The organism is Citrobacter sp. Cb004 (assembly GCF_030337065.1).
Classification (GTDB): domain Bacteria; phylum Pseudomonadota; class Gammaproteobacteria; order Enterobacterales; family Enterobacteriaceae; genus Citrobacter; species Citrobacter braakii.
This window is the reverse complement of the sequence record NZ_JAOWCH010000054.1, coordinates 1-57,671: the sequence shown is the minus strand read 5'-3', so window position 1 is coordinate 57,671 and position 57,671 is coordinate 1. Positions and strand designations below refer to the sequence as shown.

Below are 57,671 nucleotides of genomic sequence, written 5' to 3'. Positions count from 1 at the left end.
TACCCGTTACCGTGTCATACACGCCCCAGGACAGGTCCGGGTCATCTGACATAACTTCGCTGTAAGATAATGGGTTGATGACGGCAACGTAGTTTCCACGTTGCATATACGTCATTCTGTAGCCAGCGAAAAAGGGGGTATCGCGATAGTAATAGATGGAGATGTCCGGCGTACGTTTATAGTCGGCGGTCGGCATAATATAGGCGACTGGCGGCGCCATCGACGTAGAGCACAAAAAATGATCGCCCTGCGCATAAATTAGCTCGCTGATATATAAACGACCACGAATAATATCTAGCATATTTTTCTGATGTGCCGGGGTACACATCTTACCTTGATACAACAGGGCCATATCTCGCGCTAAATCGGCTTGTTGGATCACCAATTCAGTTTTATTTAACACCAGTTGCGCAAAAGAGCGAAGTTGATTACGGGTTTCGGACATTGCCCGGATTTGAGCAAACCATAACGCCAGCACCACGGGGAGCAATACCACCATGAATGTTCCGAGGAACTTCAGTATCTTGCGTCGCGCACTGTGATTCATGTCAGCCCTGTTTCCCTGTTTCGTATATGCCAGAACCCATTAAGGCAAGATGCTATAAACACCGACTGATTAAGTTGCATGAATCTATCAGTATTAGCAACAGACTTCTCTATGTAAAAGTCTGATAATAGTTGATGATGATATTATTTTTCCGTAAGGCAAACTTAAAGTTATGCTTATTTCATAACGTTATTATCCCCAAGGAGTAATTTTTTATAAGCACTATCCTGGCTTTATTTAAGAAATTCATTAGATTTTTTTAACGATTAATTTAGGATAAATAAAACAGGTAACGCAAATGCATCTTTAGAGTTGATTATTTAGTATCATTGCTTCCTTGAATATAACCACATATTTAACATGGTTATCATCCTGCAAAAAATACGCCCAACACTGGTGAACAAACGAGCATGTGTGATATAGTTCACAAAAATCATGTAACAGAAACGATGTTTCATTCATGTTATTGCCCGTCGATAGCCAGAGTACTACACCCTCGGTGAACACCCCCGCGCTGTCCTGGGCATCCAGACTTTCTGAGGACGTTTTTCATGGCAACGATAACAACTGGCGTGGTTCTTCTGCGGTGGCAATTACTCAGTGCAGTGCTGATGTTTTTAGCCAGTACGCTCAATATCCGTTTTCGTAAATCAGATTATATTGGCCTGGCCGTCATTAGCAGCGGTTTAGGGCTGGTTTTTGCCTGCTGGTTTGCGACCGGATTACTCGGCATAACCCTGGTGGATATGTCCGCAATCTGGAAGAACATTGAAACCGTAATGGTTGAAGTGATGAGCCATACACCGCCAGACTGGCCGATGGTGTTGAACTGATAACAGAATTGCATATGGCTACCCCAGTTCTGAGGTAGCCATAATTTTCAGCGAAAAGCAGAAGGATTAGAACGGAATATCGTCGTCGAAATCCATCGGCGGCTCATTAGACGGCGCTGCCGGAGCCGACTGCTGCTGCGGGCGAGACTGCGCGCCGCCGCTGAACTGATTGCCACCTTGCGGCTGCTGAGGCTGACCCCAACCACCCTGCTGCTGGCCGCCACCTGCCGGAGCACCACCACCCTGACGACCGCCCAGCATTTGCATGGTGCCGCCAACGTTAACCACAACTTCAGTGGTGTACTTTTCTACGCCGGATTGATCGGTCCATTTGCGGGTACGCAGCTGACCTTCGATATAGACCTGGGAACCTTTACGCAGATATTCGCTGGCAACTTCCGCCAGTTTGCCGAACAGCACCACACGGTGCCATTCAGTCTGCTCTTTCATTTCGCCGGTCGCTTTATCACGCCAGGATTCGGAAGTAGCCAGCGTAATGTTGGCAACTGCGCCACCATTCGGCATATAGCGTACTTCCGGGTCCTGGCCCAGATTACCGACGAGAATCACCTTGTTTACGCCTCTGCTGGCCATGATCGTGTCTCCTGAAAAACGTTACTGAATAAGTGTAAGCGCGGGATTGTAGCATTTCCAATAGCGCTTTTACTACGTTGCGAGATCGATTCCAGTAAACAACCCCAGACAGACATTGTTGCACAGGCATCTGCGTTTTGCATTCCAACACTGTATATCCATTCAGGTTAGGTTGTGTCATAATTAACCGTTTGTGATCGCCGGTAGCACCATGCAGCCAGGCAAAAAAGCGTTTAATCCGGGAAAGATGAATGGATAAGATCGAAGTTCGGGGCGCCCGCACCCATAATCTCAAAAACATCAACCTCGTCATCCCGCGCGACAAGCTGATTGTCGTCACCGGGCTTTCGGGCTCAGGCAAATCTTCGCTCGCTTTCGACACCTTGTATGCCGAAGGGCAGCGTCGTTACGTTGAATCCCTTTCCGCGTACGCGCGTCAGTTTCTGTCGCTGATGGAAAAGCCGGATGTCGACCACATTGAGGGGCTGTCTCCCGCCATCTCAATTGAACAAAAATCGACATCCCACAACCCGCGATCCACGGTAGGTACGATTACCGAAATTCACGACTATCTGCGCCTGTTGTTTGCCCGCGTTGGCGAACCGCGCTGCCCGGATCACGACGTTCCCCTGGCGGCCCAGACCGTTAGCCAGATGGTGGACAACGTTCTGTCGCAGCCGGAAGGCAAACGTCTGATGCTGCTGGCGCCGGTGATTAAAGAGCGTAAAGGCGAGCATACTAAAACGCTGGAAAACCTGGCAGGCCAGGGCTATATCCGCGCCCGTATCGACGGTGAAGTGTGCGACCTTTCCGATCCGCCCAAGCTTGAACTGCAAAAGAAACACACTATTGAAGTGGTGATTGACCGCTTTAAAGTACGCGACGATCTCACCCAGCGACTGGCTGAATCCTTTGAAACCGCGCTGGAACTGTCCGGTGGTACGGCGGTGGTCGCCGATATGGACGATCCGAAAGCGGAAGAGTTGCTGTTCTCCGCCAACTTCGCCTGCCCGATCTGCGGCTACAGCATGCGCGAGCTGGAACCACGTCTGTTCTCGTTCAATAACCCAGCGGGCGCATGCCCGACCTGTGACGGTCTCGGCGTGCAGCAGTATTTCGATCCTGACCGTGTGATCCAAAATCCGGAACTGTCGCTGGCCGGTGGTGCTATCCGCGGCTGGGATCGCCGTAACTTCTATTACTTCCAGATGCTTAAGTCACTGGCGGAACACTATAAATTCGACGTCGAAGCCCCATGGGCCAGCCTGAACCCTGCCGTGCATAAAGTGGTGCTGTACGGTTCCGGTAAAGAGAATATCGAATTTAAATACATGAACGATCGCGGCGATACGTCCGTACGCCGCCATCCGTTCGAAGGCGTATTGCACAATATGGAGCGCCGTTATAAAGAGACGGAATCCAGCGCGGTACGTGAAGAATTAGCCAAGTTCATTAGCAACCGACCGTGCGCCAGCTGTGAGGGGACGCGTTTACGCCGGGAAGCCCGCCACGTATTTGTCGAAAATACGCCGCTGCCCGCGATTTCCGACATGAGCATCGGCCACGCCATGGATTTCTTCAACAACCTGAAGCTTGCGGGTCAGCGAGCGAAGATTGCAGAGAAAATTCTCAAAGAGATTGGCGATCGTCTGAAGTTCCTGGTTAACGTCGGCCTCAACTATCTGACGCTGTCGCGTTCAGCAGAAACGCTCTCCGGCGGCGAAGCCCAGCGTATTCGTCTGGCAAGCCAGATCGGCGCAGGTCTGGTCGGCGTAATGTATGTGCTGGATGAACCGTCTATCGGTCTGCATCAGCGCGATAACGAGCGTCTGTTGGGTACGCTTATCCACCTGCGTAATCTGGGCAATACCGTCATTGTGGTTGAGCACGATGAAGACGCGATTCGCGCCGCTGACCACGTTATCGACATCGGCCCCGGCGCGGGCGTTCACGGCGGCCAGGTGGTTGCCGAAGGTACGCTAAAAGATATCATGGCCGTGCCTGAGTCGCTGACCGGCCAGTACATGAGCGGTAAGCGCAAGATTGAAGTGCCGAAACAGCGCGTGGCGGCAGACCCGGAAAAAGTGTTGAAGCTGACCGGCGCGCGCGGTAACAACCTGAAAGATGTCACCCTGACGCTGCCGGTTGGTTTATTTACCTGCATTACCGGTGTTTCCGGTTCGGGTAAATCGACGCTAATTAACGACACGCTGTTCCCGATTGCGCAGACGGCGCTGAACGGCGCCACACTGGCTGAACCCGCGCCATATCGTGATGTTCAGGGTCTGGAACATTTCGACAAAGTGATCGACATTGACCAAAGCCCGATTGGCCGTACGCCGCGCTCTAACCCGGCAACCTACACCGGCGTGTTTACGCCAGTGCGCGAATTGTTTGCCGGTGTGCCGGAGTCGCGTGCGCGCGGTTATACTCCGGGTCGTTTCAGCTTTAACGTCCGCGGCGGACGCTGTGAAGCTTGTCAGGGCGACGGCGTGATCAAAGTCGAAATGCACTTCTTACCGGATATCTACGTGCCGTGCGATCAGTGTAAAGGCAAGCGCTATAACCGCGAAACTCTGGAGATTAAGTACAAGGGCAAGACTATCCACGAAGTGCTGGATATGACGATTGAAGAAGCGCGTGAGTTCTTCGATGCCGTTCCGGCGCTGGCGCGTAAGCTGCAAACGCTGATGGACGTGGGTCTGACGTACATTCGACTGGGTCAGTCCGCCACCACGCTCTCGGGCGGTGAAGCGCAGCGCGTGAAGCTGGCGCGTGAACTGTCCAAACGCGGTACCGGTCAAACGCTGTATATTCTCGACGAACCGACCACCGGTCTGCATTTTGCGGATATTCAGCAACTGCTGGACGTGCTGCATCAACTCCGGGATCAGGGCAACACCATCGTAGTGATTGAGCACAATCTGGACGTGATAAAAACCGCTGACTGGATTGTCGATCTCGGTCCGGAAGGCGGCAGCGGCGGCGGGGAAATTCTGGTTTCAGGCACACCAGAAACAGTCGCTGAGTGTGAAGCCTCACACACGGCCCGTTTCCTCAAACCACTGTTGTAATCATGCCGATGGCGCTACGCTTATCAGGCCTACAAAATATGCATAATTGCTTGTAGGCCTGATAAGGCGCTGGCGCCTCATTGCGGAAAACAGATCAGGACTGCGCCAGTATCCGGCGTTTATCTTCCGGCAGCGTGTTTACGGCCTGCTGATAAGAGGCGTCTACCAGGTAGTAGATTTGCGAATCCGGCAGCGAGCCGTCCAGATACACCGTACTCCAGTGCGCCTTATTGAGATGCCGGCTTGGCCGTACATCGCTATGCTGCTGACGTAACAACTCTGCCAGTTCCGGGCTGGTTTTCAGTGACACCGCCGGGCGTTCTTCCACCTCTTTTACCATGGCAAAAAGCACATCTTCGACTTTGATTTGTGTGGCCTTCCAGTCACTGTGTACGCTCTGCTCGGCGCCCATTTTTGCCATGCAGTATTGCAGCAACTCCGAATTCGTCATCTTAATTCCCCTTACCAGCATATTGCCTAATGAGAACATCTTTTATTCAGTGTGCAGCAAGTCCGCAAAAGGTAAAAGCAGGTAACGCAAATTTGTTTAAAAAAACAACAACCGCAAGCAATGTCCTCAATATTCCGAGTTGACGATCACCTCTTCACCAAACGCGCCGGCCTGTGGCAACGGTTTATAAGTGGAGTTAGAAGCGCGTAAAATACGAATGCCACGAATACCCACGTCTCGGGCGGCGGTAATGTCATTATCAGAGTCGCCGTAGAACATACGGATATTTTTATCCTGCAGCCACTGCGTTTTCGTATTCTGGCCCGGCTTATCACCGGCAAAAATGACCGGGTTCATATTGCCGGCCGGGATGTGAAAGTTATCGGACAACGTTTTCGACACCGTTTCGGTCTTCGTCTGGCTACGCCCGGTTACGAAAAAGATGCTGTCGCCGCGACGCACGTGCATATCAATCAACTGACGCGCCACTTCTTTCGGAATGCTGAATTCGTCCCAGCCATTGTTCATTTTTTCCCAGAAGGCCGGATTTTTCAGGTAATCCTCACTGTCCGGAGAATACGTTTTTTTACCGCGCCAGAAGCCTGGGCTGGAAAAGAGGACGGTGTCATCGATATCAAACCCGACGGCCATCGGCGGGCGTCCGGTCAGGCTGTTTTCAATTTGTGCCACGGAGACCCAGTGAATGGGTGCCTGCTCAGCGAGTTTTGCAACGTTGGTGCCTGGATTAAGCTGAGAGGGAGAAGAAACTAACGCCTGGGCCGGCTGATTTAGCGTGAACAATAAACAAACGGCACTCAGTGCCAACGTAAACTTGCGCATATTTTTCCCTAAGTAGTCAGTTAGTTATCATTTTTTTATTAACAACTGGTCAAAAAACTATCTGACCTTACCCCTTAGGGGGAGGGAAAGGAAGGATTTTCTCTGGTTTTGTCCTGGAAAAAGAGCATGATCACATTGGAAAACAGACCAATAGCACGGTGAAAGAAAGTAGGCCGGATAAGGTGATTACACCGCTATCCGGCAATACAATGCCTGATGGCGCGACGCTTATCAGGCCTAAAAACCCGGTTACATGACAGCGGCAAATGCCTTCGCCACCCGCTGCACGTTACCGTGATTCAACCCGGCCACGCACATACGACCGCTGGCTATCAGGTACACACCGAACTCATCGCGCAGGCGATCGACCTGAGCAGCGCTGAGCCCGGTATAGCTGAACATCCCGCGCTGTTGCAGCAGGTAATCAAAGTTACGACCAGGGATCTCCGCATTCAATACGTTAACCAGCGCCTGGCGCATCGCCAGAATACGGGTACGCATCTCTTCGACTTCCGCCAGCCAGTTGGCTTTCAGCGCGTCATCACCCAACACCGCGGCCACGACCTGCGCACCAAAGTTTGGCGGGCTGGAATAGTTACGACGCACCGTCGCTTTTAGCTGCCCCAGAACGCGGCTGGCGGCATCAGCGTCTTCACAGACCACTGAAAGTCCGCCGACACGTTCGCCGTACAAAGAGAAAATCTTCGAGAATGAGTTGCTGACCAGTGCAGGCAATCCGGCGCTGGCAATGGCGCGGATCGCATAGGCATCGTCTTCCATTCCGCCGCCGAAACCCTGGTAAGCAATATCCAGGAACGGGATCAGATCGCGAGCTTTCAGGATCTCAATGACACCATCCCATTGCGCGGGGGTTAAATCCGCACCCGTCGGGTTATGGCAGCACGGATGCAGCAGTACGATGCTGCGCGCCGGTAAGGTGTTCAGCGTGGCCGACAGGTCGTTGAAACGCACGCCATTGGTGGTGTCGTCATACCAGGGGTAAGTACTTACTTCGAACCCAGCACCTTCAAAAATCGCGATGTGGTTTTCCCAGGTCGGATCGCTGACCCACACGCCAGAATCAGGGAAATAGCGTTTCAGGAAGTCTGCACCAACCTTTAGCGCACCGGAGCCGCCCAGCGTCTGAATCGTTGCGACGCGCTGCTGCTGGAGAACCGGATGATCTGCGCCAAACAACAGCGGCGCAATAGTATGGCGATAAGTGTTCAGGCCTTCCATCGGCAGATACAGCGAAGCGCCATGCGGTTTGGCATTCAGTCGGGCTTCCGCTTCTGCCACCGCTTTAAGCTGAGGAATAATGCCGTCTTCGTTGTAGTACAGACCGATGCTGAGGTTCACTTTGTCGCTACGTGCATCGTCTTTGAAACGCTCCATGAGCGATAAAATCGGGTCGCCGGCGTAGGCGTCAACTTTTTGAAACACGTGTGGTTCTCCAGGTTTACAGGCAGGGGTTAAGAACACAATAAACCGGAAGCGGGAGAAGATCGAGAGGATGTTGAGAGGAATATTGCCGGATGGCGGCGTAACCGCCTTATCCGGCACATCATGAACTTAATCGATATACTTCATTGCCACCCTTGAGGTCAGGCGCGTGATAAGTTCGTAAGCACTTACTTTCGTCATTTCAGCAATGCGTTCAACGGGCAGGCCCTCACCCCACAGGATAACCGAATCGCCGGCTTTGTCCTGCGCCTCGGGACCTAAATCGACGCAAATCATATCCATCGCGACGCGACCGACGATCGGCACTTCACGGCCATTGACCAGTACCGGTGTCCCAGACGGCGCTGCGCGCGGATAACCATCGCCATAGCCCATCGCCACCACGCCCAGACGCGTGTCGCGCTCGCTCAGCCAGGTTCCACCATAGCCAACCGGCTCGCCCGCTTTGTGTTCACGCACCGCAATCAGGCTGGAAGTGAGCGACATCACCGGCTGGCAGCCAAAATCGGCACCGATAGAGTGGTTTTCCAACGGCGATACGCCATACAGAATCAGCCCCGGACGCGCCCAGTCGAAGTGAGACTGCGGCCACAGCAGAATACCACCCGACGCGGCGATCGAACGCTGACCCGGTTTACCTGCGCAAAAGCTATTGAAGATATCGAGCTGCTTTTCGGTCGCACCGCACTCAGGCTCGTCCGCGCGCGCAAAGTGGCTGACGATATTGACCGGCTGGCGCACGTTTTCACATTGCGTCAAGCGCTGATAAAACGCCTGGGCCTGCTCAGGACGCACGCCCAGGCGGTGCATTCCCGTGTCGAGCTTCATCCAGACGGTGACCGGTTCAGCCAGTACTGCGGCTTCCAGAGCTTCAAGCTGCTCCTGGTTATGGACGGCAGTATGCAGACGCTGCGCGGAGATAGTCGGCAGATCGGAAGCATCAAAAAATCCTTCCAGCAGCAGGATGGGCTGCGTGATCCCTCCCGCTCGCAACCGCAGGGCTTCTTCAAGACGAGCGACACCAAAAGCGTCCGCATCGGGGAGCGTTCGCGCGGTCTCTAACAGACCATGGCCGTAAGCGTTCGCTTTCACGACCGCAACCAGTTTACTGGCTGGAGCCAGTTCACGCAGACGTTGCAGGTTGTGTCGCAGAGCGCGGCGGTTAATGACTACAGTTGCCGCTTGCATTTGTATTCCTTGATAAGTATTTGCTTGAGTAACCTGATTCAGTGTTGTTATTCGTCGTCGTACTGCGGGCCAGCATAGTTATCGAAGCGCGACCACTGACCGTTAAACGTCAGGCGCACCGTACCGATCGGGCCGTTACGCTGTTTACCGATAATGATCTCGGCGATGCCTTTCAAGTCGCTGTTTTCGTGATAAACCTCATCACGATAGATAAACATGATTAAGTCGGCATCCTGCTCGATGGAGCCGGACTCACGCAGATCCGAGTTGACCGGACGCTTATCGGCGCGTTGTTCCAGAGAGCGGTTAAGCTGCGACAGCGCCACCACCGGCACATGCAGTTCTTTCGCTAACGCTTTCAGCGAGCGGGAAATTTCAGCAATTTCCAGCGTACGGTTGTCGGAGAGCGACGGCACGCGCATCAGCTGCAGGTAGTCGATCATGATAAGTCCGATACCACCGTGTTCGCGGGCGATACGACGGGCACGTGAGCGCACTTCCGTTGGCGTCAGGCCGGAGGAGTCATCAATATAGATGTTTCGTTTCTCCAGCAAAATACCCATTGTTCCGGAAATTCGCGCCCAGTCTTCATCATCCAGTTGACCGGTACGGATTTTGGTTTGGTCTACACGTGAGAGTGAGGCCAGGGAACGCATCATGATCTGTTCTGAGGGCATTTCAAGACTAAAGATAAGAACCGGCTTATCTTGCAGCATCGCCGCATTTTCGACGAGGTTCATTGCAAATGTCGTTTTACCCATCGACGGACGCGCGGCGACGATAATTAAGTCTGACGGCTGCAAACCAGCAGTCTTTTTATTGAGGTCGTCATAACCGGTGTTGACCCCGGTGACACCATCGTGTGGCTGCTGGAACAGCTGTTCGATACGCGCGACGGTAGCGTCGAGCACATCGGTAATATTTTTCGGACCTTCGTCTTTATTGGCGCGACTTTCAGCAATTTTAAAGACGCGGGATTCCGCGAGATCCAGCAGATCTTCACTGGAACGGCCTTGCGGATCAAATCCGGCTTCCGCGATCTCGTTCGCCACCGAAATCATGTCACGAACAACGGCACGTTCGCGGACAATATCCGCATAGGCACTAATGTTCGCTGCACTTGGCGTATTTTTAGATAACTCAGCCAGGTAAGCAAAACCGCCGACGCTGTCCAGTTGCCCCTGAACTTCCAGCGATTCTGCAAGCGTGATCAGATCGATGGGTTTTCCCATCTCCTGCAGGCGATGCATTTCGGTGAAGATGTGCCGGTGCGGTCGGGTATAAAAATCTTCCGCCACCACACGCTCAGCCACATCGTCCCAGCGCTCGTTATCCAGCATTAAACCGCCCAACACCGACTGTTCCGCTTCAATCGAGTGCGGCGGTACTTTCAGCCCGGCGACCTGGGGATCGCGCTCACGAGCATCAGTCTGTTGTTTGTTGAAGGGTTTATTTCCTGCCATAGTGAATGGAGTTACCGAGATAATGATTGGGTCGAAAGATTACCACATTTCTTTTGGAGGAAGCATGGCAACACGTATTGAATTTCACAAGCATGGTGGCCCTGATGTACTCAAGGCTGTGGAGTTTACGCCTGTAGACCCGGCGGAAAATGAAATCCAGGTCGAGAACAAAGCGATTGGGATCAACTATATCGACACCTATATCCGCAGTGGTCTTTATCCACCGCCTTCTCTGCCCAGCGGTCTGGGTACCGAAGCCGCAGGCGTGGTCAGTAAAGTCGGTAGCAAAGTGACGCACATTAAAGCCGGCGATCGCGTGGTTTACGCTCAGTCTCCCCTGGGCGCCTACAGCTCAGTGCATAACGTCCCGGCTGATAAAACCGCTATTTTGCCCAACGCTATCTCGTTTGAACAAGCTGCAGCCTCATTTCTTAAAGGGCTCACCGTTTTTTATCTGTTGCGTAAGACCTATGAAATTCAGCCCGATGAACCATTTTTATTCCATGCGGCAGCAGGCGGCGTCGGTATGATTGCCTGCCAGTGGGCAAAAGCATTGGGTGCGAAGCTGATTGGCACTGTCGGTAATGCGCAAAAAGCGCAAATTGCGCTGCAGGCCGGCGCATGGCAGGTCATTAACTATCGTGAAGAGAGCATTGTAGAACGTGTAAAAGAGATCACTGGCGGTAAAAAAGTGCGGGTGGTGTATGACTCGGTGGGGAAAGATACCTGGGAAGCCTCACTGGATTGCCTGCAGCGCCGGGGGCTCATGGTCAGCTTTGGTAATGCTTCCGGACCGGTGACTGGCGTTAACTTAGGCATTCTGAATCAGAAAGGTTCGCTGTACGTGACTCGCCCTTCACTCCAGGGTTACATCACCAACCACCATGAATTAACCGAAGCCAGCAATGAGCTTTTCTCGCTGATTGCCAGCGGAGTGATCAAAGTGGATGTCGCACCGGGGCAGACGTTCGCACTGCACGACGCGCAGCGTGCTCATGAAGTGCTGGAAAGCCGGGCCACACAGGGGTCGAGTTTGCTGATCCCGTAACGCCCTCATTTCCGCTAAATAATTCAAGCCGCCAACAAACCTGCGGTTTGAATTATGAAGGGGGAAGAAAGAATTAGGGCTTCCCGTAGGAAGCCCTTTCTTTTTTTAGTTCGGCTGTATGTAGGGTACAGCTCGATGAATTCGTTAACCTGGCAATAGTGACAGATTTGATAATCAATTCCTATTTGCTTCTAAAGGCAATGTTGCAGGTTGTGACACACCGCTCAATACCTTAGTAAAATCGGCGGTTATTGCGCTGATACTGTGGGACTTTTGGCGCTTTTATCGCCTTGATAACCCACACCACGGCAACGGCCAATAACAGCCAGGGCAACAGTTTAATCATCAACGCAAATAGTCCGCCCAAAAACATCACCACAGTGGCTACCACCAATGCGGCCAGCACTCCCAGCAAAGATACGCCGGTGACCATCAGCATGATAAAAAATCCAATCACAAAAAGTAGTTCCAGCATGGCTCTCTCCCGAAATGAAATACTCTCCACAGCTTTACAAGAAACATGCCAAAATTAATATATTGATTTATAAAGCAAACGCCCCGCGACGAAGCGCAGGGCGTGGTGAAATTCACTAACTTTTGGCGAAAACTTAACGTTTGTCTGCCACCAGCTTCAGCGCATGTTCCAGAACCTCAATATCTGCCCCGGCTTTATGCGCATTTTCGCTCAGATAGCGACGCCACTGCCGTGCCCCTGGAATCCCCTGAAACAGTCCCAGCATATGGCGCGTGACATGCCCCAAATAGGTTCCTTTACTCAGTTCACGCTCAATATACGGATACATCGCACGCACTACGGCGACCGGATCGGCATCTTCGCTGGTGACAGCAAAAATCTCGCGGTCAACGGACGCCAGAATGCCTGGGTTTTGATAAGCTTCGCGCCCCACCATCACGCCATCCATATGTTGCAGATGGATTTTCGCTTCTTCCAGCGATTTTATGCCACCGTTGATCGACATCGTCAGATGCGGAAAATCGCGCTTTAGCTGATAAACACGGTCATAATCCAGCGGTGGGATTTCGCGGTTTTCTTTCGGGCTTAGCCCGGACAGCCAGGCCTTGCGGGCGTGGATGATAAACATCTCACATTCACCGTTACCGGAGACCGTGTTGATGAAATCGCACAGGAATTCGTAGCTGTCCTGGTCATCAATACCGATACGGGTTTTCACCGTTACCGGAATTGATACCACATCGCGCATCGCTTTGACGCAATCAGCGACCAGTTGCGCATTTCCCATCAGACAGGCACCAAACATTCCATTCTGTACACGATCGGAAGGGCAACCCACGTTGAGGTTAATTTCGTCATAGCCCCGTTGTTCAGCAAGCTTTGCGCACTGCGCCAGCGCAGCCGGATCGCTCCCGCCCAGTTGCAAAGCGACCGGATGTTCTTCTTCGCTATACGCCAGATAATCGCCTTTACCATGAATGATCGCGCCGGTGGTTACCATCTCCGTGTAGAGCAGCGTCTGGCTGGACAGTAAGCGCAAAAAGTAGCGGCAATGTCTGTCCGTCCAGTCGAGCATCGGCGCGATAGAAAAACGATGAGCGGGAAAAGCGGTAGACTGAGATTCAGGCAGCATGGCGAATATTCAAGCATCCGGTTAAAAAAGGGGCGCTACTATAGCATAGACCGTTACGATAGTGAGCCACATCCGCGAGGTTCCCCCTCCCTGCTCCCCGACAAGCGCTATTTACGCCCCGGTTTTCCGTCGTGAGATCCAAAAAACTGCGGCGGATGGTCGACCCAACGGTCCTCACGCGTGGCGGCATAAACCGGATTAAGCGGATAATAAATACGATTGTATTTTTTGTTCGCCTCACCCACGACCAGCAGACGTACCTCTTCACTGGTGTTATTGATAAAGGTGTGACACACGCCGGTGCCCGCCGGGAAACCGACGCTGTCGCCCGGCTCCAGCTTCCATAAATAACCGTTAATCCAGGCTTCAGGATATCCCTCCAGCACATAGATAAACTCTTCCTCATCACTTTCAGCGTGCGGATACGAGGTGCGTCGGCCCGGCGGCAGGCGCTCATGATGAATGCCGATTCGCCCTAACCCCAGCTTGCGGGCAAGCGGCGCACCTATGGAAAACAGCTCATCGCTGTCGGGATAGGTGGAGTCATCAGCCCCCTCAACTTCACGCCAGTGACGAATACAATCGGGTCTTTTCATGATTATTTTCCAGTATTGCGATGGGTCAGGTATAGCACACCGCGGTGGATCTCGGTGTTTTAAACAGAACATGTTAAAGTAAGGGATTAACCTTGCACGCAAATCGAGGCGCCAAATGGACAAAACCACCACGCAGGAGTTATTGGCTCAAGCTGAAAAACTCTGTGCGCAACGCAACGTACGGCTTACGCCACAACGCCTCGAAGTGCTGCGCCTGATGAGCCTGCAGGAAGGCGCAATCAGCGCTTACGACCTACTTGACCTGTTGCGGGAAACCGAGCCGCAGGCCAAGCCGCCGACCGTGTATCGTGCGCTCGATTTTCTGCTGGAACAAGGGTTTGTGCACAAGGTGGAATCCACCAACAGCTATGTGCTTTGCCATCTATTCGATCAGCCAACTCACAGTTCCGCAATGTTCATTTGCGACCGCTGTGGTGTGGTAAAAGAAGAGTGCGCAGAAGGCGTGGAAGACATCATGCATACGCTGGCAGCAAAAATGGGTTTTGCCCTGCGACATAACGTTATTGAAGCCCATGGACTGTGCCCGGCCTGTGTGGAGGTTGAGTCATGTCGTCACCCTGGCGAATGCCAGCATGACCATACGATTCAGGTGAAGAAGAAAGTTGGGCGTTAAGCGGGTGGGAGAGCGTACATCCTTGTACTCTCAGGAGGGAAGGGTTAATTACCAGCGGTAATCATTACGTTTTTCCCAATCGGTCACTTCTTTCTCCGCCTGATCTTTCGCGTAACCGTAACGCTCCTGGACTTTACCGACCAGTTGGTCACGTTTACCTTCAATGACCGTCATATCATCATCGGTCAGTTTGCCCCATTGCTCTTTCACTTTACCTTTAAACTGCTTCCAGTTACCGCCGACTTCGTCTTTATTCATCATCAAGTCCTCATCGTTAGGTTGTGAATAGCGAGAGTGCCATGTCCAGACACATGCTGTTTTTGCTGGACGTGAGAATAAGTGTAGTCAGGGATTCTGGGTTTTATTTATTATTCGGAATTTTTAACCATCCGCTCAGGCAAACCAGGTTCCATTACGCCAGTGACGCCGCCAGATAAAGGCCAGGGAAAGCCCACGCAGCGCGAGAAAAACGGTTAACGCCAGCCACAAACCATGATTTCCCAGCAACGGTAAAGCCAGTAGCGTTAATGCGAACCCTGCTGCGGCAACGGCCATACTGTTGCGCATTTCTGCAGCCCGTGTCGCTCCAATAAACATACCGTCGAGCAGATAACACCACACTCCCACCAGCGGCAAAACCACCTGCCAGAAAAGATAGCGATCGGCCAACAGTTGGATTTGCGGCAGCGAGGTCAGCAGCGCAACAATCTGCTCGCCAAACAGGGCGTAAACCAGCGAAAACAGAATAGCCACAATACCGGACTGTCGACAGGCCGCCCGCCAGACATCAAGCAACTGGCTGCCATCCCTCGCCCCATAGGCCTGACCCGAATGCGCTTCCACAGCATAGGCAAATCCATCCAGCGCGTAGGCGGTAAACGTCAGCAGAGTCATCAGAACGGCGTTAACCGCGATGATGTCGCCTCCCAAACGCGCGCCCAGAACCGTAATGGCCCCAAAGCAGAGCTGTAGCAGCAGCGAACGCAGCATGATGTCGCGGTTGAGCGCCAGTAAACGACGGAAGTTGCCACGCCACGCCAGCTTCAACATTGCCAGCGAAATTCCACGCATATGCAGGACTTTGCGTACCATCATCAGGCCAATCAGCAGCGTGGCATATTCCGCAATCACCGTCGCCAACGCCGCCCCCTGCACGTTCATATGCAGGCCCATTACAAGCCATAAATCGAGCACAATGTTGAGAATATTGCCGACAATCAACAGGATAACTGGCGCGCGCGCATACTGAACGCCAAGCAACCAGCCGAGCAGCACCAGATTCGCCAGCGACGCAGGTGCGCTTAACCAGCGGATTTCCAGGAAACGTCGGGCCTGCTCCAGTACCGCCTCACTTCCGCCGACAATATGCAGAGCCAGATCGATAATCGGCGTCCGAAACAGTGCGATAAGCAGCCCCGCCCCCAGCGCCAGCAATAGCGGCTGCACCAACGCGCGCGCCAGCGCCTGCGGATTTTTCGCGCCAAATGCCTGTGCGGTAAGGCCGGTGGTACTCATGCGCAAAAAAAGTAGCAGCATAAAGAGAAAGCTGGTCGCCGTGGCGCCAACAGCAACGCCGCCAAGATAGACCGGACTGTCCAGATGACCAATCACCGCGGTGTCCACCAGTCCCAACAGGGGAACGGTGATATTGGAGAAGATCATCGGTAAGGCGAGGTGCCAGAGTGCTTTATCAGAAGAGGTAAAGAAAGGCATACAGGAGAGCCTGAGAAGAAGTTAGATATACTGAAAAAAGATGCTGTGTAGGCCCGGTAAGCGTAGCGCCACCGGGCAAGTTGCCGGATAGCGACGTACACGTCTTACCCGGGCTACAGGGAATCAACAGAAAATTACAGCCATTCACCATTACGAATGACGCCTACCGCCAACCCTTCAATAGTGAAGTTTTGCTCGCGCAGGTCGACAACAATAGGTTTAAATTCGCTGTTTTCTGGCAGGAGTTCAACCTTATTGCCCTGCTTTTTCAGGCGCTTAACGGTGACTTCGTCGTCGATACGGGCAACAACAACCTGACCGTTACGCACATCCTGAGTTTTATGCACAGCCAGTAAATCACCGTCCATAATACCGATGTCTTTCATCGACATACCGCTAACGCGCAGCAGAAAATCGGCGTTCGGTTTGAACAGTGAAGGATCGACCTGATAGTGGCCTTCGATGTGCTGCTGCGCCAGCAGTGGCTCGCCTGCCGCCACACGTCCGACAAGCGGTAACCCTTCTTCTTCTTCCTGCAGCAGTCGAATACCGCGCGATGCGCCGGATACAATTTCAAGGACGCCTTTACGCGCAAGCGCTTTCAGGTGTTCTTCAGCGGCGTTTGGGGAACGGAACCCCAAACGCTGCGCGATCTCCGCACGCGTCGGTGGCATACCTGTCTGGCTGATGTGATCCCTAATGAGATCAAACACCTCTTGCTGCCTGGCCGTTAACGCTTTCATTCCGCCCCCTGGGTGTATATACAGTTATGCTGTGAGTATATACAGCTAAAGGTGATTTTGGAACCGCAAACTGCACAAAAAACAGGAGATTTATGCAGTTGTGGAATCTTTATCGCAAATGCGACCACAACAGGATGCCCCAGGTGATCAGAGCGACAAAAATAGACAGCAATACCGCTGCCGAGCCCATATCTTTCGCCCGACCGGAAAGTTCGTGATACTCAGAGCCAATACGGTCAACCACCGCCTCAATCGCACTGTTGAGGATTTCAACGATCATCACCAGCATCACGGAACCAATCAACAGCACGCGGGTAATGGCGTCAACGTCCAGCCAGCAGGCGATGGCTACGCCCAACAGTACGGCAACGCTTTCCTGGCGGAATGCCGCCTCATTGATCCATGCGGCGCGAAAACCTTTCCAGGAATAGCCTGCAGCTTTGATAATTCGGGTGAATCCAGTGGTATTATTGGCCATCAAAAAGAACCTTTTTACATTATTAGCGTCAATGTCATTGTAACGTTACCCCGTTTGTTTCAGGGTGTGGCAAAGCAGCGCGAAGTATGACCGGATACACCAGAAATTCACTAAACTTTCTGATATCCTTGCAGCGCATTTGCATTATTAACCAGAGGCTTTACATCGTTTATGTCCGGCTGGCCACGAATTTACTACAAATTACTGAATTTACCATTAAGCGTCCTGGTAAAAAGCAAGTCTATTCCGGCAGAACCTGCCCCGGAATTGGGGCTCGATACTTCGCGTCCCATTATGTACGTCCTACCGTACAATTCAAAAGCAGACTTGCTGACGCTGCGTGCCCAATGTCTGGTGCACGATCTCCCGGATCCCCTGGAACCGCTGGAGATAGACGGAACTCTGCTGCCGCGCTACGTGTTTATTCACGGCGGCCCGCGCGTGTTCACCTATTACACGCCGAAAGAAGAGTCCATTAAGCTGTTCCATAACTATCTCGACTTGCATCGCAGCAATCCAGACCTGGATGTGCAAATGGTGCCGGTTTCGGTGATGTTTGGCCGCGCGCCTGGGCGTGAAAAAGGCGAGGTCAATCCGCCGCTGCGCATGCTGAACGGCGTACAGAAATTCTTTGCTGTGTCCTGGCTGGGTCGCGACAGTTTTGTCCGCTTCTCCCCATCGGTCTCCCTGCGTCGCATGGCGGACGAACACGGTACGGATAAAATCATCGCTCAGAAGCTGGCTCGCGTGGCGCGCATGCACTTTGCTCGTCAGCGTCTGGCCGCAGTCGGCCCGCGCCTCCCTGCCCGCCAGGACCTGTTCAATAAGCTGCTGGCCTCAAAAGCTATCGCTCGCGCGGTAGAAGATGAAGCGCGCAGTAAAAAAATCTCCCACGAAAAAGCGCAGCAAAATGCCATTGCGCTGATGGAAGAGATTGCCGCCAACTTCTCCTACGAGATGATTCGTCTGACAGACCGTATTCTGGGCTTTACCTGGAACCGTCTGTATCAGGGGATTAACGTTCACAATGCGGAGCGTGTACGTCAGTTGGCGCACGATGGGCACGAAATCGTCTATGTTCCGTGCCACCGCAGCCATATGGACTATATGCTGCTGTCGTACGTTCTGTACCACCAGGGGCTGGTTCCGCCGCACATCGCTGCCGGTATCAACCTGAACTTCTGGCCAGCAGGTCCGATTTTCCGTCGTCTGGGCGCGTTCTTTATTCGTCGTACCTTCAAGGGCAACAAGCTCTATTCCACCGTTTTCCGCGAATACCTGGGCGAGCTGTTCAGCCGCGGCTACTCGGTTGAATACTTTGTCGAAGGAGGCCGTTCACGTACCGGGCGTCTGCTCGACCCGAAAACCGGCACGCTGTCGATGACCATTCAGGCGATGCTGCGCGGCGGTACGCGTCCGATTACCCTCGTACCCATCTACATCGGCTACGAGCACGTAATGGAAGTAGGCACGTACGCGAAAGAGCTGCGTGGCGCGACGAAAGAGAAAGAGAGTTTGCCGCAAATGCTGCGTGGCTTGAGCAAGCTGCGTAATCTGGGTCAGGGTTATGTCAACTTTGGCGAACCGATGCCATTGATGACTTACCTCAACCAGCATGTACCGGAGTGGCGTGAATCGATCGATCCTATCGAGTCCATCCGTCCGGCCTGGCTGACGCCGACGGTGAATAGCATTGCCGCCGATCTGATGGTACGCATTAACAACGCAGGCGCGGCCAATGCCATGAACCTGTGCTGTACCGCGCTGTTGGCCTCCCGCCAGCGCTCTCTGACCCGTGAGCAACTGACTGAACAGCTCGACTGCTATCTGAGTCTGCTGCGCAACGTGCCGTACGCGGCGGATGCTACGGTTCCTGCGCAGAGCGCCAGTGAATTGATCGACCACGCCTTACAGATGAATAAGTTTGAGGTCGAGAAAGACACCATCGGTGACATCATCATTCTGCCGCGCGAGCAGGCGGTATTGATGACGTATTACCGCAACAACATTGCGCATATGCTGGTTCTGCCTTCGTTAATGGCAGCCATTGTGACTCAGCATCGTCGTATTTCACGCGCCGCGCTACAGCAGCATATTGATGCGCTGTACCCGATGCTGAAAGCAGAGCTGTTCTTACGTTGGGAGCGTGATGAACTCGCCGGAGTGATTGACGAACTGGCCAGCGAAATGCAGCGCCAGGGACTGATCACCCTGAACGATGACGAACTGCATATCAATCCGGCCCGCTCCCGTACGCTACAGCTGTTGGCGGCGGGTGCTCGCGAGACGTTGCAACGCTACGCCATTACCTTCTGGCTGCTGAGCGCGAACCCGTCTATCAACCGTGGCACGCTGGAGAAAGAGAGCCGTACCGTGGCGCAACGCCTCTCCGTACTGCACGGCATTAACGCGCCGGAATTCTTCGATAAAGCAGTGTTCAGCTCTCTGGTGCTGACGCTGCGTGACGAGGGATTCATCAGCGATACCGGAGATGCCGAACCGGAAGAGACGATGAAGATCTATCAGATGTTGGCCGAACTGGTCACGTCAGATGTGCGTCTGACCATCGAGAGCGCCACACAAGGCGAGTAAGCATAAAAAAACCGGTCGAAATAAAATGACCGGTTTTTTATTTTGCAGGCTAAGCCAAACTCAAAAATGCCAGTAGCTCATCGCCAGCCCTAAGAACAGCACCAGACCGACGTAGTTATTGTTCATAAACGCTTTAAAACAGGCATCACGCTCGCGATTGACGATCAGTTTCTGCTGATATACAAACAGCGCGCCAGCCACCAGCAGAGACCAGTAATAACCCAGTCCCAGCCCATTTAGCCAACCCACCAGCGCCATCAGCACCAGTACGCCCACCTGCAGGATACCAATGATCAGCTTGTCGTTTTGACCGAACAGAATCGCGGTCGATTTAATGCCGATCTTCAGGTCATCATCGCGGTCAACCATCGCATACTGCGTGTCGTAGGCCACCGCCCAGAGAATATTGGCGAGGAACATCAGCCAGCAGCTCAGCGGTACGGACTCGCTCACGGCGGCGAACGCCATCGGGATCGACCAGCCAAACGCCGCCCCCAGCACCACCTGCGGCAGGTGCGTATAGCGTTTCATGAACGGGTAAACCCACGCCAGCGCTAACGCCGCAACGGACAACAAAATGGTCATCGTGTTGAGCGTCAAAACCAGCAGGAAGGCCAGCAGTACCAATACGACGAACAGCGTTCGGGCCTCTTTTTCAGTGACGGCCCCGCTCGGCAGCGGGCGATTTGCGGTGCGTTTAACGTGTCCGTCAAATTTCCTGTCGGCATAATCATTCACCACGCAGCCGGCAGCGCGCATTAACCAAACGCCAGCAACAAAAACCGCCAGGATCCACAATTGCGGCATGCCTGGGGTTGCCACCCACAATGCCCACAGCGTAGGCCAGAGCAGCAGTAAGGCACCGATTGGCTTATCCGTACGCATCAAGCGGTGAAATGCCAGCAGCTTATTCTGCGTCAGACTCCACTCCATCTTTATCTTCCTCTCAGTACAACGGCGATGCAGGTAGAAAAAGCTCGGTAAGCATCAGCGGCTTACCGCTCAGCCGCAGGCGGGAACGGCGCCCCCACAGCGCTGCATCGCGGCCAATCTCAATAAAATCTCGGGTCAATGTCGATGATGTAAACAGGTAACGTCCGAGCGGGGTTTTCCCCAGATTTTGTAAGGCCAGCTCAGGGCCGCACAAGGTTGATTCAGGCACCACGGTCCGCCCGGCAAGCCAGGGTTCACCATCCGCGCATAACAGGATTTCACGTAACCAATAACGGGACTCTTTAGGCAGCAGCGGCAGCTCTTCAGGCACCTCATTTTGCCCAACGAATGCTTCGCGAATCAACGTTACGGTGACCTGTTTTCCCTGCTGCTCAAAACGTTTAGTCATGGAATCTTCCAGTAACAACCAGTCGAGCAGTTGGGCGTCCAGCGCCGGGATCGCATCAAAATAACGCAGCGCACGCAGTTGCGTTAACGCAGGGTGTGGCATGCCTTACTCTCCGATTTATAACTTGAAGGCATTGTATCGCAGAAAATGCATTACGGGGTGAGCAAACACAATTAAGTGATCGCCAGAGCAACATAAGTGTAACAATTAGCACCGAAGGATAAAAAAAGGTGCGCCAGGAGACGCACCAGTTGTTGCAAAATCAACAATGCGGGGCGATGTTTACCCCTTGCCTTTTACACTGCTGATAAAGGTGGATCGGGCAGATTTGGATCCCAGACGCTCAGCTTCATCAAGCAGCTTCAGCGCTTTATCGACATCGCCTTTCGCAACGGCATCCTTAATGCCCTGGTTAAAATAACTTTCCGTGTCGTTCAGCATCGGCTCACTTTTCTTCACCGGTTGTGGCGCTGGAGCAGCAACGGCTGCTGCCGGAGCCGCATAGGTCACCGCAGGTGCGGCGGTATTGCCCACCGTGACAGGACCAGGGCCGGATGAACCAAACAGCGGCCCGACCAGAACACTGGAGGAGGAGCTGGTTTTGACTTTCAGTTTCAGTAAACCGTCGGTGGTATGACGGGCGATCGGGTCTGGAATATCCGGAATAGCGTTACCTACGCCCTTGGCATAGGCTTTTGCCGGGTCAAGCAGGGTTGTGGTCTGCTGGAGATCTTTATCAGTGGTAAAGACCAAAACATAGAGTTTTTGCTGACCCAGCGCTGGCGTCAGACGCATTACCCCTTCCAGACGATCGGCACTCATCACGCCGGGCTCCTGGTAGGTAAAATAGCTGCTGGGGAAGAACGCAGATGGCGTCATGTTTTGGTCAAGAATTAATACGTTTGGCGCAAATACGCTGGTTTGTTTATTCACTTCACTGGACAGCGTCAGGGTGAGCTCGCCAATATTCGCCGGGACGCTATACGCAGCGACCGGGCCAGTAATACCGGCGACATCCAGACGCTGACCCGCTGTCGCAAGCGGCGAAGACTGGGTTTTGGATTGATCAACAGGCGTCCAGGTTAACTGCTGCAGCGCCGCAGTGGGAATAGATGGGGCCGCGGTGGTGTTCTGCGGAACAATATTCACATCGGCCAGGCTGATGCCAGGAGCGCTGGCAAATAACCCTGCAGATAAACAAAGGGCAACGAGACTTTTCTTCATTTTCATTGTTATCACCTCAGATAGCATGGGTTCAGCGGTAGCTAGGCAATAGCGCGCTAAACCGTAATCAAGAGGGGCTTGCGCCCCTCTTTCGGTCTTTACGTCAGGTTAGTGCTGAATTACCACCAGATTTCCATCTGGGCACCGAAGGACCACTCATCGTTGTCGCCACGGCTGGTTGTGCTGAGGCCAGAGTTCGTTGCCGCTGCGAATTTGGTTACGTCGTTACCATTTTTGATGTAACCCCACTCTTCATCCCATTTTGCATAGGTTGCGAAGACGCGGATTGCCGGACGAGACCAGATGCTGTCACCCGCCTGCCATTGTTGGGCCAGGGTGATTTTGTACTGGCTGTTGCGATCGCTGGTCTGCTGAGATTTGACGTTGTCGTAACCGACTTCCAGCAGGGTGCTCATGATTGGCGTCCATTTATACATCGGGCGAATACCGACGGTGTACCATTCGGTCCCCAGGTCGTTATCCATGTCGAGGTTCTGGTACATACCGACGTACATCAGGTCCCACTTGTCGCCCAGGGAGATTGCACCGTGGTCCAGCACGCGGAACAGGCTACCGTTGTTATTCACAACGTTGTTGGCATAGTTGGTTTTAACGCCAGTAACGGGATCTTCAATGGTCGTAGTGGAAGAACCATAAGACCCCTGGTTCAGGCCTTTGCCCTGAGTGGTCATGGAATCTGTGGCGTACTGAACGACAAACTTGTTGTAGCCCTTCAGCATGCTCTGGGTATGTTCAGCGGTGAACATCCAACCATCTTTAGATGCGCCGTCCGCCAGCCTGTAATCATCGGTGGTATTCGCGCGACCATAGTCAACGCCCAGTTCCAACATCCCATCCGGGTTAGTTGCCAACTGCGCTAAACGAACGTCAAATACATCGTTCGCGGTGTCTTTGGTACGATCATAGATATTCTGGCTGCTGAAAGCGTATGAACCACCCGCTTCCTGTGAACGGCTCGCTGCCAAAGACAGTTTACCGAAGCCCAGATCGATGTTTTCAATACCGGCGCCAGGACCTGAAATATCCCAGTAGTAGAAGTCGATCATGTGTACGTCATGACGCTGGTAGAAGCGCTTACCGGCCCAGATAGTGGAGCCTGGCAGCCATTCGATCAGGTTTTTACCCTGCACGTTAGCTTCACGGAATGCCGGGTCTGTGCCTTCCCAGTCATTCTGCTGTGCGACAGAGTAAGCAACGTTGGTGTCGAAGTAGAAGCTCTTATCGCCTTCTTTCCACACTTCCTGACCTAATTTGATTTCCGCATAGGTTTCACATTCGTTACCGAGACGGTATTTACTTTGTGCACCGGTTGCCTGGAAACACTGTTGTTCACCGCCACTCCCTGTCCAGCCAATACCGGAACGAGCGTAACCGTGGAAATCTACAGCCATTGCCTGAACAGACATAATGCCTGCTGCTACAGCAACCGCCAGAGGGAGTTTGCGCAGAGTAATCATCGTTCTATCTCCTGAGATCATTGCTTTTCTTTAAACGCGTCCCCCTTCGGGCTGCCTCTTTGTTGGCTGCGTTCTTTCACCCCAGTCGCGTACTCTTTGTACACTCCCGGGGATTCATTTACTTGCCGCCTCGATGTAGCTTCGAATGGCTTTGCGTTTCGTTTTTTATGGGGACCTTAAACGCCCGGCTCTTGATGCAACCGACGACATGCAGTGCCATCCTCACGGAACAAATGGCAACGCTCTGGCGGCAGGCCGATGGCGAATGTGGCACCCTCTTCTACCAACACCACGTCGTTCTGGCGGTAAACCAGGTTTTGACGGATGGCGGGGATCTGGATATGAATTTGAGTTTCGTGACCAAGCTGCTCGACCACCTGCACTTCACCTTCGAGGGTGACATCGGCGATATCGCTGGGCAGCAGATGTTCCGGGCGGATACCTAAAGACATGTTGGCACCAACCTGTACCGCATGGCTGTCCACTGGTAGCCATATTTGCTGGCGGTTGGGCAGTTCAACCTGCACCTGATCGATGGCCGTCCCGGTGACTTTCACCGGCAGGAAGTTCATCTTCGGCGACCCAATAAAGCCCGCCACAAAGCGGTCAGCCGGATAGTGGTATAGCTCCAGCGGTTTGCCGACCTGCGCCACGCGACCAGCATCCAGCACCACAATTTTGTCGGCCAGCGTCATCGCTTCGACCTGATCGTGGGTGACGTAAATCATCGTGCGGCCAAGACGTTTATGCAGACGGGAGATTTCAATTCGCATTTGCACACGCAGAGCGGCGTCGAGGTTCGACAGCGGTTCATCCAGCAGGAATACGCGCGGCTCGGCAACCAGCGTTCGGCCAATCGCCACACGCTGACGTTGTCCGCCGGAAAGCGCTTTCGGTTTACGCTCCAGCAGGTGCGCCAGTTGCAGAACTTCCGCGACCTGATTCACGCGCTGATTCATCACCTCTTTTTTTGCGCCAGCCAGTTTGAGGCCAAACGACATGTTTTCTGCGACGGATAAATGGGGATACAACGCGTAGGACTGAAAGACCATGCCCACGCCGCGTTCGGCGGGGGGAATGTCGTTCATCCGGGTCTCCCCGATAAACAGGTCGCCACTGGTGATGGTTTCAAGTCCGGCGATCATACGCAGCAAGGTCGACTTACCGCAGCCTGACGGTCCGACAAACACCACGAATTCCCCTTCGTGAATGTCGAGATTGATATCTTTCGATACCACCACGTCACCCCAGGCTTTCGTTACATTTCGCAGCTGTACGCTCGCCATGCCCTTCTCCCTTCGTTACAACCTGTCATCGACAGCAACATTCATGATGGGCTGACTATGCGTGATCCCTTGACTGCGTGAATCCTCCACCCCCGGCTTTTTTATGGGGGAGGAGGCGGGAGGATGAGAGAACAGCGTCTGAGACCCGGGCCGTACGCCGCGGAGGAATTTCGTGATGCAGCCTGCAAAAATCAGTGGGTTTTTATGTGCGCCAGTACGCAATACTCACATTTATGTAACACAGATCACATAAAGAGCGGGTGGGGCGTAGGGGTAAGGAGGATGGAAAGAGGTTGTCGTATAAAGAAACTAGTAACCGTTAAGCCACCTCTGCAAAATCACCAAACAGGATGGGAACTATGAAAATCAAAACTGGCGCACGCATCCTCGCATTGTCTGCATTAACGACGATGATGTTTTCCGCCTCGGCTCTCGCCAAGATTGAAGAAGGTAAGCTGGTTATCTGGATTAACGGCGACAAAGGCTATAACGGCCTCGCTGAAGTGGGCAAAAAATTCGAGAAAGACACCGGTATCAAAGTCACCATTGAGCACCCGGACAAACTGGAAGAGAAGTTCCCACAGGTTGCTGCGACTGGCGACGGCCCGGACATCATCTTCTGGGCACATGACCGTTTTGGCGGCTACGCTCAGTCTGGCCTGCTGGCTGAAATCACCCCAGATAAAGCGTTCCAGGACAAACTCTATCCGTTCACCTGGGATGCCGTACGCTATAACGGCAAACTGATTGCCTACCCGATCGCGGTTGAAGCGCTGTCGTTGATTTATAACAAAGACCTCGTTCCGAACCCGCCAAAAACATGGGAAGAAATTCCTGCACTGGATAAAGAACTGAAGGCGAAAGGAAAATCCGCGCTGATGTTCAACCTGCAAGAACCGTACTTCACCTGGCCGCTGATTGCCGCCGACGGCGGTTACGCGTTCAAGTTTGAAAACGGCAAGTACGACGTGAAAGACGTGGGCGTGGACAACGCGGGCGCAAAAGCGGGTCTGACCTTCCTGGTGGATCTGATCAAGAATAAACACATGAACGCGGATACCGATTACTCCATCGCCGAAGCGGCCTTTAACAAAGGTGACACCGCGATGACCATCAACGGTCCGTGGGCGTGGTCCAACATCGATAAGAGCAAGGTGAATTACGGCGTTGCCCTGCTGCCAACCTTCAAGGGTAAACCGTCCAAACCGTTCGTGGGCGTTCTGAGCGCAGGTATCAACGCTGCCAGCCCGAACAAAGAACTCGCAAAAGAGTTCCTCGAAAACTACCTGCTGACCGATCAGGGTCTGGATGAAGTGAATAAGGACAAACCGCTGGGCGCGGTTGCGCTGAAATCCTTCCAGGATCAGTTAGCAAAAGACCCGCGTATCGCGGCTACCATGGATAACGCCCAGAAAGGCGAGATCATGCCGAACATCCCGCAGATGTCCGCATTCTGGTATGCCGTTCGTACCGCAGTGATCAACGCTGCCAGCGGCCGTCAGACCGTCGATGCCGCGCTGAAAGATGCACAAGGTCGTATCACCAAGTAATACGGTTTCCCTTATTTCTTAGGGAATCAGGTTTATTGAATACGTTGTTACGCGAAATCATTCGCGCTACATCGAGGCGGCAAGGAGGCAAATCCCCAGGAGCTTACATAAGTAAGTGACTGGGGTGAGCTTCCGCAGCCAACAAAGAGGTAGTGCGAAGGATAAAGCGTAAAGAGGATTGATCCCCATGGATGTCATTAAAAAGAAACACTGGTGGCAAAGCGACCGGCTGAAATGGTCAGTGATGGGTCTGCTTGGGCTGCTGGTCGGTTACCTTGTTGTTTTGATGTATGCTCAGGGGGAGTACCTGTTTGCCATCATGACGCTGATTTTAAGCTCTGCTGGCCTGTATATTTTTGCTAACCGTAAAGCCTACGCCTGGCGCTATGTTTACCCAGGCGTTGCAGGGATGGGGCTGTTTGTCCTGTTTCCGCTAATTTGTACTATCGCAATTGCCTTTACCAACTACAGCAGCACCAACCAACTGACCTTTGAACGTGCTCAGGAAGTCCTGATGGACCGTTCTTATCAGGCGGGGAAAACCTACAACTTCGGCCTGTATCCGGCGGGTACGGAGTGGCAACTGGCCCTCACCGACGGTGAAACTGGCAAGAATTATCTCTCCGACGCCTTTAAATTTGGCGGCGAACAGAAACTGCAGTTGAAAGAAGCCGAGGCACTGCCAGCGGGCGAACGTGCGACGCTGCGTATCATCACGCAAAATCGCCAGGCGTTAACCCAACTCACCGCCATCCTGCCGGATGAAAGCAAAGTGATTATGAGTTCACTGCGCCAGTTTTCCGGCACGCAGCCACTCTATACGCTCGCTGATGACGGCACGCTCACCAACAGCCAAAGCGGCGTAAAATACCGCGCCAACAACGATATTGGTTATTATCAGGCAATTAACGCTGACGGTAGCTGGGGTAACGAAAAACTCAGCCCAGGCTATACCGTTGCCATCGGTTGGGACAACTTCGCCCGCGTATTTACTGACGAAGGCATTCAGAAACCGTTCTTCGCCATCTTTGTCTGGACGGTGGTCTTCTCTGTTCTGACCGTGATCCTCACCGTGGCCGTGGGGATGGTACTGGCCTGTCTCGTACAGTGGGAGTCTCTCAAAGGCAAAGCGATTTACCGTGTCCTGCTGATTCTGCCGTATGCCGTACCGTCGTTTATTTCGATTCTGATTTTCAAAGGGCTGTTCAACCAGAGCTTCGGTGAAATCAACATGATGCTGAGTGCGCTGTTTGGCATCAAACCGGCCTGGTTCAGCGACCCAACCACCGCGCGTTCGATGATTATTATCGTCAACACCTGGCTTGGTTATCCGTACATGATGATCCTGTGCATGGGTCTGCTTAAAGCGATCCCTGACGACCTGTATGAAGCGTCGGCGATGGATGGTGCAGGTCCGTTCCAGAACTTCTTTAAGATTACGTTGCCGCTGCTGATTAAGCCGCTGACGCCGCTGATGATCGCCAGCTTCGCCTTTAACTTTAACAACTTCGTGCTGATTCAACTGTTGACCAACGGTGGTCCAGACCGTCTTGGTACCACCACGCCAGCAGGCTATACCGACCTGCTCGTGAGCTACACCTACCGTATCGCCTTCGAAGGCGGCGGTGGTCAGGACTTCGGTCTGGCGGCGGCGATTGCCACGCTGATCTTCCTGCTGGTCGGTGCGCTGGCCATCGTGAACCTGAAAGCCACGCGTATGAAGTTTGATTAAGGGAGACAACGAACATGGCTATGGTACAACCCAAATCTCAGAAACTGCGTCTCTTAACAACGCACTTGCTGCTGCTGATTTTCATTGCAGCGATCATGTTCCCGCTGCTGATGGTTATCGCTATCTCGCTGCGTGAAGGTAACTTTGCCACCGGCAGCCTGATCCCGGAAAACATCTCCTGGGAACACTGGAAACTGGCGCTGGGCTTTAGCGTTGAGCATGCGGATGGCCGCGTGACGCCGCCGCCGTTCCCGGTGCTGTTATGGCTGTGGAACTCGGTGAAAGTAGCCACCATTACCGCGATCGGTATCGTGACGCTTTCCACCACCTGCGCTTACGCCTTTGCCCGTATGCGTTTCCCGGGCAAAGCAACCCTGCTGAAAGGGATGCTGATATTCCAGATGTTCCCGGCGGTGCTGTCTCTGGTCGCGTTGTATGCTTTGTTTGACCGCCTGGGCCAGTACATTCCGTTTATTGGTCTGAACACTCACGGCGGCGTGATCTTCGCCTATCTCGGCGGTATTGCGCTGCATGTGTGGACGATTAAGGGCTATTTCGAAACCATCGACGGTTCGCTGGAAGAAGCGGCCGCGCTGGATGGCGCAACGCCGTGGCAGGCATTCCGCCTGGTGTTGCTGCCGCTTTCCGTTCCGATTCTGGCGGTCGTGTTTATTCTGTCTTTCATTGCCGCGATTACCGAAGTACCGGTCGCATCACTGCTGCTGCGTGATGTGAACAGCTATACCCTTGCGGTAGGTATGCAGCAGTACCTCAATCCACAGAACTATTTGTGGGGCGACTTTGCCGCCGCAGCTGTACTTTCAGCCATTCCGATCACTCTGGTGTTCCTGCTGGCACAGCGCTGGCTGGTCAACGGACTGACGGCGGGTGGTGTGAAAGGTTAAGTTTTACCGAAGTAACTGCCCGGCAACGGGCAATGCCACTGCAACCCTCAACTTATGTTATCCCAACCTGTGACTGTTATTCGGCGCTCTACGGAGCGCCCTTTTTTTATGTTATTTTGCATTACGCTTACGATTATTTCCTTTCGTGCCTCCCATCACTGCAAATCAATTTTTCGCCTGAAACTCGACAAATTAAACAGAATTAAGATCACAGAAAAGACAAAACATAATTGCAATGTAAAAAATGATAATTGTCTTCCCTGCCTGTTAAATTCACCATCACCGCACTGATCAAAAGAGCTGTACCCTTTAAGGCAGGTCTGAATGAACACTCAATATAATTCCAGTTATATTTTTTCGATTACATTAGTCGCAACATTAGGAGGGTTATTATTCGGCTATGACACGGCTGTCATTTCCGGAACGGTAGAATCCTTAAATACCGTATTTGTCGCCCCACAACACTTAAGTGAATCCGCTGCCAACTCGCTGTTAGGTTTTTGCGTCGCCAGTGCGTTGATTGGTTGCATCATCGGCGGCGCGCTGGGCGGCTATTGCAGTAACCGGTTTGGTCGTCGGGACTCGCTGAAAATCGCCGCCCTGCTGTTCTTTATTTCCGGCATTGGATCCGCCTGGCCAGAATTAGGCTTTACGACGATTAATCCAGATAACGCGGTACCTGTTTATTTAGCCGGATACGTTCCCGAATTTGTTATTTATCGCATCATTGGTGGTATTGGGGTAGGTTTAGCCTCAATGCTCTCACCAATGTATATTGCTGAACTGGCACCCGCACACATTCGTGGGAAACTGGTGTCATTTAACCAGTTCGCCATTATTTTTGGTCAACTATTGGTGTATTGCGTTAACTATTTTATCGCTCGTTCAGGTGACGCTAACTGGCTGAATACTGATGGCTGGCGATATATGTTTGCGTCCGAAAGTATTCCCGCTCTGCTATTTTTACTGCTGCTGTATACCGTACCAGAAAGCCCACGCTGGCTGATGGCGCGTGGTAGACATGAACAAGCGGAAGGTATTCTGCGCAAAATTATGGGCAGCACCCTCGCCGCCCAGGCCATACAGGAGATCAATCAGTCTCTGGAACATGGTCGTAAAACCGGCGGTCGACTGCTGATGTTTGGCGCAGGCGTTATCGTCATCGGCGTGATGCTGTCTATCTTCCAGCAATTCGTCGGTATTAACGTCGTGCTCTACTATGCCCCGGAAGTGTTTAAAACGCTGGGAGCCAGCACTGACGTGGCGCTGTTGCAGACCATTATTGTTGGCGTGATCAACCTAAGCTTTACCGTATTGGCGATCATGACGGTGGATAAATTTGGTCGCAAGCCGCTGCAGATTATTGGGGCCTTAGGCATGGCCCTCGGTATGTTCAGCCTCGGAACCGCCTTTTATACCCAGGCTTCCGGGCTGGTTGCGTTACTGTCGATGCTGTTTTATGTCGCCGCATTCGCCATGTCCTGGGGACCGGTTTGTTGGGTGCTGCTGGCCGAAATCTTCCCCAATGCGATTCGTGGCAAAGCGCTCGCCATTGCGGTTGCCGCGCAATGGCTGGCGAACTACTTCGTTTCCTGGACTTTCCCGATGATGGACAAAAATTCGTGGCTGATTTCCCATTTCCACAACGGTTTCTCCTACTGGATTTACGGTTGTATGGGCATTCTGGCCGCGCTGTTTATGTGGAAGTTTGTGCCGGAAACCAAAGGCAAAACGCTGGAAGAACTTGAAGAGCTGTGGGAGCCCGCAGCGGAGAAAACCCAGCCGGCCTCTGCGCAGTAATTCTTACCCAAAACACGCCGCAGCCCAATTGCGGCGTGTTGTCTTTTACTCTCGCTTCAGCCGTTTGGAATTACACAGCCACAGGGTGATCACCAGCAGCAGGATCGCCGCAGAATAGATCAGCACATCCATCGGCGCTTTATGATCGACAATGATCAGCCGCACAATCGCAGTGATCCCGATATAGACAAAGTAGCGCAGCGGAAAGTGAAAACCTGACTGAAAGTACTTCACAATCAGCGCGATAAATTCAAAGTAGAGAAAGTAAACCACCAGCCCTTCCACCAGTTCATATTTGCTGGTTTGTTCCGGCGCGAATAGCACATCCGCCAGATGCAGCGTTTCTTTCCCGAGGAATACGACCAGGATCAGGCCCAGACTCAGCAACCCCAGATTCAACACGGTCTGTAAAATAGTGGAGATAAACTCCACGCGTGGACGAGATAGCGACGTCATAACAGCACCTCTTACTCAGTGGCGAGGTTCCTGTATAACGCAAAAATGTGACAGAGATCTACATTTTTTGTTTATATTTTGTGCAAGAAAGGTCAGCAGGGAATGATGAGTGTCACGACACATTTCACAGAATGAATTATGCAGCTAAGACAATCCGCTGTTCGCAACGTTACCTGCGGTGAGAACGTGGTGATCTATGAACCCGCAAATCTCTACGACTGCACATTGGGTGACAACGTTTTTGTCGGACCATTTGTTGAAATCCAGGGTAATACGCAGATTGGCGCAGACAGCAAAATTCAGTCACACACCTTCATCTGCGAATATGTCACCCTCGGCGCCCGCTGTTTTATCGGTCACGGCGTGATGTTCGCCAACGATATGTTTCGCGAAGGAAAACCCAATGCCGACCGCAACAGTTGGGGACGTATTACGATTGGCGACGATGTCTCGATCGGTAGCGGAGCGACCATTCTGGCGGTCACTATCTGTGATGGCGTGGTCGTCGGCGCGGGAAGCGTGGTGACCAAATCGATCACCGAGAAAGGCGTGTATGCGGGAAATCCGGCAAAATTATTACGTCGTTTATAGAGCCGGATAAGCGCAGGTCCCATCCGGCCATCTATCAGCGGAAGTTTTCACTCCTGTCGCTGGTCATGTCGTACAGACCAAACTTACGTCCAAGCTGCTGGCCGCCATCGCGTGTTAACGGCGTCCAGCCAATCGCCGCACGACTGCGGGTTGGGCCTGACGAGAACAGATCCAGCGGTACAGAAACGTACACCCCTTTGGTAAAATCACCCTCTCCGTACTCATCCGGCGAGGCGTCGGTGATGGTCGCATAACCACCCACCACTACGCCGCTGTCAAAGCGTTTCGCCACTTCCAGCGTTCCGCCCTTATCCCCCGCCAGATACTGCCCCACGCTGGCTTTCACCAGTACATCCTGGGCGAACGAAGGATTCCAGTAAGCCGTCAAATGCCCGGTCTTCACGCTGTAGTCGGTGAACTTCATCATGTCCTGCGCGCTGCGCCAGTCACGCTGTTTCACGTAGTTGGCGTCAACACCAAACGCCCAGTTGCTGTCCAGCGGGCGATACAGCACTTCTGCCCCCGCTCCGCCGTACATAGTTTCCAGATAGCCCCCGTAAACCTGTCCGTAGAACCCGTTGCCGAGTGACTGGAAGTAGTTGGCCTGCAGGTTATTCACGTAGACATCGTTTTGCACATACTCACGCACATGGGTACGCACGCGTGGTAAATGCGAATCCTGCGGCGGGTTGGTGTAGTTAAACTTGTCATAGTTATTGGCGAGGTTGGCGAACAAACTCCCGGTGGTCAGCAGATGATCGGTAACCCACAAATCCGCCGTTCCCATCACGCCCAACTGATACATATAGAAGTTTTCCGGGCCGCCCACCGACTGATTTAGCACCGGATCGATGTGGAAATTGAAGCGTGACTTATCAATATACCAGCCCTGCTCGGTCGTTTTCGGTACCACGGGCTCGACGCGTTTTTGTGCCAGTTGAGTTTCATGGCCCAACGGCTCGCCTTCCAGATGGCGCTTGAGGCTGGAAACCTCCGTTTCGATCGTCACCTGCGGCAAGTTAAGGCGGTTTTCCGTAATGCGGATCGTGCGGATCCCATCGGGAAGATCGTTCATCACGATCCGGTTAGCACGCTCGATCCCTTCGCGCGAATCACGGTATTTCACCTGTTCACCCGTCACATACAGCGTATCGCCCTGCACCTGAATTTTAGGATCCGCCAGCCCGGCATTATATTTCAGCAGCGTTAACTGATTCGCCACCACCGAATGTTGCAGGATGGCATCCTGCGGCTGTGGTTGATATTTCGGGCGGGTATTGTCGTTATAGTTTGGTCGCAGATCGTTAAAGTTAGTCCGCAGCGTGACCCCAAACATCAAGGTGTTCCCGCGCTCATAGCTGAGGTTAACGTCGGCCCAATCGGTGACGCGATAAATAGCGCCGACGTTAAACTTGCTCTTCTGCTCCAACTTGCCGGCAAAATCCTGCTGGTAATTATTACCTTCATACTCCAGTTTCAGGCGCAGCGGCTGCCAGGGAGTCTGATACTCTACGCCGCCAAACAGCGACGCCGGGCCGTGGAACATCTGGCTACCGTCAATAGAACCGGCCTGCTTGTAGCTGTTATCGCGATGGCAGAATTTATCACTGTATGAGCAAAACGGATTGCTAACATTGCCGCTGGTCCCGAGATATCCCCAGCCAAGGCCGAGAGAGAAATCAAACGGGCCCCAGGCTTTGTTCGCCACCACATACTCCGCATCAAACAGTCCGGTACCACCGATATCCCGCGCGCCAACCGCTACCTGCGGCATCCAGTAGCTCTCTTCCCACAGGCGAAGTTTGAGATCAAAAGCCTTATCTTTATAAGTCTGATCGCCAGAAAACGACTCCACGCCGCTGTATTTTTTGGTACGCACATCGGTATAGCGCAGGGTAGTTTCCAGCCAAGGGAAGAGTTGTACCGACGCAGAGTAGTAACGGTATTGATCGTTATCGCGGTAGTTAAGGCTCATTTCGCCTTCACGCGCCATGCGTGCGGTTGGGGTTTGCAGCAGTCCCACGCCGCCAAAATCCGACTGGGAAGGTCCAATGGGCGCGGGCCAGGTTTCACCGTGGCAGGCAACGCTTACGCCCAGCGCCAGTAAGCTGAGCAGATAAGTTTTTCTCATTATTCGGGTATCCGCTGGGTCAGGGTGCGAAGAATGTCGGCATTGATTTCATCCGGGGTGCTGCGCCAGACAGCATCAGAGAGCCCGACAAAAATGATGCTGCCGGGCATCGGCTCAACGTGACGTTTGTTCCAGTAGGCGACCGGGACTTTTTGCGTGCGTCCGTCGGGATAGATGACCCAGGCGTAGCTACGATCTGCGCCGCTGAGCCGACGTTGCCCATCGAGATAGCTGGCGATATCGCGCCCGGGTATAAACGGTTGTTTACCCGGATGACTAAGCAGGCCAAACAGCGTTATATCCGTTGGCTGCGGCCCGACCCACAACGTGTAATTGCCCTGCAACGGCGGGTTGCCTCGCTCACTGACGCGCACAACATCCGGGTCGAGATTAATCTTCTGTCTGCCGGTCACCTTCAGCGCCTGAATTTGCTGGCGCAATGCGTTGATAGCCGCGGCATCGTCACCACTTTCTTCAGCGCTGAGCATCGCCAGACGAGCCAGTAATGCCTGCTGCTGACGCTCTGCTTCCGTCGTTGCCCGCTCTTCGCTGATAACCGCTCCTGGCCACCAGCTATTACTCAACCGCGGCTGCCCAACCAGGTCGAGCAGATGTTCGGCCCCGGTCAGCGTTTTTGGCTCTTCGCTGGCGGAGGTAAAGACCTTAATGCTACCCGCAGCAAAAACTGACGCTGCGCTCAGGCTCAATAGCAGCGCCACAACGGCTCGTTTCATCATGATTTTGCCGCCTTAATCAGCGTGGTTTTCACCGGGAAGTAACGTGCGCCAAGATACTGTTCCGATTGGCGAATCTGCCCTTCGCTGTCGATCCAGTAGCGGTTATGCCAGCGCGTTTGATCGGTGGTGACTTCTTCGTCAAGGATTCGTACTGGCGTATCTTCGCTACCCACCTTAATGGTGTCAGTGCCATCCCATTCGAAAACCGAGCGGGCAGTGGCATAGCGCACCTGCTGATGCTCGGTCCAGCCCATCGTGCGGGTCCACGTTGCCCCATCGACTATCTGGTTTGGTTTGATGAGCGGATCTGCCGCGAGATTATTCACCTCGATCAGGTTATCCCCGCCGAGATGCGTTTTCACCATGCGCCCAGACTGCGTGACGAGAATGGCCCGATCCTGAGTCACCCATTTCTGCTGTCCGTTTTCCGCGAACCCGAGTACCACAAACAGTTGTGGGCCGCCGTTGAGCTGCATGTACTGGCTGGCGTAGGGCATGTTTTTGATTTCATCGTCCGTCATCTGTACGCCGGGAGTACCAAACACGCTATCCCATAGCGAATGACCCAGCCCTTCGGTGGTGGCTGAGCACGCCTGTAATAACAGGCAAACCATTATCAGCGCTGGTCGCTTCACGACATTTCTCCGCAGCGGCAAAATAACCACACCGAAGTGTGGTTAGAATTAAACGTACCGGTATTACTGGGTACTGGTGGTTGTGGTGGTTGTGGTTCCGGTGTTAGAACCATCGCCGCCACCGGTTGCCGCAAGAGCAACCCCCACCGCAGAACTTACGGTGCTCACGCTGGTTGCGGAGGAACTTCCTGCCGAAACCGACGCGGCAGCCGACCCTGCAGCCTCACCCACCTGAACGGGGGCAGCATAGACAGAAGTCGCCGCAAGCGCAGATATAGCCCAAAGGCCATACAGAACTTTTTTCATCACAAATTCCCTTCATTGTATGAATGGAGATTTACCCAAAAGAATTTCGGGCGAGATCGAGTATACACAAGCCAAAGTGTGCAAATTACGCCAGGCGGGAATTTAGGATAATTAGATAGCAAGAAATAAAATGATTAACGTAAGATAATTAATTCAATATAATCATAAATTTAAAATACAAAAACAAAAACACAACATCCGGTAATTCTGAAAAAACCAGAAACACGATAACGTTGAATGAATTATTTTAGGATTAAGCTCAATAAAGGTGTAAAGCAAAAGCGTAGATATTCGGGAGCCAGATTATAAAAAAAGCCGATATTAATATCGGCTTTTTTTATAAGTAATCTGCAAATTCATTCGAATTGCAGCAAGGCGGCAAGATCGTTAATCCCCGGGAGCATAGATAGCTATGTGACCGGGGTTAACGAACGCAGCCAACAGCGCTGCGGCTCGAAGGAAGAAGCAGATTAACGCCAGGACTTATAACGGTTAATCAAACCGTTAGTTGAGCAATCATGGCTGGTGATTTCTTTATCATCATTCAGCTCTGGCAGAATGCGATTCGCCAGCTGTTTGCCCAGCTCAACGCCCCACTGGTCAAAGGTGAAGATATTCAGGATCGCGCCCTGAGTGAAGATTTTGTGCTCGTACAGCGCAATCAGCGCACCCAAGCTGAACGGTGTGATTTCGCGCAGCAGGATGGAGTTAGTTGGACGGTTACCTTCGAACACTTTGAACGGCACAACGTGGTCAAGGGTTGCCGGATCTTTACCCTGGTCGCGGTATTCCTGCTCAACCACTTCACGAGATTTACCAAAAGCCAGCGCTTCGGTCTGGGCGAAGAAGTTAGACAGCAGTTTCGGATGGTGATCCGACAGCGGGTTGTGGGTGATTGCCGGAGCGATGAAATCGCACGGAACCATTTTGGTACCCTGATGAATCAGCTGGTAGAACGCATGCTGACCGTTAGTACCCGGCTCACCCCAGATGATTGGGCCTGTCTGGTAATCCACCGCATTGCCGTTACGGTCAACGTATTTACCGTTGGATTCCATATTGCCCTGCTGGAAGTAGGCCGCGAAACGGTGCATATACTGGTCGTACGGCAGAATCGCTTCGGTTTCAGCACCGAAGAAATTGTTGTACCAGATACCGATCAGCGCCAGCAGCACCGGCAGGTTTTTCTCCGCCGGAGTGGTGGAGAAGTGTTTGTCCATGGCGTGCGCGCCAGAAAGCAGCTCAACAAAGTTGTCGAAGCCCACAGAAAGGATGATGGACAGACCGATTGCAGACCACAGGGAGTAACGACCGCCAACCCAGTCCCAGAACTCGAACATATTGGCGGTATCAATACCGAACTCGCCAACCGCTTTACCGTTAGTGGAGAGCGCTGCGAAGTGTTTGGCAACGTGCTTGTTGTCGCCAGCGGTCGCCAGGAACCAGTCGCGCGCGCTGTGGGCGTTAGTCATGGTTTCCTGAGTGGTGAAGGTTTTGGAAGCGACCAGGAACAGCGTAGTCTCCGGATTCACTTTCTTCAGCACTTCGGCAATGTGCGTACCATCGACGTTAGACACAAAATGCATGTTCAGGTGATTTTTGTACGGGCGTAGCGCTTCGGTCACCATGAACGGGCCGAGGTCTGAACCGCCGATACCGATGTTCACGACATCAGTAATGGCTTTACCGGTATAGCCTTTCCAGCTTCCGGAGATAATCGCTTCAGAGAAGGATTTCATCTTCTCCAGCACCGCATTCACTTCCGGCATCACATCTTTGCCGTCAACGATGATTGGAGTGTTGCTACGGTTGCGCAGCGCCACGTGCAGCACGGCACGGTCTTCAGTGCGGTTAATTTTCTCACCGGAGAACATGGACTTGATGGCGCCTGCCAAATCGGTCTCTTTCGCCAGATCCTGCAGTTTAGCCAGCGTCTCTTCAGTGATGCGGTTTTTGGAGAAATCCACCAGCATCAGATCGTCAAACGTCGCGGAAAATTTAGCGAAACGATCGCCATCTTTCGCGAACAGATCCGCGATAGTAACGTCTTTCATCTCTTCAAAGTGTTTTTGTAGTGCCTGCCAGGCTGAGGTCTGCGTTGGATTGATGTTTTTCATTAGCAATACTCTTCTGATTTTGAGAATTGTGACTGAGATCGATTGTAACGCCAGTCACAGAAAAGTGTGATTGTTTTAATGCCATCGCCCTTGTATCCATCGAACCAGGGTAAAAAGTATAGATGTTATAAGCGCTGTTACTGAACGGAAACGCAGCATGAAAAATCCGCATAATCCCAGCGTTGACAGTGCAAGCTACACATTTTATTTATAAATACGGTATTTGCATTTGCGCCTGCACCGGTTTTCGTTCTGCCTTATGTGCCATGGTCGCTCTATTCATTCCCTGACACGAGGTAGTTATGACTGATGTAGTTGTCTCCAAGTTTGGCGGTACCAGCGTGGCGGATTTTGATGCCATGAATCGCAGCGCTGATGTGGTGCTTTCTGATGCTAACGTCCGTGTAGTGGTACTTTCCGCTTCCGCTGGAATTACCAACCTGCTGGTCGCACTGGCTGAAGGGCTGGAGCCAACCGAGCGCTTCGAAAAACTCGACGCCATTCGTCAAATTCAGTTCAATATTCTGGAACGCCTGCGTTATCCAAACGTAATTCGTGAAGAGATTGAACGTCTGCTGGAAAACATCACCACGCTGGCAGAAGCGGCGTCACTGGCGACCTCAACCGCCCTGACCGACGAACTGGTCAGCCACGGTGAACTGATGTCCACCCTGTTGTTCGTCGAAATCCTGCGTGAACGCAACGTACAAGCGCAGTGGTTTGACGTGCGTAAAGTGATGCGCACCAACGATCGTTTTGGTCGCGCAGAACCCGACGTCGCGGCGCTGGCTGAACTGGCAACGCTTCAGTTGGCCCCGCGTCTGAGCGAAGGTCTGGTAATCACTCAGGGTTTTATCGGCAGCGAAGGCAAAGGCCGCACCACCACGTTGGGGCGCGGCGGTAGCGATTATACAGCCGCCCTGCTGGCCGAAGCGCTGCACGCAACGCGCGTCGATATCTGGACCGATGTTCCAGGCATTTACACTACCGATCCGCGCGTTGTTCCTGCTGCGCAGCGTATTGATGAAATCGCCTTTGAAGAGGCCGCGGAAATGGCGACCTTTGGCGCGAAAGTGCTGCACCCGGCAACCCTGTTGCCGGCCGTACGTAGCGATATCCCGGTATTTGTTGGCTCCAGCAAGGATCCAAAAGCAGGCGGTACGCTGGTCTGTAATAAAACCGCGAATCCACCGCTGTTCCGTGCGCTGGCGCTGCGCCGTAAGCAGACGCTGCTGACGCTGCATAGCCTGAATATGCTGCACTCCCGCGGCTTTTTAGCAGAAGTGTTCGGCATCCTTGCACGCCACAATATCTCGGTAGATTTAATTACCACATCTGAAGTCAGCGTAGCGCTGACGCTGGATACCACCGGTTCAACCTCCACCGGCGATACGCTGTTAACGCAGTCTCTGCTGATGGAACTGTCTGCCCTGTGCCGGGTTGAAGTCGAAGAAGGCCTGGCGCTGGTGGCGTTGATTGGCAACGACCTGTCCAAAGCCTGCGGGGTGGGTAAAGAGGTGTTTGGTGTACTTGAGCCGTTCAACATCCGCATGATTTGCTACGGCGCGTCCAGCCATAACCTGTGCTTCCTGGTGCCCGGTAGCGAAGCCGAACAGGTGGTACAGAAGCTACATCATAATTTGTTTGAATAATATTTCATCACGCGATAAACAATAACTATAGCCGGGCTCGAACCCGGCTTTTTTATAACAACACAACACATTTCAATCGCAAGGAAGATAACATGCTCGCTACTCTCACGCGGCTGTTCCCGTTATGGGCGCTGCTGCTCTCTGTTATTGCGTATTACACGCCCTCCACCTTTACGCCTGTCGGGCCATTCGTGCCGTCGTTGTTGATGCTGATCATGTTCGGCATGGGCGTTCACCTGAAGGTGGACGACTTTAAACGCGTACTTTCACGCCCCGCACCGGTCGCGGCGGGTATTTTCCTGCACTATCTGGTGATGCCGCTCGCCGCATGGATTTTGGCGCTGGCATTTAATATGCCGCCGGAACTGTCGGCAGGGATGGTGCTGGTCGGTAGCGTCGCCAGCGGAACCGCATCGAACGTCATGATCTATCTGGCAAAAGGTGATGTGGCGCTCTCCGTGACTATTTCATCGGTTTCAACGCTGGTCGGCGTTGTCGCCACGCCGCTGCTGACACGGCTGTATGTCGACGCGCATATCCAGGTGGATGTGATGGGTATGCTGCTGAGTATTCTGCAGATCGTGGTCATTCCGATTGCTTTGGGACTGGTCATTCACCATCTGTTCCCACGCGTCGTAAAAGCCGTGGAACCGTATCTGCCGGCGTTTTCTATGCTGTGCATCCTGGCGATCATCAGCGCCGTCGTGGCGGGTTCTGCCTCGCACATTGCGTCCGTCGGCTTTGTGGTGATTATCGCCGTTATCCTGCATAACACCATTGGCTTGCTCGGCGGCTACTGGGGCGGAAAACTGTTTGGTTTCGACGAGTCAACCTGTCGTACGTTGGCTATTGAAGTGGGCATGCAGAATTCAGGGCTTGCCGCTGCGCTGGGCAAAATCTACTTTGGCCCGCTTGCGGCGCTGCCCGGCGCGTTGTTCTCGGTCTGGCATAACCTTTCCGGTTCGCTGCTGGCAGGTTACTGGTCCGGTAAACCGATTGAAGAAAAAGAACGCCGCTAATTGGCGGCGGTAGGCCGGATAGCGGCTAACACCTTATCCGGCCTACCCAGCCTCTGCACTTTGCCGTACACTGCGGATATCGGCTAACAGAGGGCACCCTTATGGCACTCCCCCGCATTACCCAAAAAGAGATGACCGAGCGCGAACAGCGTGAACTGAAAACGCTGCTCGACCGCGCGCGCATTGCGCATGGTCGGCTGCTAACCAACGCTGAGACCAACAGCATCAAGAAAGAGTACATCGATAAACTGATGGCCTTGCGTGAAGCAGAAGCTAAAAAAGCCCGCCAGTTGAAGAAAAAGCAGGCTTATAAACCGGATGCGGAAGCATCATTTTCCTGGTCAGCGAATACGCCAACGCGCGGCAGACGTTAACGCCCTTTCTTCTTACGCCCCGGCGAGGTAAAACGCTTCCCGTTTGCCGCCGGGCGCGATTTCTCTTTCTCAGCCGATTTTTCGATTTTCACCACCGGGCGCTTAATGCCTGCGGTTTTTGGCTTCGCTTTCGCCTTCGGTTTGGCTTCTGAGGACGAGTTCTCAATCAGCTTGAACAGGTCGATCAGTTCGTCATCCGTCAGGTCGCGCCATTCACCCAGCGGCAGGCCGGACAGACCAACGTTCATGATACGTGTACGCTCAAGCTTAGTAACTTCATAGCCAAAGTGCTCGCACATACGACGGATCTGGCGGTTCAGCCCCTGAATCAGCGTGATACGAAACACAAACGGCGCTTCTTTCTTGACCTTACATTTCTTGGTAACGGTGCCAAGGATTGGCACACCGGCACTCATCCCACGGATAAAGTCATCAGTGACCGGCTTATCTACCGTCACCAGATACTCTTTTTCGTGATCGTTACCGGCACGCAGGATTTTATTCACCAGGTCGCCGTGGTTGGTCAGAAAGATAAGCCCCTGGGAATCTTTGTCCAGACGACCGATTGGGAACACGCGCTTGCTGTGGTTAACGAAATCAACAATGTTGTCGCGTTCGCTGTCTTCAGTGGTGCTGACAATCCCTACCGGCTTGTTCAGCGCGATAAAAACCAGATCTTCCGCTTCACGCGGCTCAATCAACCGACCATTCACTTTTACGACGTCGCCAGGCATCACCTGATCGCCAATGGTGGCGCGTTTACCATTCAGGAAGACATTCCCTTGTTCGATAAAGCGATCCGCCTCGCGGCGCGAGCAGATTCCGCTTTCACTGATGTATTTATTTAATCGGATGGATGAGTCGGGCAGCATAATTTCTCCTTTGACAGCGAAATATACCCTACCTTGCGGGGGATAAAAAAGCAGAGTGTGAAAATGTGCTATCGTATCTGATTACGTAATGCCTGCGGGCTGATACCAAATCGTTTTTGAAAGTGGTAACGCAAAGAGTTTGCGCTGCCGAACCCGGTTTGCTGCGCGATCTGCTCAATACTGATATGGGATGTATTGAGCGCCTGCTGCGCACGGTTTAGCCGTTCATTCATCAGCCAACGTGCGGGAGTAAGCCCCGTTGACTCCTGAAATCGCCGCATCAACGTTCGGGGACTCATACCGACCTGGCTGGCCAGAGCGTCAAGAGTATGCTTCTGCGCGATATTGTTATGTAACCAGTCAAGCAAAAGACCAAAACGCTGGCTTTCCCGACTGCGGGCAACAGGACGCAGTTGCTGCTGAGTCTGGCTGCCATCCCTGTGGGGCTGCAGCACCAGGCGACGGGCCACGTTATTGGCAATCTCAAGTCCAAAATCAGTGCGCACCACATGCAAACATAAATCAATCCCTGCCGCACTACCTGCCGAAGTGAGCACGTCGTGGTCACCGACATACAGGACATCTTCCACGACGTTGATGGCGGGAAAGCGTCGCTGGAGTTCACTGACGTAACGCCAGTGCGTCGTCGCCTTACGCTCATCCAGCAAACCTGCCGCAGCCAGAACAAATACACCAGAACAGATAGAGATGATTCGACAACCGCGTTGATGTGCTTCACGAAGCGCATCGCATAATGCTTCCGGGACCGGTGAGCTCACGTCACGCCAGCCAGGAATGACAATAGTGTCTGCTTCCTGCAGCAATTCATATCCACCGTCCACCACGATACGAACCCCACCAGTTGCCCTTAATTCACCTTGATCAACCGAAGCCACGGCAAAACGATACCAGCTCTCTCCCAGTTCAGGTCGCGGAAGCCCAAAAACTTCCACTGCGACGCCAAACTCGAAAGTACATAGCCCGTCATAAGCGAGTGCAACGACCAACGGGCGAGAAGATGTTGTCATGATCCTGGCGGAATCTGTCATGGTCAGAGGGTGTTTCGAGGTTAATTTTTTGATGAGATAAGAGGTAACACAACAGCTGATTTCACCACAAGAGAAAACAACAATATGAGTACCGTAACTGATATTCCAGCCGCTTCATCTGCACAAGCTATCGCCCATTTCCAGCAACGTCTGAATATGGAGACGGATTGTTCTGACGTTCATTCCGCGATGGCTGCTGACGACAAAGATTTTGTGCTTTTACATGTGGTGGGGAGTGCAGAGAGTTTTTCTCGTTGTCATATCCCTGGCGCGATTCATCTTCCCCATCGACTGATAAATACGGAATCCTTGAAAAAATGGCCACAGGACACACTGTTTGTCGTCTATTGCGCTGGCCCACACTGTAACGGGGCCGATCGCGCGGCGCTGAAGTTGGCGAAGCTAGGTCGACCGGTGAAAATAATGATTGGTGGTATTAAGGGCTGGGAGGACGAAGGCCTGGCGTTTGCCACTACGCAATAGGACGCTGTTTCAATAGATTGATCGTTGTTAAGTCCGAACGGGCTTTTCCAACAGGAGGTTGTGGTTAACCCGTTCGGCTTTCCCCCCTTCCAACATCGTGAGCCATATCAGTAAGGCGTTACGCTGATAGTGGTAGCATTAGCGCGGTTTGTAATTTTCTGATTACATGGAGAAATGATGGAACTGCTTTTATTGAGTAACTCGACGCTGCCGGGCAAAGGCTGGATGGAACATGCGCTACCGCTGATTGCTGAGCAGCTGAATGGTCGCCGTACGGCGGTGTTTATTCCGTTCGCTGGCGTGACGCAAACCTGGGATGAATACACGGCGAAAACGGCAGCCATCTTTGCGCCAATGGGCGTCAACGTTACTGGCATTCATACCGTTGCCGATCCGATCGCTGCCATTGAAAACGCAGAGCTGGTGATTGTCGGCGGGGGTAACACCTTCCAGTTACTGAAAGAGAGCCGCGAGCGCGGGCTGCTGGCGCCGATTGTGGATGTCGTCAAACGCGGTGCGCTGTACATCGGCTGGAGCGCAGGTTCTAACCTCGCCTGCCAGACCATCCGCACCACCAACGACATGCCGATTGTCGATCCAAAAGGTTTTGATGCCCTGGGTCTGTTCCCGCTGCAGATTAACCCACATTTCACCAATGCGCTTCCGGAAGGCCACAAAGGCGAAACGCGTGAACAGCGTATTCGCGAGCTGCTGGTTGTGGCACCAGAGCTGACGGTAATTGGTTTGCCGGAAGGAAACTGGATTAAGGTGAGTAACGGCCAGGCGGTTCTTGGCGGTCCGAACACCACTTACGTCTTTAAAGCGGGTGAAGACGCGGTTGCCCTCGAAGCAGGTCACTGCTTCTAACCGACGTTGCCGGATAACGGCATAAATGCCTTATCCGGCCAACCGGTCCACCTCACTCAATAATCGTCGCGCTCATCGTCCTCATCCGGCTGTTCCAGCACGCTATAGGCCACGGAACAAAACAGCGAGTTCAGACGCTGCATATCGCCCAGCAGCGCCAGGTGCAAGGAGCTGGTCTCGATGCTCTGCACGTTCTGCTGATGCAGACGGTCAACGTGCGCATGCGAATACCGACGGTTGAGAATACGGAAACGGTGCTTGCTACGGCGCAGACGTCGGGCGCTGGTCACGTCACCAGAGAAGAACACCGACATCGCCAGCTGCAGATTGCTGAGCAGCTGATCGAAGAGCGCATCCAGCTCTTTCAATCCTTCCACAGAGAATGCGCGACGGGCAGCCAGCGACTTATCCGCTATCTCACTGCCCATACGTTCGACAATATCGGAAGCCTGCTCGAGGTTAAGCGACATTTCGATAATCTCCGCCCAACGGCGTGATTCCTCTTCCGCCAGTTCATCCTTTGGCATCCGCGCCAGATAGAGCTTGATTGCCGTGTATAGCACGTTAATGTCGTCCGCCATCCTGCGCAGCTCTTTCTCTTCACGCGGCTCGCCGTGCATCACCTTCTTCAGCCCGTCCATCATCTGCTCCATCGCGTCGCCGATGCGCAGAGCTTCACGAGCGGCATTGGCCAGGGCCAGCGTCGGCGTATCCAGCGCACTGACGTCCAGATGCTTGGGCTTCAGATGCGCATCCAGCTCCGGCTCATCGCGGATGATGCGCTTACAAAAACGCGCCATCGGTTCTGCGAACGGCACCATCGCCACGCAGCGCACCAGGTTGTAGAAGACATGGAAGTAAATAACCAGTTCAGATTTCGGCAGCGGCAGTTCATCCATCAGATTTGCCAGCGGATGAACAAACGGCAGGATAATCAGGCTTCCCACCAGCTTAAACAGCAGGCTACCGAGCGCCACACGGCGGGCGGCGGCGTTAGCGGCGCTGTTATTAAGCATCGCCAGCAGGCCAGAGCCGAGGTTGGCGCCAATCACCAGACACAACGCCACCGGGAACGAGATAATGCCTGCCGCGGTCAGCGTTGCCGTTAGCAGCACCGCCGCAAGGCTGGAGTAACTGATAATCGCGAACATAGCGCCAATCAGCGCATCCAGCATGATATCGCCGGTGAGCGAGGCGAAAATAACCTGTACGCCGTTAGCCTGGGTGATCGGTGTTACCGCCTGCACAATCAGTTCCAGCGCCAGTAAAATCAACCCCAGTCCAATACCAACCCGCCCCAGTTGCCCCACACGGGACTGCTTACGTCCGAGAAAGAAGATCACGCCGATAAAAATCAGCAGTGGCGACAGCCAGGAGAGATCGAAGGTCAGGATACGCGCCATCAGCGCGGTCCCGACGTCGGCGCCGAGTACAATCACCAGCGCAGGGGTGAGCGCGACGAGGTCCTGCGCGACAAACGAGGTCACCAGCATGGTGGTGGCGTTGCTGCTTTGTACCAGCGCCGTCACGCCGATACCCGCACAAAAGGCGAGCGGCTTCTTTTCAACACTACGGCTGAGTACGGTACGCAAGCGGGCGCCGAAGACGCGCATCACGCCGGTGCGCACAATATGCGTACCCCAAACCAGCATAGAGACAGCAGAAAGCAGGTGTAACAGAGTTAGCACGGAATCAGGTTCTCCTTATCGTTATATGTTCCTGAGGCTCATAGCGATGACATAACACCTGATGACGCCACGCTTATCAGGCCTACAAAAATATGCCAGTAGCCGGATAAGGTGTTTACGCCGCCATCCGGCAAGCAGTACCGATGAACGTTCTTTCAGTATAAGGGTTTAAACGTAATAAAGAGACAAGGCACTCATTGAGTGCCCTGTTTGTTGTAAATAAAGATGACAGTTTTGTGAATCAGTCAGCGTCATAGCCCAGATTAGGCGCTAACCAACGTTCGACTTCCGCCACGCTCATGCCTTTACGGAAGGCGTAATCTTCAACCTGATCGCGCTGGATTTGCGCCACGGCGTAGTACTTGCTGTCTGGATGACTGAAATACCAGCCGGAAACCGACGCACCTGGCCACATCGCGAAGGATTCGGTGAGCTTCATCCCGGTGTGCGCTTCTACATCCAGCAGTTCCCAGATGGTGGCCTTTTCGGTGTGTTCCGGACACGCCGGATAGCCCGGCGCCGGGCGAATTCCCTGGTAGTTTTCGCGGATCAGCTCCTCGTTACTGAGGTTCTCATTCGCCGCATAGCCCCAGTAGACTTTACGCACGCGCTCGTGCAGATATTCCGCGAACGCTTCCGCCAGGCGGTCGGCAATCGCTTTCACCATGATCTTGTTGTAGTCGTCATGCTGGGCTTCGAAGGCGTCCGCCAGTGCATCTTCCTCCAGACCGCCGGTAACTGCGAAAGCACCGATGTAATCCGCTTTGCCGCTCAGTTTCGGCGCAACAAAGTCAGACAGGCAGTAGTTGGCGAAACCGACTTTTTCCGTCTGCTGGCGCAGGTGATGACTGACGTTGATGACGTGCGTACGCGTCTCGTCACGGTAAATCTCGATGTCGTCCCCCACGCGGTTAGCCGGGAACAAGCCCACCACGCCGCGCGGATTCAGGGTCTTCTCAGCGCTGAGTTTATCCAGCAGGTCATTGGCGTCTTTAAACAGACGTTTCGCCTCTTCTCCCACCACCTCATCTTCGAGGATACGCGGGTATTTCCCGGCCAGCGACCAGGTCATAAAGAACGGCGTCCAGTCGATGTAGTTGCGCAGCGTTTCGATGCTGGCTTCAACGCTCTGTACGCCGAGGCGGTGCGCCACTGGCGGCGTGTAGTTTTCCCAGTCGAAGGCCAGATCGTTGTCGCGGGCAGCCTGTAACGTTACTGGTGGGGTCCGCGGTTTCTTACGCGCATGCTGGATACGCACGGTTTCGTACTCTTTACGCGTACGGGCGACAAAGTCATCGCGCTGAGTGTCAGAGAGGAGTGCGGCGACTACGCCAACGGTACGCGAGGCGTTCTGCACATAAACCGTCGGGCCACTGTAGTTCTGCTCTATTTTCACCGCCGTGTGCGCTTTTGAGGTGGTCGCGCCGCCAATCAGCAACGGAATAGTGAACCCCTGACGCTCCATCTCTTTCGCCACGTTGACCATTTCGTCCAGCGACGGGGTAATCAGCCCGGAAAGACCAATCAGATCGGCATTCACTTCACGTGCCGTTCTGAGGATTTTCTCCGCTGGCACCATCACGCCAAGATCGACGATTTCGTAGTTGTTACATTGCAGCACCACACCAACGATGTTTTTGCCGATATCGTGCACATCGCCTTTCACGGTAGCAATGACCATCTTGCCGTTGCTGGAGCCTTTCTCTTTGCTGGCCTCAATATACGGTTCGAGGTAGGCCACCGCCTGCTTCATCACGCGGGCGGATTTCACCACCTGCGGCAGGAACATTTTGCCCTCGCCAAACAGATCGCCAACCACGTTCATCCCGTCCATCAGCGGCCCTTCAATCACCTCGATCGGACGCGCGGCCTGCTGGCGAGCTTCTTCAGTATCCTGCTCAATAAATTCGGTAATGCCTTTCACCAGCGAATATTCGAGGCGCTTTTTCACGTCCCAACTGCGCCATTCCGCCATCTGGGCATTGGCAGTGTCATCAGTTTTGCTACCGCGATATTTCTCAGCCAGCTCCAGCAGACGCTCGGTGCCATCGTCACGACGGTTGAGGATCACATCTTCAACCGCATCGCGCAGCTCGGCGGGCAGGTCGTCGTAAATCGCCAGTTGTCCGGCGTTGACGATCCCCATGTCCATGCCGTTGCGAATGGCGTAGTAAAGGAATACCGCGTGAATGGCTTCACGAACCGGGTCGTTACCACGGAAGGAGAACGACACGTTGGAGACGCCGCCGGAGATCAGCGCGTGCGGTAGTTCGCGTTTGATGTCCTCACAGGCGCCGATAAAGTCCTGGGCGTAGTTGTTGTGCTCATCAATCCCGGTCGCGACCGCAAAGATGTTCGGGTCGAAGATAATGTCTTCCGGCGGGAAGCCTACCTCTTCGGTAAGAATTTTGTACGCCCGTCGGCAAATCTCAATTTTACGCGCTCGGGTGTCGGCCTGCCCCTGCTCGTCAAAGGCCATCACCACCACTGCGGCACCGTAGCGTCGCAGCAACTTCGCGTGGTGGATAAAGGTCTCAACCCCCTCTTTCATCGAGATGGAGTTAACGATGCCTTTACCCTGAATGCACTTCAGCCCTTTTTCGATGACGTCCCATTTCGAGGAGTCGATCATAATCGGCACGCGGGCAATATCCGGCTCACCGGCGATAAGGTTGAGAAAACGCACCATCGCCGCTTCGGCGTCGAGCATCCCCTCATCCATGTTGATATCGATAATCTGTGCGCCGCTTTCCACCTGCTGGCGGGCGACATCCAGCGCTTCGTTGTATTTCTCTTCTTTGATCAGTCGCTTAAATTTCGCCGAACCGGTGACGTTGGTACGCTCGCCGACGTTCACAAACAGGCTATCGTCGCCAATATTCAACGGTTCAAGGCCAGACAGACGGCAGGCTACCGGGATTTCCGGCAAGCGGCGCGGCGGCAAGCCTTCCACTGCGCGGCTCATCGCGGCGATGTGTTCCGGCGTGGTGCCGCAGCAGCCGCCGACCACGTTGAGGAAGCCCGCTTGCGCCCACTCGCGTATTTGCGCCGCCATGGTGTCGGCATCGAGATCGTATTCGCCAAAGGCGTTCGGCAACCCGGCGTTCGGGTGCGCGGTAACGTAGCATTCGGCAATGCGCGACAGCTCCTGCACGTACTGGCGCAACTCGTCCGGGCCTAAGGCGCAGTTCAGACCGAAGGTCAGCGCATCGGCGTGGCGCAGTGAGTTATAGAACGCTTCGGTTGTCTGACCGGAGAGCGTACGCCCGGAAGCATCGGTGATAGTGCCGGAGAGCATAATCGGCAACTCAACGCCCAGCGCTTCGAACTCGGTTTTAACCGCGAAAATAGCGGCTTTGGCGTTCAGGGTATCGAAGACGGTTTCAATCAGGATCAGGTCGCTGCCACCTTCCACCAGCGCTTTGGTGGATTCACGGTAGGCGGCCACCAGCTGATCAAAGGTAATATTGCGGTAAGCCGGGTCGTTGACGTCAGGCGAGATAGACGCCGTACGGTTGGTTGGGCCGAGCACGCCCGCGACATAACGCGGTTTTTCCGGTGTGCGTGCCGTCCATTCGTCTGCCGCTGCGCGCGCCAGTTTGGCTGCCGCAAAGTTGATTTCCGCCGACAGGGATTCCATCTGGTAATCCGCCATGGCGATAGTCGTGGAGTTAAAGGTGTTGGTTTCGATGATATCCGCGCCCGCCTCAAAATAGGCGTTATGGATGGCGGCGATCACCTCAGGTTTGCTGAGCACCAACAGGTCGTTGTTGCCTTTCAGATCGCACGGCCAGTCGGCAAAGCGTTCGCCGCGGAAATCCTCTTCGCTCAGACGATATCCCTGGATCATGGTGCCCATACCGCCGTCCAGCACCAGAATACGTTCATTTAACTGCTGACGTAATTGTTCAACTTTGCTGCTCACACTCGCTCCCGACAACGCTCAACCAGACCGAAAAAAACTCAACAGACCATACTGGCACAAACCTGAGAGGTGGAAAAGAGAACAACGGCCAACATGAGACATGTTCAGCTTCACTCATCCGATCAGTACAGGAATTCTTGCATTATAATTGAATAAAACGAAAATGATTTCCACGATACAGAAAAGGAGTCCGCCATGGTTGCCACAATCCCCGCGAAACGCGGTAGAAAACCCGCCGCTGCTACTACGCCTGCAACCGGGCAGGTTCAGTCTCTGACTCGCGGCCTGAAGCTACTGGAGTGGATTGCAGAATCCAACGGCAGCGTGGCACTAACCGAGCTGGCACAGCAGGCCGGTTTGCCAAACTCCACGACTCACCGTTTGTTGACCACCATGCAGCAGCAAGGATTTGTCCGTCAGGTGGGTGAATTAGGCCACTGGGCCGTGGGTGCGCATGCGTTTATCGTCGGCAGCAGCTTTTTGCAAAGCCGTAATTTGCTGGCGATTGTCCACCCGATCCTGCGCAAGCTGATGGAAGACTCCGGTGAGACGGTAAACCTGGCCGTGTTAGATCAAAGCGACCATCAGGCCATTATTATCGACCAGGTGCAGTGTACCCAACTGATGCGTATGTCCGCGCCTATCGGCGGCAAACTGCCGATGCACGCCTCCGGTGCGGGTAAGGCGTTTTTATCCCAACTGAGTGAAGAACAGGTGACTGGCCTGCTGCACCGTAAAGGGCTGCACGCATACACCCACGCCACGCTGGTGTCGCCGGTGCATCTGAAAGAGGATTTAGCCCAGACGCGCAAGCGCGGCTACTCCTTTGATGATGAGGAGCATGCGCTGGGTCTGCGCTGCGTGGCGTCGTGCATTTATGATGAACACCGTGAGCCGTTTGCCGCTATTTCCATCTCCGGACCCATTTCGCGCATTACCGACGATCGAGTGACCGAGTTTGGTGCCATGGCGATCAAAGCGGCGAAAGAAGTCACGCTGGCATACGGCGGATTTCGTTAAGAAAGGGTTGCCGGACATCAAGCCGCAAATCTGATGCAAAACCGCTGTTTGCGCCGGTAGGCGTAAACATCTTCCACGTGCCCTTCACGGATCCGCGTTTGCAGACCTCGCCAGTAGTCGGCGCTGAACAGGTCAGCATGCATCTCTTCAAATAGCGGCCCGATACGCGGGTCAGCGCATAGCCAGTGACGAAACTCTTCCGGGAAGACATCCCCCGGGGATACGCTATACCACGGTTCAGCGCTCATCTCATCTTCCGGGTAACGCGGCGGCGGGATATGACGGAAATTCACCTCCGTCATGTAGCAAATTTCATCGTAGTCGTAGAACACCACGCGCCCGTGGCGAGTCACGCCGAAGTTCTTAAACAGCATATCGCCGGGGAAAATATTGGCGGCGGCCAGCTGACGAATGGCATTACCGTACTCTTCAATTGCATCGCGCAGTTGCTGGCCTTCGACCTGCTCCAGCCAGATATTCAGCGGCACCATCCGTCGTTCGATATACAGATGGCGAATGACAATCTGCTCGCCGAGATCGGTAATTTTTTCCGGGGCTTCCTGTAGCAACAGCGCCATCAGCGACGGATCGATTTGCCGTTTATCCAGCACAAAGTTCTCGAACTCCTGAGTGTCAGCCATCCGCCCGACACGATCGTGCTCCTTGACCAGTTGATAACAGGCGCGGACGTGGGCAGCCGACATCTCTTTTTGCGGCGCAAATTTGTCTTTGATGACTTTAAAGACGCGGTCGAAGCCCGGCAGGGTAAACACCAGCATCACCATGCCGCGGATCCCCGGCGCTTCGATAAATTGCTCATCGCAATGGGCAAGATAGAGCAGATATTCGCGGTAACTTTCGGTCTTCGCGTGTTTCTGACAGCCGATCGCCATATACAATTCAGCGGTGGTTTTACCGGGCAGGATCTCGCGCAGCCACTCCACTAACGCGGCGGGCAGCGGGGCGTAAACCATAAAATACGAGCGGGCGAAGCCAAACACGATACTGGCTTCCGCCGTCGTGGTCAGACAGGTATCGACAAACAGTTCACCTTCGTCAGTACGGTGAATTGGCAGTAAAAACGGCAGCGTCCCGGAAGGGGTAATCAACTTCCCGACCAGCCAGGCGGCCTTGTTGCGATAAAACAGTTCGTTCGCCACCTGCAAATGACTGCGCTGCAACACATCCGCCCCCAGCGTTTCGGTCAGGTGTTCGATGATGTAGTGGATATCCCGATGTCTGTTCTGCCACGGCAGACGCAAGGGCAGATCGCTGAGGACGCGCGTAAGCAGCCACTCCCAGCCGGTATCGGGAAAAAAGTCTTTCGCCAACGGGCGTGGGATCGTGCGAAAACGGCGCTCTGGCTGAGAGCTGAAAATAAACAGTCGCTCGGGAGTCAGCGAGCGGTGGTCAAATAACCGGCAATAGACGGAGTTAAAGAAACTCTCCGCAATCTCGAAGCGTGGATAATCTGGCAATAGCCGGGTGTAATGCTCTTTCACGCGAAGTAAAAAATCCGCGTCGGTACTTTTGCCATCAGTAATGCAGCGCAGTTGCTCCACCACCAGACCCACATGATGATCGTAAAGGTGGATACGGCTTTTCATCGCCTGCTGAACCGCGTGCCAGTCGGCATGTTCAAAACGCTGCTGCGCGCCGGAGGTCACTTCCAGAAAACGCCCGTACTGGGCGTCGAAACCTTGCAAAATCGTCTGAGCAATCAGTAATTCCAGGCCACGCGTCATCAATTTCTCCCATCCGGCACAATGTCATGCCGGATGGCGCATTCGCTTATCCGGCCTACATCCCTTCGTAGGCCCGGTAAGCGCAGCGCCACCGGGCATTGATCAAAACTGCGATTCTTCAGTCGAGCCGGTCAGCGCGGTCACTGAAGAAGTGCCGCCCTGAATGATGGTGGTTACTTTGTCGAAGTAGCCTGTCCCTACTTCCTGCTGATGGGACACGAAGGTGTAACCATCTTTAGCCGCCGCAAATTCCGGCTGCTGAACCTTCTCAACGTAGTGGCGCATGCCCTCACCCTGCGCATAGGAATGCGCGAGGTCGAACATGTTGAACCACATGCTGTGGATACCCGCCAGCGTAATGAACTGGTATTTGTAACCCATATCGGACAGCTGTTGCTGGAAGCTGGCAATGGTTTTGTCATCCAGGTTTTTCTGCCAGTTAAACGATGGCGAACAGTTGTAGGCCAGCAGTTTGCCTGGGAATTTCGCATGAATAGCATCGGCAAAGCGCTTCGCCAGTTCGAGGTCCGGCGTGGAGGTTTCACACCACACCAGATCCGCATACGGTGCGTAAGCCAGACCACGGCTGATCGCCTGCTCAATGCCCGCATGCGTACGGTAGAACCCTTCGCTGGTACGCTCGCCAGTGATGAACTCGCTATCGTATGGGTCGCAATCAGACGTAATCAGATCGGCTGCGTCAGCATCGGTACGCGCAATCACCAGCGTCGGAACGCCCATAACGTCTGCAGCCAGACGGGCTGCCACCAGTTTCTGGATAGCTTCCTGAGTCGGCACCAGGACTTTGCCGCCCATGTGACCACATTTTTTTACCGATGCGAGCTGATCTTCGAAGTGAACGGCCGCTGCACCAGCCTCAATCATCGATTTCATCAGTTCAAACGCGTTCAGTACCCCGCCAAAACCCGCTTCCGCATCGGCAACGATCGGCAGGAAGTAATCCACATAGCGCGGATCGTTCGGCTCAATACCGGTTGACCATTGGATCTGATCGGCACGACGGAATGTGTTGTTGATCCTGTCCACCACCGCCGGAACGGAGTTCGCTGGATACAACGATTGATCCGGATACATGCTGGACGCCAGGTTGGCATCTGCCGCCACCTGCCAGCCTGAAAGGTAGACCGCTTCAATACCAGCTTTCGCTTGCTGCAGCGCCTGACCACCAGTCAGCGCGCCGAGGCTGTTGATATAACCTTTCTTCGATTCGCCGTGTAGCAGACGCCACATTTTCGCCGCGCCAAGCTGCGCCAGCGTGCATTCCGGGTTGACCGAGCCACGTAATTTCACCACTTCCTCCGCGCTATAGGGGCGGGTGATACCTTCCCAGCGCGGTTGAGTCCATTCTTTCTGTAATTCTTCGATTTGTTGAGTACGGGTTTTCATGTGCAGATGCTCCATTAGGATAAATTGTGGGTAAATTAGGCCAACAGGCGATAGCCCGGTAACGTCAGGAAGTCAATTAACTCGTCGGAAGTGGTGATTTGCTCCATCAGGCGCGCGGCATCGTCAAAACGCCCGCTGCTGTAGCGGTGTTCCCCCAGTTCGTCCTGAATCACCAACATCTCTTCGGCCAGCATCTGGCGGAACAACGGTTTGGTAACCGGTTTGCCGTTGCTGAGCGTTTTCTGGTGGTGGATCCACTGCCAGATGGAAGTACGAGAGATTTCGGCGGTGGCCGCATCTTCCATCAGACCATAAATCGGTACGCAGCCATTACCGGAGATCCACGCTTCGATGTACTGCACCGCGACACGAATGTTGGCACGCATGCCTTCTTCAGTACGCTCACCTTCACAGGGTGCCAGCAATTGTTCTGCGGTAATCGGCGCATCTTCTTCACGGGTCACGAACAGCTGATTTTTATTTTCACCGAGTACGTCGTTGAACACCGCCATTGCGGTATCTGCCAGTCCTGGATGGGCAATCCATGTGCCGTCATGACCGTTATTGGCTTCCAGCGCTTTGTCCGCTTTTACCTTGGTCAGAACCTGGTTGTTACGTTCCGCATCTTTGCTGGGAATGAACGCGGCCATGCCGCCCATCGCGAACGCGCCGCGTTTATGACAGGTTTTAATCAGCAGACGCGAATACGCACTGAGGAATGGCTTATCCATCGTCACCACCTGACGGTCCGGCAACACGCGATCCGGGTGGTTCTTTAGGGTTTTGATATAGCTGAAAATGTAGTCCCAGCGACCGCAGTTCAGGCCCACAATGTGGTCACGCAGCGCGTGCAGAATTTCGTCCATCTGGAAAACGGCTGGCAGCGTTTCAATCAGCAGGGTCGCTTTAATTGTGCCACGCGGCAGATTAAAGCGATCCTCTGCATAGCTGAACACTTCACTCCACCATGCCGCTTCTTGCCAGGCCTGCGTTTTGGGTAGATAGAAATAAGGGCCACTGCCTTTTGCCAGCAACGTTTTGTAGTTGTGGAAGAAATAGAGGGCAAAGTCGAACAGGCTGCCCGGGATCGATTCGCCACGCCAGGTGACGTGTTTTTCCGGCAGGTGCAGACCGCGAACGCGGCACACTAACAGGGCCGGATTGGGTTTGAGTTGATAAATTTTACCGGCTTCGTTGGTGTAGCTAATGGTGCCATTGACTGCATCGCGCAAGTTGATTTGCCCGTCGATAACTTTGCTCCACTCAGGAGCCAGCGAATCTTCAAAATCAGCCATAAAGACTTTGACGTTCGCGTTCAGCGCGTTGATAACCATCTTGCGCTCAACCGGTCCGGTAATCTCTACACGGCGATCCAGTAAATCATCAGGAATACCGCGAATTTTCCAGTTACCTTCGCGAATGGAAGCTGTTTCCGAAATAAAGTCAGGCAACTTACCGTCATCAATATCCTGCTGCTGCTGGATACGTGCAGCCAGAAGTTTATTCCGCTTTGGCGTAAATCTTGTCACCAGCTCGGTCAGAAACTCCACCGCTTCAGCGGTCAGAATCTGCTGTTCCTGTTCGCCACGCGGCCTAGTGAAGATCAGTTCATCGGTTGTCGTTGCCTGTTGATTCATTGCGTAGTTCCTCGTCATTGATCCAAACACATCCCCAATGCGAACGAAGGATCGTTGTGCGGTTTTCGTTCAGCACAACTAAGACTACTCATTTAAATTTCAAAATCAAAAACAATTTCCATTTTTAATTTAATTATCAATTAACTTATTGATAACAATATAAATAAAATTTAATTACACAGTGAGGTGCGTTTCGGAAATAAAAAAGGCACCCGAAGGTGCCTGATTCAACATGCTGAAACGCTTAAGGATCGTCTGTTACAGAAGATTAATCCAGCGTTGGATTCATGTGACGTAGATCATATGGCGTAATCTGGTAAACGTAATAGTTGAGCCAGTTGGTAAACAACAGATTGCCGTGGCTACGCCAGGTTGCCCGCGGTTTATTTTGCGGGTCATCTTTTGGGAAGTAGTTATAGGGCACTTCCGGCGTTAAGCCCGCTTCGACATCACGAAAATATTCACTGCCGAGTGTATGGGCGTCATATTCAGGATGGCCCGTTACGAAGGCGATACGTTTATCTTTGCTGGCAAACAGGTAGGCATCTCCCTCTTCTGTTTCGGCAAAAATCTCGAGATCGGTATAGTCCCTGATAAGGGCAGCAGGAAAATCGGCATAGCGCGAATGCGGGGCCAGGAACGCATCATCAAATCCACGCGTCAGCAGCGCATGAGGATGAAGAATATGGTGCTCATAGACGCCTGAGAGTTTATCCGTACGGGTTTGCTTGGGAATTCCGTACAGGATATTCAATGCGGCTTGCACCGCCCAACAGACAAAGAGCGTCGATGTAACATGATCTTTCGCCCATTCAAGCACTTGTTTAATCTGCGGCCAGTAAGCCACGTCATTAAATTCAACCAGACCCAACGGCGCGCCGGTCACGATCAGTCCATCAAAGTTCTGATCGCAGATATCCTCGAAATTACAGTAAAAGTTATTCAGATGCTCCGTAGGGGTGTTGCGTGACTCGCGGGCATCAATGCGCAATAGCTGAACATCTACCTGCAGCGGGGAGTTAGACAGTAAACGCAGGAACTGGTTTTCCGTTTCAATCTTCTTGGGCATCAGGTTGAGGATGAGCACCTTCAGTGGACGAATTTCCTGACCAGAAGCGCGAGATGACGTCATCACAAAGACGTTTTCCTCACGCAAGAAATTGACGGCGGGTAGCTCGTCCTGCACGCGAATTGGCATAACCTGATAACCTCACTACATACGTTTAAACGTTTAGACATCCAGATAGCTGAAGATACCCAGGAATCATGCGAATGTCGAGCCTGCATCCTCAAGTTGAGAAAGTTTCACGGCTCCTTGCTGTAGATTAGTGCAGTAAAGAAAAAAGGAGAATGCTATTCGTCGTTCGCGTAACAGGCAATGTGCTGCCGGGAGAGCCAGGTGTGCTGCGCTTCTCAGGCCTGCACACCGGTTACAACATGATGGGCTGGATAAAATGGTACGCTGCATCCAGCGATTTTCATTCCGCACAAACGCAAAAAAGCCCATCCGGCAGGATGGGCTTCTTCACTTATTTGATGCCTGGCAGTTTATGGCGGGCGTCCTGCCCGCCACCCTCCGGGCCGTTGCTGCGCAACGTTCAAATCCGCTCCCGGCGGATTTGTCCTCCTCAGGAGAGCACTCACCGACAGACCACAGATAAAACAAAAGGCCCGGTCTTTCGACCGGGCCTTTCGCTTTTATTTGATGCCTGGCAGTTCCCTACTCTCGCATGGGGAGACCCCACACTACCATCGGCGCTACGGCGTTTCACTTCTGA

Annotated in this window: 50 protein-coding genes (1 of these 50 running past the window's edge); 17 read left to right on the top strand and 33 right to left on the bottom strand. The window is 53.4% G+C overall.

What is annotated here, in order from left to right; all coding sequences use genetic code 11:
• Positions 1 to 547, bottom strand: partial view of a cyclic di-3',5'-guanosine monophosphate phosphodiesterase PdeC gene (gene pdeC / locus OGV65_RS10515; RefSeq protein ID WP_047499546.1) — the beginning only. It extends 1,040 nt beyond the left edge of the window; 547 of the gene's 1,587 nt are visible here — the first part of the coding sequence; its start codon is at positions 545 to 547; its stop codon lies off the left edge, out of view.
• Between the two features lie 551 nt (positions 548 to 1,098).
• On the opposite strand from pdeC, the gene OGV65_RS10510 reads away from it, so the two are divergent.
• Positions 1,099 to 1,380, top strand: a complete 282-nt coding sequence (locus OGV65_RS10510) for a YjcB family protein (protein WP_016155360.1) — start codon at positions 1,099 to 1,101, stop codon at positions 1,378 to 1,380.
• Positions 1,381 to 1,446: 66 nt separating this feature from the next.
• Here the strand turns inward: OGV65_RS10510 and ssb1 are convergent, their stop codons facing one another.
• On the bottom strand, positions 1,447 to 1,974 hold the full coding sequence (gene ssb1 / locus OGV65_RS10505; RefSeq protein ID WP_016155359.1) for a single-stranded DNA-binding protein SSB1: 528 nt from the start codon (positions 1,972 to 1,974) through the stop codon (positions 1,447 to 1,449).
• A 251-nt stretch (positions 1,975 to 2,225) separates the two neighbouring features.
• Here ssb1 and uvrA point away from each other — a divergent pair, with 251 nt between their 5' ends.
• Positions 2,226 to 5,048, top strand: coding sequence for an excinuclease ABC subunit UvrA (gene uvrA / locus OGV65_RS10500; protein ID WP_016155358.1), 2,823 nt, complete (start codon positions 2,226 to 2,228; stop codon positions 5,046 to 5,048).
• 94 nt (positions 5,049 to 5,142) lie between these two features.
• On the opposite strand, the gene OGV65_RS10495 is transcribed toward uvrA, so the two are convergent.
• From OGV65_RS10495 to dnaB, 5 genes are all read right to left on the bottom strand, one after another.
• Complete coding sequence (locus OGV65_RS10495; RefSeq protein ID WP_016155357.1) at positions 5,143 to 5,499, bottom strand: MmcQ/YjbR family DNA-binding protein; 357 nt, start codon at positions 5,497 to 5,499, stop codon at positions 5,143 to 5,145.
• Positions 5,500 to 5,625: 126 nt separating this feature from the next.
• Positions 5,626 to 6,339, bottom strand: a complete 714-nt coding sequence (gene aphA / locus OGV65_RS10490) for an acid phosphatase AphA (protein ID WP_003826615.1) — start codon at positions 6,337 to 6,339, stop codon at positions 5,626 to 5,628.
• A 249-nt stretch (positions 6,340 to 6,588) separates the two neighbouring features.
• Positions 6,589 to 7,782: an aromatic amino acid transaminase gene (gene tyrB, locus OGV65_RS10485; protein ID WP_286454920.1), complete on the bottom strand. Its 1,194-nt coding sequence runs from the start codon at positions 7,780 to 7,782 to the stop codon at positions 6,589 to 6,591.
• Between the two features lie 129 nt (positions 7,783 to 7,911).
• Positions 7,912 to 8,991: an alanine racemase gene (gene alr, locus OGV65_RS10480; protein ID WP_047357731.1), complete on the bottom strand. Its 1,080-nt coding sequence runs from the start codon at positions 8,989 to 8,991 to the stop codon at positions 7,912 to 7,914.
• A 47-nt stretch (positions 8,992 to 9,038) separates the two neighbouring features.
• The gene (dnaB, locus tag OGV65_RS10475; RefSeq protein ID WP_003826610.1) at positions 9,039 to 10,454 is read right to left on the bottom strand and encodes a replicative DNA helicase; all 1,416 of its coding nucleotides are present in this window, start codon (positions 10,452 to 10,454) and stop codon (positions 9,039 to 9,041) included.
• 64 nt (positions 10,455 to 10,518) lie between these two features.
• Between dnaB and OGV65_RS10470 the strand changes: the two genes are divergently transcribed.
• On the top strand, positions 10,519 to 11,502 hold the full coding sequence (locus OGV65_RS10470) for a quinone oxidoreductase (protein ID WP_016155445.1): 984 nt from the start codon (positions 10,519 to 10,521) through the stop codon (positions 11,500 to 11,502).
• A gap of 232 nt (positions 11,503 to 11,734) precedes the next feature.
• Here the strand turns inward: OGV65_RS10470 and pspG are convergent, their stop codons facing one another.
• From pspG to OGV65_RS10455, 3 genes are all read right to left on the bottom strand, one after another.
• A complete protein-coding gene (pspG, locus tag OGV65_RS10465; protein ID WP_016155352.1) occupies positions 11,735 to 11,977 on the bottom strand; it encodes an envelope stress response protein PspG in 243 nt (80 codons plus the stop codon).
• Between the two features lie 133 nt (positions 11,978 to 12,110).
• Positions 12,111 to 13,109 (bottom strand): tRNA dihydrouridine(20/20a) synthase DusA, encoded by a 999-nt coding sequence (dusA, locus tag OGV65_RS10460; RefSeq protein WP_016155444.1) that lies wholly within the window; start codon positions 13,107 to 13,109, stop codon positions 12,111 to 12,113.
• Between the two features lie 107 nt (positions 13,110 to 13,216).
• Positions 13,217 to 13,705, bottom strand: coding sequence for a cupin domain-containing protein (locus tag OGV65_RS10455; RefSeq protein WP_103767230.1), 489 nt, complete (start codon positions 13,703 to 13,705; stop codon positions 13,217 to 13,219).
• A gap of 115 nt (positions 13,706 to 13,820) precedes the next feature.
• On the opposite strand from OGV65_RS10455, the gene zur reads away from it, so the two are divergent.
• Positions 13,821 to 14,339 carry a zinc uptake transcriptional repressor Zur gene (gene zur, locus OGV65_RS10450; protein ID WP_003031709.1) on the top strand — a complete coding sequence of 173 codons (519 nt, stop codon included), beginning with the start codon at positions 13,821 to 13,823 and terminating at the stop codon, positions 14,337 to 14,339.
• A 48-nt stretch (positions 14,340 to 14,387) separates the two neighbouring features.
• Here the strand turns inward: zur and OGV65_RS10445 are convergent, their stop codons facing one another.
• The 4 genes from OGV65_RS10445 to OGV65_RS10430 all read right to left on the bottom strand — a co-directional run bounded on the left by OGV65_RS10445 (position 14,388) and on the right by OGV65_RS10430 (position 17,273).
• Entirely contained in the window at positions 14,388 to 14,597 is a 210-nt protein-coding gene (locus OGV65_RS10445) for a CsbD family protein (RefSeq protein ID WP_019077869.1), read from the bottom strand.
• A gap of 135 nt (positions 14,598 to 14,732) precedes the next feature.
• On the bottom strand, positions 14,733 to 16,052 hold the full coding sequence (dinF, locus tag OGV65_RS10440; RefSeq protein ID WP_049041229.1) for an MATE family efflux transporter DinF: 1,320 nt from the start codon (positions 16,050 to 16,052) through the stop codon (positions 14,733 to 14,735).
• Positions 16,053 to 16,186: 134 nt separating this feature from the next.
• On the bottom strand, positions 16,187 to 16,795 hold the full coding sequence (lexA, locus tag OGV65_RS10435; RefSeq protein ID WP_003826596.1) for a transcriptional repressor LexA: 609 nt from the start codon (positions 16,793 to 16,795) through the stop codon (positions 16,187 to 16,189).
• A gap of 109 nt (positions 16,796 to 16,904) precedes the next feature.
• Positions 16,905 to 17,273 (bottom strand): diacylglycerol kinase, encoded by a 369-nt coding sequence (locus tag OGV65_RS10430; RefSeq protein ID WP_003826594.1) that lies wholly within the window; start codon positions 17,271 to 17,273, stop codon positions 16,905 to 16,907.
• Positions 17,274 to 17,444: 171 nt separating this feature from the next.
• Here OGV65_RS10430 and plsB point away from each other — a divergent pair, with 171 nt between their 5' ends.
• A complete protein-coding gene (plsB, locus tag OGV65_RS10425; RefSeq protein WP_101700864.1) occupies positions 17,445 to 19,865 on the top strand; it encodes a glycerol-3-phosphate 1-O-acyltransferase PlsB in 2,421 nt (806 codons plus the stop codon).
• Between the two features lie 60 nt (positions 19,866 to 19,925).
• Here plsB and ubiA read toward each other — a convergent pair whose 3' ends face one another.
• The 5 genes from ubiA to malK form a co-directional block, all read right to left on the bottom strand.
• Positions 19,926 to 20,798 carry a 4-hydroxybenzoate octaprenyltransferase gene (gene ubiA, locus OGV65_RS10420; protein WP_003826589.1) on the bottom strand — a complete coding sequence of 291 codons (873 nt, stop codon included), beginning with the start codon at positions 20,796 to 20,798 and terminating at the stop codon, positions 19,926 to 19,928.
• Positions 20,799 to 20,811: 13 nt separating this feature from the next.
• Positions 20,812 to 21,309, bottom strand: a complete 498-nt coding sequence (gene ubiC / locus OGV65_RS10415; RefSeq protein ID WP_016155346.1) for a chorismate lyase — start codon at positions 21,307 to 21,309, stop codon at positions 20,812 to 20,814.
• 180 nt (positions 21,310 to 21,489) lie between these two features.
• Positions 21,490 to 22,437 carry a maltose operon protein MalM gene (gene malM / locus OGV65_RS10410; protein ID WP_016155345.1) on the bottom strand — a complete coding sequence of 316 codons (948 nt, stop codon included), beginning with the start codon at positions 22,435 to 22,437 and terminating at the stop codon, positions 21,490 to 21,492.
• 113 nt (positions 22,438 to 22,550) lie between these two features.
• On the bottom strand, positions 22,551 to 23,909 hold the full coding sequence (locus OGV65_RS10405) for a maltoporin (protein WP_016155344.1): 1,359 nt from the start codon (positions 23,907 to 23,909) through the stop codon (positions 22,551 to 22,553).
• A gap of 176 nt (positions 23,910 to 24,085) precedes the next feature.
• Positions 24,086 to 25,195: a maltose/maltodextrin ABC transporter ATP-binding protein MalK gene (malK, locus tag OGV65_RS10400; RefSeq protein ID WP_016155343.1), complete on the bottom strand. Its 1,110-nt coding sequence runs from the start codon at positions 25,193 to 25,195 to the stop codon at positions 24,086 to 24,088.
• Positions 25,196 to 25,554: 359 nt separating this feature from the next.
• Here malK and malE point away from each other — a divergent pair, with 359 nt between their 5' ends.
• The 4 genes from malE to xylE all read left to right on the top strand — a co-directional run bounded on the left by malE (position 25,555) and on the right by xylE (position 31,182).
• Positions 25,555 to 26,745 carry a maltose/maltodextrin ABC transporter substrate-binding protein MalE gene (malE, locus tag OGV65_RS10395; RefSeq protein WP_016155342.1) on the top strand — a complete coding sequence of 397 codons (1,191 nt, stop codon included), beginning with the start codon at positions 25,555 to 25,557 and terminating at the stop codon, positions 26,743 to 26,745.
• A gap of 187 nt (positions 26,746 to 26,932) precedes the next feature.
• Positions 26,933 to 28,477, top strand: coding sequence for a maltose ABC transporter permease MalF (gene malF / locus OGV65_RS10390; RefSeq protein WP_016155440.1), 1,545 nt, complete (start codon positions 26,933 to 26,935; stop codon positions 28,475 to 28,477).
• A 14-nt stretch (positions 28,478 to 28,491) separates the two neighbouring features.
• Positions 28,492 to 29,382, top strand: a complete 891-nt coding sequence (gene malG / locus OGV65_RS10385) for a maltose ABC transporter permease MalG (RefSeq protein WP_016155340.1) — start codon at positions 28,492 to 28,494, stop codon at positions 29,380 to 29,382.
• Positions 29,383 to 29,706: 324 nt separating this feature from the next.
• Positions 29,707 to 31,182 (top strand): D-xylose transporter XylE, encoded by a 1,476-nt coding sequence (xylE, locus tag OGV65_RS10380; protein WP_286454919.1) that lies wholly within the window; start codon positions 29,707 to 29,709, stop codon positions 31,180 to 31,182.
• A 45-nt stretch (positions 31,183 to 31,227) separates the two neighbouring features.
• Here the strand turns inward: xylE and psiE are convergent, their stop codons facing one another.
• Entirely contained in the window at positions 31,228 to 31,638 is a 411-nt protein-coding gene (gene psiE, locus OGV65_RS10375; protein ID WP_003031674.1) for a phosphate-starvation-inducible protein PsiE, read from the bottom strand.
• A 138-nt stretch (positions 31,639 to 31,776) separates the two neighbouring features.
• Between psiE and OGV65_RS10370 the strand changes: the two genes are divergently transcribed.
• Positions 31,777 to 32,229, top strand: coding sequence for an acyltransferase (locus tag OGV65_RS10370; RefSeq protein ID WP_016155439.1), 453 nt, complete (start codon positions 31,777 to 31,779; stop codon positions 32,227 to 32,229).
• 34 nt (positions 32,230 to 32,263) lie between these two features.
• On the opposite strand, the gene OGV65_RS10365 is transcribed toward OGV65_RS10370, so the two are convergent.
• From OGV65_RS10365 to pgi, 5 genes are all read right to left on the bottom strand, one after another.
• Positions 32,264 to 34,360, bottom strand: coding sequence for a YjbH domain-containing protein (locus tag OGV65_RS10365; protein ID WP_286454918.1), 2,097 nt, complete (start codon positions 34,358 to 34,360; stop codon positions 32,264 to 32,266).
• Positions 34,360 to 35,097: a capsule biosynthesis GfcC family protein gene (locus OGV65_RS10360; protein WP_286454917.1), complete on the bottom strand. Its 738-nt coding sequence runs from the start codon at positions 35,095 to 35,097 to the stop codon at positions 34,360 to 34,362. The genes OGV65_RS10365 and OGV65_RS10360 overlap by 1 nt, the downstream gene beginning before the upstream one ends.
• On the bottom strand, positions 35,094 to 35,732 hold the full coding sequence (locus OGV65_RS10355) for a YjbF family lipoprotein (RefSeq protein ID WP_286454916.1): 639 nt from the start codon (positions 35,730 to 35,732) through the stop codon (positions 35,094 to 35,096). The genes OGV65_RS10360 and OGV65_RS10355 overlap by 4 nt, the downstream gene beginning before the upstream one ends.
• A 63-nt stretch (positions 35,733 to 35,795) precedes the next feature.
• Positions 35,796 to 36,038: an exopolysaccharide production protein YjbE gene (gene yjbE / locus OGV65_RS10350; protein ID WP_003826562.1), complete on the bottom strand. Its 243-nt coding sequence runs from the start codon at positions 36,036 to 36,038 to the stop codon at positions 35,796 to 35,798.
• Positions 36,039 to 36,508: 470 nt separating this feature from the next.
• Positions 36,509 to 38,155 (bottom strand): glucose-6-phosphate isomerase, encoded by a 1,647-nt coding sequence (gene pgi / locus OGV65_RS10345; protein ID WP_065554816.1) that lies wholly within the window; start codon positions 38,153 to 38,155, stop codon positions 36,509 to 36,511.
• A gap of 302 nt (positions 38,156 to 38,457) precedes the next feature.
• Here pgi and lysC point away from each other — a divergent pair, with 302 nt between their 5' ends.
• The 3 genes from lysC (at position 38,458) to OGV65_RS10330 (ending at position 41,200) form a co-directional block, all read left to right on the top strand.
• The gene (gene lysC, locus OGV65_RS10340; protein ID WP_016155333.1) at positions 38,458 to 39,807 is read left to right on the top strand and encodes a lysine-sensitive aspartokinase 3; all 1,350 of its coding nucleotides are present in this window, start codon (positions 38,458 to 38,460) and stop codon (positions 39,805 to 39,807) included.
• Between the two features lie 92 nt (positions 39,808 to 39,899).
• Positions 39,900 to 40,826 carry a ketopantoate/pantoate/pantothenate transporter PanS gene (gene panS, locus OGV65_RS10335; RefSeq protein WP_101700860.1) on the top strand — a complete coding sequence of 309 codons (927 nt, stop codon included), beginning with the start codon at positions 39,900 to 39,902 and terminating at the stop codon, positions 40,824 to 40,826.
• Positions 40,827 to 40,927: 101 nt separating this feature from the next.
• On the top strand, positions 40,928 to 41,200 hold the full coding sequence (locus tag OGV65_RS10330) for a YjbD family protein (RefSeq protein WP_003826541.1): 273 nt from the start codon (positions 40,928 to 40,930) through the stop codon (positions 41,198 to 41,200).
• Here the strand turns inward: OGV65_RS10330 and rluF are convergent.
• Both rluF and ftrA read right to left on the bottom strand, forming a co-directional pair.
• Complete coding sequence (rluF, locus tag OGV65_RS10325; RefSeq protein ID WP_016155331.1) at positions 41,197 to 42,072, bottom strand: 23S rRNA pseudouridine(2604) synthase RluF; 876 nt, start codon at positions 42,070 to 42,072, stop codon at positions 41,197 to 41,199. The two genes, OGV65_RS10330 and rluF, sit on opposite strands and share 4 nt — an antisense overlap.
• A 68-nt stretch (positions 42,073 to 42,140) precedes the next feature.
• The gene (gene ftrA / locus OGV65_RS10320; protein WP_286454915.1) at positions 42,141 to 43,121 is read right to left on the bottom strand and encodes a transcriptional regulator FtrA; all 981 of its coding nucleotides are present in this window, start codon (positions 43,119 to 43,121) and stop codon (positions 42,141 to 42,143) included.
• 84 nt (positions 43,122 to 43,205) lie between these two features.
• On the opposite strand from ftrA, the gene OGV65_RS10315 reads away from it, so the two are divergent.
• Together OGV65_RS10315 and pepE are read left to right on the top strand one after the other, a co-directional pair.
• Positions 43,206 to 43,604 (top strand): rhodanese-like domain-containing protein, encoded by a 399-nt coding sequence (locus OGV65_RS10315; protein ID WP_286454914.1) that lies wholly within the window; start codon positions 43,206 to 43,208, stop codon positions 43,602 to 43,604.
• 177 nt (positions 43,605 to 43,781) lie between these two features.
• On the top strand, positions 43,782 to 44,471 hold the full coding sequence (gene pepE / locus OGV65_RS10310; RefSeq protein ID WP_016155430.1) for a dipeptidase PepE: 690 nt from the start codon (positions 43,782 to 43,784) through the stop codon (positions 44,469 to 44,471).
• Between the two features lie 56 nt (positions 44,472 to 44,527).
• Here the strand turns inward: pepE and OGV65_RS10305 are convergent, their stop codons facing one another.
• Entirely contained in the window at positions 44,528 to 46,159 is a 1,632-nt protein-coding gene (locus OGV65_RS10305; protein WP_016155327.1) for a Na/Pi cotransporter family protein, read from the bottom strand.
• A gap of 241 nt (positions 46,160 to 46,400) precedes the next feature.
• Positions 46,401 to 50,084, bottom strand: a complete 3,684-nt coding sequence (gene metH, locus OGV65_RS10300) for a methionine synthase (RefSeq protein WP_279263628.1) — start codon at positions 50,082 to 50,084, stop codon at positions 46,401 to 46,403.
• A gap of 195 nt (positions 50,085 to 50,279) precedes the next feature.
• Here metH and iclR point away from each other — a divergent pair, with 195 nt between their 5' ends.
• Positions 50,280 to 51,104 carry a glyoxylate bypass operon transcriptional repressor IclR gene (iclR, locus tag OGV65_RS10295; RefSeq protein ID WP_047357748.1) on the top strand — a complete coding sequence of 275 codons (825 nt, stop codon included), beginning with the start codon at positions 50,280 to 50,282 and terminating at the stop codon, positions 51,102 to 51,104.
• Between the two features lie 17 nt (positions 51,105 to 51,121).
• On the opposite strand, the gene aceK is transcribed toward iclR, so the two are convergent.
• From aceK to metA, 4 genes are all read right to left on the bottom strand, one after another.
• Complete coding sequence (gene aceK / locus OGV65_RS10290; RefSeq protein ID WP_016155427.1) at positions 51,122 to 52,849, bottom strand: bifunctional isocitrate dehydrogenase kinase/phosphatase; 1,728 nt, start codon at positions 52,847 to 52,849, stop codon at positions 51,122 to 51,124.
• Positions 52,850 to 52,951: 102 nt separating this feature from the next.
• Positions 52,952 to 54,256: an isocitrate lyase gene (gene aceA / locus OGV65_RS10285; RefSeq protein WP_016155323.1), complete on the bottom strand. Its 1,305-nt coding sequence runs from the start codon at positions 54,254 to 54,256 to the stop codon at positions 52,952 to 52,954.
• Positions 54,257 to 54,291: 35 nt separating this feature from the next.
• Positions 54,292 to 55,893 (bottom strand): malate synthase A, encoded by a 1,602-nt coding sequence (gene aceB, locus OGV65_RS10280; protein ID WP_016155322.1) that lies wholly within the window; start codon positions 55,891 to 55,893, stop codon positions 54,292 to 54,294.
• A gap of 268 nt (positions 55,894 to 56,161) precedes the next feature.
• Positions 56,162 to 57,091: a homoserine O-acetyltransferase MetA gene (gene metA, locus OGV65_RS10275; protein ID WP_016155321.1), complete on the bottom strand. Its 930-nt coding sequence runs from the start codon at positions 57,089 to 57,091 to the stop codon at positions 56,162 to 56,164.
• 152 nt (positions 57,092 to 57,243) lie between these two features.
• On the opposite strand from metA, the gene OGV65_RS10270 reads away from it, so the two are divergent.
• The coding region (locus OGV65_RS10270) for a hypothetical protein (protein WP_286454912.1) at positions 57,244 to 57,671 on the top strand (428 nt) is incomplete at its 3' end.

Coding starts and splice junctions, on each gene's coding strand:
- metA (WP_016155321.1), bottom strand. CDS start 57,091: ATGCCAATTCGCGTGCAGGACGAGCTACCCGCCGTCAATTTCTTGCGT.
- iclR (WP_047357748.1), top strand. CDS start 50,280: ATGGTTGCCACAATCCCCGCGAAACGCGGTAGAAAACCCGCCGCTGCT.
- dnaB (WP_003826610.1), bottom strand. CDS start 10,454: ATGGCAGGAAATAAACCCTTCAACAAACAACAGACTGATGCTCGTGAG.
- plsB (WP_101700864.1), top strand. CDS start 17,445: ATGTCCGGCTGGCCACGAATTTACTACAAATTACTGAATTTACCATTA.
- malK (WP_016155343.1), bottom strand. CDS start 25,195: ATGGCGAGCGTACAGCTGCGAAATGTAACGAAAGCCTGGGGTGACGTG.
- malG (WP_016155340.1), top strand. CDS start 28,492: ATGGCTATGGTACAACCCAAATCTCAGAAACTGCGTCTCTTAACAACG.
- OGV65_RS10360 (WP_286454917.1), bottom strand. CDS start 35,097: ATGATGAAACGAGCCGTTGTGGCGCTGCTATTGAGCCTGAGCGCAGCG.
- pgi (WP_065554816.1), bottom strand. CDS start 38,155: ATGAAAAACATCAATCCAACGCAGACCTCAGCCTGGCAGGCACTACAA.
- OGV65_RS10445 (WP_019077869.1), bottom strand. CDS start 14,597: ATGAATAAAGACGAAGTCGGCGGTAACTGGAAGCAGTTTAAAGGTAAA.
- ubiC (WP_016155346.1), bottom strand. CDS start 21,309: ATGCCACACCCTGCGTTAACGCAACTGCGTGCGCTGCGTTATTTTGAT.
- pspG (WP_016155352.1), bottom strand. CDS start 11,977: ATGCTGGAACTACTTTTTGTGATTGGATTTTTTATCATGCTGATGGTC.
- aceA (WP_016155323.1), bottom strand. CDS start 54,256: ATGAAAACCCGTACTCAACAAATCGAAGAATTACAGAAAGAATGGACT.
- OGV65_RS10370 (WP_016155439.1), top strand. CDS start 31,777: ATGCAGCTAAGACAATCCGCTGTTCGCAACGTTACCTGCGGTGAGAAC.
- aceB (WP_016155322.1), bottom strand. CDS start 55,893: ATGAATCAACAGGCAACGACAACCGATGAACTGATCTTCACTAGGCCG.
- pepE (WP_016155430.1), top strand. CDS start 43,782: ATGGAACTGCTTTTATTGAGTAACTCGACGCTGCCGGGCAAAGGCTGG.
- malM (WP_016155345.1), bottom strand. CDS start 22,437: ATGAAAATGAAGAAAAGTCTCGTTGCCCTTTGTTTATCTGCAGGGTTA.
- xylE (WP_286454919.1), top strand. CDS start 29,707: ATGAACACTCAATATAATTCCAGTTATATTTTTTCGATTACATTAGTC.
- lexA (WP_003826596.1), bottom strand. CDS start 16,795: ATGAAAGCGTTAACGGCCAGGCAGCAAGAGGTGTTTGATCTCATTAGG.
- panS (WP_101700860.1), top strand. CDS start 39,900: ATGCTCGCTACTCTCACGCGGCTGTTCCCGTTATGGGCGCTGCTGCTC.
- OGV65_RS10330 (WP_003826541.1), top strand. CDS start 40,928: ATGGCACTCCCCCGCATTACCCAAAAAGAGATGACCGAGCGCGAACAG.
- OGV65_RS10315 (WP_286454914.1), top strand. CDS start 43,206: ATGAGTACCGTAACTGATATTCCAGCCGCTTCATCTGCACAAGCTATC.
- psiE (WP_003031674.1), bottom strand. CDS start 31,638: ATGACGTCGCTATCTCGTCCACGCGTGGAGTTTATCTCCACTATTTTA.
- ubiA (WP_003826589.1), bottom strand. CDS start 20,798: ATGGAGTGGAGTCTGACGCAGAATAAGCTGCTGGCATTTCACCGCTTG.
- alr (WP_047357731.1), bottom strand. CDS start 8,991: ATGCAAGCGGCAACTGTAGTCATTAACCGCCGCGCTCTGCGACACAAC.
- lysC (WP_016155333.1), top strand. CDS start 38,458: ATGACTGATGTAGTTGTCTCCAAGTTTGGCGGTACCAGCGTGGCGGAT.
- OGV65_RS10405 (WP_016155344.1), bottom strand. CDS start 23,909: ATGATTACTCTGCGCAAACTCCCTCTGGCGGTTGCTGTAGCAGCAGGC.
- dusA (WP_016155444.1), bottom strand. CDS start 13,109: ATGCTGCCTGAATCTCAGTCTACCGCTTTTCCCGCTCATCGTTTTTCT.
- uvrA (WP_016155358.1), top strand. CDS start 2,226: ATGGATAAGATCGAAGTTCGGGGCGCCCGCACCCATAATCTCAAAAAC.
- OGV65_RS10430 (WP_003826594.1), bottom strand. CDS start 17,273: ATGGCCAATAATACCACTGGATTCACCCGAATTATCAAAGCTGCAGGC.
- malF (WP_016155440.1), top strand. CDS start 26,933: ATGGATGTCATTAAAAAGAAACACTGGTGGCAAAGCGACCGGCTGAAA.
- aphA (WP_003826615.1), bottom strand. CDS start 6,339: ATGCGCAAGTTTACGTTGGCACTGAGTGCCGTTTGTTTATTGTTCACG.
- malE (WP_016155342.1), top strand. CDS start 25,555: ATGAAAATCAAAACTGGCGCACGCATCCTCGCATTGTCTGCATTAACG.
- dinF (WP_049041229.1), bottom strand. CDS start 16,052: ATGCCTTTCTTTACCTCTTCTGATAAAGCACTCTGGCACCTCGCCTTA.
- OGV65_RS10365 (WP_286454918.1), bottom strand. CDS start 34,360: ATGAGAAAAACTTATCTGCTCAGCTTACTGGCGCTGGGCGTAAGCGTT.
- aceK (WP_016155427.1), bottom strand. CDS start 52,849: ATGACGCGTGGCCTGGAATTACTGATTGCTCAGACGATTTTGCAAGGT.
- yjbE (WP_003826562.1), bottom strand. CDS start 36,038: ATGAAAAAAGTTCTGTATGGCCTTTGGGCTATATCTGCGCTTGCGGCG.
- OGV65_RS10470 (WP_016155445.1), top strand. CDS start 10,519: ATGGCAACACGTATTGAATTTCACAAGCATGGTGGCCCTGATGTACTC.
- OGV65_RS10495 (WP_016155357.1), bottom strand. CDS start 5,499: ATGACGAATTCGGAGTTGCTGCAATACTGCATGGCAAAAATGGGCGCC.
- ssb1 (WP_016155359.1), bottom strand. CDS start 1,974: ATGGCCAGCAGAGGCGTAAACAAGGTGATTCTCGTCGGTAATCTGGGC.
- ftrA (WP_286454915.1), bottom strand. CDS start 43,121: ATGACAGATTCCGCCAGGATCATGACAACATCTTCTCGCCCGTTGGTC.
- OGV65_RS10455 (WP_103767230.1), bottom strand. CDS start 13,705: ATGAAAAGACCCGATTGTATTCGTCACTGGCGTGAAGTTGAGGGGGCT.
- zur (WP_003031709.1), top strand. CDS start 13,821: ATGGACAAAACCACCACGCAGGAGTTATTGGCTCAAGCTGAAAAACTC.
- OGV65_RS10510 (WP_016155360.1), top strand. CDS start 1,099: ATGGCAACGATAACAACTGGCGTGGTTCTTCTGCGGTGGCAATTACTC.
- rluF (WP_016155331.1), bottom strand. CDS start 42,072: ATGCTGCCCGACTCATCCATCCGATTAAATAAATACATCAGTGAAAGC.